General features: G+C 70.7%; 65 protein-coding genes (2 of these 65 only partly in view). 8 read left to right on the top strand and 57 right to left on the bottom strand.

The features are described 5' to 3' along the window. The 30 genes from ABD832_RS03960 to ABD832_RS03815 all read right to left on the bottom strand — a co-directional run. Positions 1 to 1,008 carry the 5' portion of a hypothetical protein gene (locus ABD832_RS03960; protein ID WP_344888403.1) on the bottom strand. Its footprint begins 108 nt before the window's first position, so 1,008 of the gene's 1,116 nt are visible here — the first part of the coding sequence; it begins with the start codon at positions 1,006 to 1,008; its stop codon lies beyond the left edge, outside the window. Positions 1,009 to 1,381: 373 nt separating this feature from the next. Then, complete coding sequence (locus ABD832_RS03955; RefSeq protein ID WP_344888401.1) at positions 1,382 to 1,597, bottom strand: hypothetical protein; 216 nt, start codon at positions 1,595 to 1,597, stop codon at positions 1,382 to 1,384. Continuing rightward, on the bottom strand, positions 1,590 to 1,880 hold the full coding sequence (locus ABD832_RS03950) for a hypothetical protein (protein WP_344888398.1): 291 nt from the start codon (positions 1,878 to 1,880) through the stop codon (positions 1,590 to 1,592). The genes ABD832_RS03955 and ABD832_RS03950 overlap by 8 nt, the downstream gene beginning before the upstream one ends. 52 nt (positions 1,881 to 1,932) lie before the next feature. Then, on the bottom strand, positions 1,933 to 3,027 hold the full coding sequence (gene dnaN / locus ABD832_RS03945) for a DNA polymerase III subunit beta (RefSeq protein ID WP_344888395.1): 1,095 nt from the start codon (positions 3,025 to 3,027) through the stop codon (positions 1,933 to 1,935). Then, entirely contained in the window at positions 3,024 to 3,437 is a 414-nt protein-coding gene (locus ABD832_RS03940; protein WP_344888393.1) for a hypothetical protein, read from the bottom strand. Before ABD832_RS03940 ends, dnaN begins: the two co-directional genes overlap by 4 nt. Continuing rightward, entirely contained in the window at positions 3,434 to 4,174 is a 741-nt protein-coding gene (locus ABD832_RS03935; RefSeq protein ID WP_344888594.1) for a WhiB family transcriptional regulator, read from the bottom strand. Before ABD832_RS03935 ends, ABD832_RS03940 begins: the two co-directional genes overlap by 4 nt. Positions 4,175 to 4,220: 46 nt before the next feature. Continuing rightward, a complete protein-coding gene (locus ABD832_RS03930; protein WP_344888391.1) occupies positions 4,221 to 5,858 on the bottom strand; it encodes a DNA cytosine methyltransferase in 1,638 nt (545 codons plus the stop codon). Continuing rightward, complete coding sequence (locus ABD832_RS03925) at positions 5,852 to 6,385, bottom strand: RuvC family protein (RefSeq protein ID WP_344888388.1); 534 nt, start codon at positions 6,383 to 6,385, stop codon at positions 5,852 to 5,854. The genes ABD832_RS03930 and ABD832_RS03925 overlap by 7 nt, the downstream gene beginning before the upstream one ends. Next, positions 6,382 to 6,783 carry a hypothetical protein gene (locus ABD832_RS03920; RefSeq protein ID WP_344888385.1) on the bottom strand — a complete coding sequence of 134 codons (402 nt, stop codon included), beginning with the start codon at positions 6,781 to 6,783 and terminating at the stop codon, positions 6,382 to 6,384. Before ABD832_RS03920 ends, ABD832_RS03925 begins: the two co-directional genes overlap by 4 nt. Beyond that, positions 6,780 to 6,986 carry a hypothetical protein gene (locus ABD832_RS03915; RefSeq protein WP_344888382.1) on the bottom strand — a complete coding sequence of 69 codons (207 nt, stop codon included), beginning with the start codon at positions 6,984 to 6,986 and terminating at the stop codon, positions 6,780 to 6,782. Before ABD832_RS03915 ends, ABD832_RS03920 begins: the two co-directional genes overlap by 4 nt. Further along, positions 6,977 to 7,192 carry a hypothetical protein gene (locus tag ABD832_RS03910; RefSeq protein WP_344888379.1) on the bottom strand — a complete coding sequence of 72 codons (216 nt, stop codon included), beginning with the start codon at positions 7,190 to 7,192 and terminating at the stop codon, positions 6,977 to 6,979. The genes ABD832_RS03915 and ABD832_RS03910 overlap by 10 nt, the downstream gene beginning before the upstream one ends. After that, positions 7,189 to 7,383 carry a hypothetical protein gene (locus ABD832_RS03905; RefSeq protein WP_344888376.1) on the bottom strand — a complete coding sequence of 65 codons (195 nt, stop codon included), beginning with the start codon at positions 7,381 to 7,383 and terminating at the stop codon, positions 7,189 to 7,191. The genes ABD832_RS03910 and ABD832_RS03905 overlap by 4 nt, the downstream gene beginning before the upstream one ends. Beyond that, positions 7,376 to 8,164, bottom strand: a complete 789-nt coding sequence (locus ABD832_RS03900; protein WP_344888373.1) for a hypothetical protein — start codon at positions 8,162 to 8,164, stop codon at positions 7,376 to 7,378. The genes ABD832_RS03905 and ABD832_RS03900 overlap by 8 nt, the downstream gene beginning before the upstream one ends. Next, complete coding sequence (locus tag ABD832_RS03895) at positions 8,164 to 8,637, bottom strand: hypothetical protein (RefSeq protein ID WP_344888371.1); 474 nt, start codon at positions 8,635 to 8,637, stop codon at positions 8,164 to 8,166. Before ABD832_RS03895 ends, ABD832_RS03900 begins: the two co-directional genes overlap by 1 nt. Further along, positions 8,634 to 8,834: a hypothetical protein gene (locus ABD832_RS03890; protein WP_344888368.1), complete on the bottom strand. Its 201-nt coding sequence runs from the start codon at positions 8,832 to 8,834 to the stop codon at positions 8,634 to 8,636. The genes ABD832_RS03895 and ABD832_RS03890 overlap by 4 nt, the downstream gene beginning before the upstream one ends. After that, positions 8,831 to 9,370: a hypothetical protein gene (locus ABD832_RS03885; protein ID WP_344888365.1), complete on the bottom strand. Its 540-nt coding sequence runs from the start codon at positions 9,368 to 9,370 to the stop codon at positions 8,831 to 8,833. Before ABD832_RS03885 ends, ABD832_RS03890 begins: the two co-directional genes overlap by 4 nt. Next, a complete protein-coding gene (locus tag ABD832_RS03880; RefSeq protein ID WP_344888362.1) occupies positions 9,367 to 9,690 on the bottom strand; it encodes a hypothetical protein in 324 nt (107 codons plus the stop codon). The genes ABD832_RS03885 and ABD832_RS03880 overlap by 4 nt, the downstream gene beginning before the upstream one ends. A 62-nt stretch (positions 9,691 to 9,752) precedes the next feature. After that, positions 9,753 to 10,580 carry an exonuclease domain-containing protein gene (locus ABD832_RS03875; RefSeq protein ID WP_344888359.1) on the bottom strand — a complete coding sequence of 276 codons (828 nt, stop codon included), beginning with the start codon at positions 10,578 to 10,580 and terminating at the stop codon, positions 9,753 to 9,755. After that, positions 10,577 to 11,752: a recombination directionality factor gene (locus tag ABD832_RS03870; RefSeq protein ID WP_344888356.1), complete on the bottom strand. Its 1,176-nt coding sequence runs from the start codon at positions 11,750 to 11,752 to the stop codon at positions 10,577 to 10,579. Before ABD832_RS03870 ends, ABD832_RS03875 begins: the two co-directional genes overlap by 4 nt. After that, positions 11,752 to 12,591 (bottom strand): hypothetical protein, encoded by an 840-nt coding sequence (locus ABD832_RS03865; RefSeq protein WP_344888353.1) that lies wholly within the window; start codon positions 12,589 to 12,591, stop codon positions 11,752 to 11,754. Before ABD832_RS03865 ends, ABD832_RS03870 begins: the two co-directional genes overlap by 1 nt. Positions 12,592 to 12,697: 106 nt before the next feature. After that, positions 12,698 to 12,859, bottom strand: a complete 162-nt coding sequence (locus ABD832_RS03860) for a hypothetical protein (RefSeq protein ID WP_344888350.1) — start codon at positions 12,857 to 12,859, stop codon at positions 12,698 to 12,700. Next, complete coding sequence (locus tag ABD832_RS03855) at positions 12,859 to 13,248, bottom strand: hypothetical protein (RefSeq protein WP_344888347.1); 390 nt, start codon at positions 13,246 to 13,248, stop codon at positions 12,859 to 12,861. Before ABD832_RS03855 ends, ABD832_RS03860 begins: the two co-directional genes overlap by 1 nt. 109 nt (positions 13,249 to 13,357) lie before the next feature. Beyond that, a complete protein-coding gene (locus ABD832_RS03850; protein ID WP_344888344.1) occupies positions 13,358 to 13,798 on the bottom strand; it encodes a hypothetical protein in 441 nt (146 codons plus the stop codon). Next, positions 13,795 to 14,361 carry a hypothetical protein gene (locus ABD832_RS03845; protein WP_344888341.1) on the bottom strand — a complete coding sequence of 189 codons (567 nt, stop codon included), beginning with the start codon at positions 14,359 to 14,361 and terminating at the stop codon, positions 13,795 to 13,797. Before ABD832_RS03845 ends, ABD832_RS03850 begins: the two co-directional genes overlap by 4 nt. Continuing rightward, positions 14,354 to 14,671: a hypothetical protein gene (locus ABD832_RS03840; RefSeq protein ID WP_344888338.1), complete on the bottom strand. Its 318-nt coding sequence runs from the start codon at positions 14,669 to 14,671 to the stop codon at positions 14,354 to 14,356. Before ABD832_RS03840 ends, ABD832_RS03845 begins: the two co-directional genes overlap by 8 nt. Next, on the bottom strand, positions 14,668 to 15,072 hold the full coding sequence (locus tag ABD832_RS03835) for a hypothetical protein (RefSeq protein ID WP_344888336.1): 405 nt from the start codon (positions 15,070 to 15,072) through the stop codon (positions 14,668 to 14,670). The genes ABD832_RS03840 and ABD832_RS03835 overlap by 4 nt, the downstream gene beginning before the upstream one ends. Then, positions 15,069 to 15,461 carry a hypothetical protein gene (locus ABD832_RS03830; protein ID WP_344888334.1) on the bottom strand — a complete coding sequence of 131 codons (393 nt, stop codon included), beginning with the start codon at positions 15,459 to 15,461 and terminating at the stop codon, positions 15,069 to 15,071. Before ABD832_RS03830 ends, ABD832_RS03835 begins: the two co-directional genes overlap by 4 nt. Before the next feature lie 77 nt (positions 15,462 to 15,538). Continuing rightward, positions 15,539 to 16,372 carry a hypothetical protein gene (locus ABD832_RS03825; RefSeq protein ID WP_344888332.1) on the bottom strand — a complete coding sequence of 278 codons (834 nt, stop codon included), beginning with the start codon at positions 16,370 to 16,372 and terminating at the stop codon, positions 15,539 to 15,541. Further along, a complete protein-coding gene (locus ABD832_RS03820; protein WP_344888329.1) occupies positions 16,369 to 16,557 on the bottom strand; it encodes a hypothetical protein in 189 nt (62 codons plus the stop codon). The genes ABD832_RS03825 and ABD832_RS03820 overlap by 4 nt, the downstream gene beginning before the upstream one ends. Then, on the bottom strand, positions 16,557 to 16,742 hold the full coding sequence (locus ABD832_RS03815) for a hypothetical protein (protein ID WP_344888326.1): 186 nt from the start codon (positions 16,740 to 16,742) through the stop codon (positions 16,557 to 16,559). The genes ABD832_RS03820 and ABD832_RS03815 overlap by 1 nt, the downstream gene beginning before the upstream one ends. A gap of 232 nt (positions 16,743 to 16,974) precedes the next feature. Between ABD832_RS03815 and ABD832_RS03810 the strand changes: the two genes are divergently transcribed. Then, the gene (locus ABD832_RS03810) at positions 16,975 to 17,559 is read left to right on the top strand and encodes a helix-turn-helix domain-containing protein (RefSeq protein ID WP_344888323.1); all 585 of its coding nucleotides are present in this window, start codon (positions 16,975 to 16,977) and stop codon (positions 17,557 to 17,559) included. 30 nt (positions 17,560 to 17,589) lie between these two features. Here the strand turns inward: ABD832_RS03810 and ABD832_RS03805 are convergent, their stop codons facing one another. The 13 genes from ABD832_RS03805 to rpsP form a co-directional block, all read right to left on the bottom strand. Next, positions 17,590 to 17,871 carry a hypothetical protein gene (locus ABD832_RS03805; RefSeq protein ID WP_344888320.1) on the bottom strand — a complete coding sequence of 94 codons (282 nt, stop codon included), beginning with the start codon at positions 17,869 to 17,871 and terminating at the stop codon, positions 17,590 to 17,592. Between the two features lie 388 nt (positions 17,872 to 18,259). After that, entirely contained in the window at positions 18,260 to 20,587 is a 2,328-nt protein-coding gene (locus tag ABD832_RS03800) for a recombinase family protein (RefSeq protein WP_344888317.1), read from the bottom strand. Beyond that, positions 20,584 to 22,371 (bottom strand): YifB family Mg chelatase-like AAA ATPase, encoded by a 1,788-nt coding sequence (locus ABD832_RS03795; RefSeq protein WP_344888314.1) that lies wholly within the window; start codon positions 22,369 to 22,371, stop codon positions 20,584 to 20,586. The genes ABD832_RS03800 and ABD832_RS03795 overlap by 4 nt, the downstream gene beginning before the upstream one ends. Positions 22,372 to 22,421: 50 nt before the next feature. Beyond that, entirely contained in the window at positions 22,422 to 22,775 is a 354-nt protein-coding gene (locus ABD832_RS03790; protein ID WP_344888311.1) for a YraN family protein, read from the bottom strand. 524 nt (positions 22,776 to 23,299) lie between these two features. Further along, positions 23,300 to 23,623: a DUF2469 domain-containing protein gene (locus ABD832_RS03785; protein ID WP_030511723.1), complete on the bottom strand. Its 324-nt coding sequence runs from the start codon at positions 23,621 to 23,623 to the stop codon at positions 23,300 to 23,302. 39 nt (positions 23,624 to 23,662) lie between these two features. Continuing rightward, on the bottom strand, positions 23,663 to 24,349 hold the full coding sequence (locus ABD832_RS03780; protein ID WP_344888308.1) for a ribonuclease HII: 687 nt from the start codon (positions 24,347 to 24,349) through the stop codon (positions 23,663 to 23,665). 64 nt (positions 24,350 to 24,413) lie between these two features. After that, positions 24,414 to 25,007, bottom strand: coding sequence for a signal peptidase I (gene lepB, locus ABD832_RS03775; RefSeq protein ID WP_344888305.1), 594 nt, complete (start codon positions 25,005 to 25,007; stop codon positions 24,414 to 24,416). An 8-nt stretch (positions 25,008 to 25,015) separates the two neighbouring features. Continuing rightward, positions 25,016 to 25,885, bottom strand: coding sequence for a signal peptidase I (gene lepB, locus ABD832_RS03770; RefSeq protein ID WP_344888302.1), 870 nt, complete (start codon positions 25,883 to 25,885; stop codon positions 25,016 to 25,018). 152 nt (positions 25,886 to 26,037) lie between these two features. Further along, positions 26,038 to 26,391, bottom strand: a complete 354-nt coding sequence (gene rplS, locus ABD832_RS03765) for a 50S ribosomal protein L19 (RefSeq protein WP_344888299.1) — start codon at positions 26,389 to 26,391, stop codon at positions 26,038 to 26,040. Positions 26,392 to 26,590: 199 nt separating this feature from the next. Beyond that, entirely contained in the window at positions 26,591 to 27,406 is an 816-nt protein-coding gene (trmD, locus tag ABD832_RS03760) for a tRNA (guanosine(37)-N1)-methyltransferase TrmD (RefSeq protein WP_344888296.1), read from the bottom strand. A gap of 2 nt (positions 27,407 to 27,408) precedes the next feature. After that, positions 27,409 to 27,954, bottom strand: a complete 546-nt coding sequence (rimM, locus tag ABD832_RS03755; RefSeq protein ID WP_344888293.1) for a ribosome maturation factor RimM — start codon at positions 27,952 to 27,954, stop codon at positions 27,409 to 27,411. Between the two features lie 111 nt (positions 27,955 to 28,065). Next, positions 28,066 to 28,308: an RNA-binding protein gene (locus ABD832_RS03750; RefSeq protein ID WP_344888290.1), complete on the bottom strand. Its 243-nt coding sequence runs from the start codon at positions 28,306 to 28,308 to the stop codon at positions 28,066 to 28,068. A 1-nt stretch (position 28,309) separates the two neighbouring features. Beyond that, positions 28,310 to 28,846 (bottom strand): 30S ribosomal protein S16, encoded by a 537-nt coding sequence (rpsP, locus tag ABD832_RS03745; protein WP_344888287.1) that lies wholly within the window; start codon positions 28,844 to 28,846, stop codon positions 28,310 to 28,312. A 267-nt stretch (positions 28,847 to 29,113) separates the two neighbouring features. Between rpsP and ABD832_RS03740 the strand changes: the two genes are divergently transcribed. Continuing rightward, positions 29,114 to 29,650 carry a hypothetical protein gene (locus ABD832_RS03740; RefSeq protein ID WP_344888284.1) on the top strand — a complete coding sequence of 179 codons (537 nt, stop codon included), beginning with the start codon at positions 29,114 to 29,116 and terminating at the stop codon, positions 29,648 to 29,650. A 236-nt stretch (positions 29,651 to 29,886) separates the two neighbouring features. Here ABD832_RS03740 and ffh read toward each other — a convergent pair whose 3' ends face one another. From ffh to ABD832_RS03715, 5 genes are all read right to left on the bottom strand, one after another. Beyond that, positions 29,887 to 31,443 carry a signal recognition particle protein gene (gene ffh / locus ABD832_RS03735; RefSeq protein ID WP_344888281.1) on the bottom strand — a complete coding sequence of 519 codons (1,557 nt, stop codon included), beginning with the start codon at positions 31,441 to 31,443 and terminating at the stop codon, positions 29,887 to 29,889. Positions 31,444 to 31,528: 85 nt separating this feature from the next. Further along, entirely contained in the window at positions 31,529 to 32,122 is a 594-nt protein-coding gene (locus ABD832_RS03730) for a GTP-binding protein (RefSeq protein ID WP_344888278.1), read from the bottom strand. Further along, a complete protein-coding gene (locus tag ABD832_RS03725) occupies positions 32,103 to 32,459 on the bottom strand; it encodes a DUF742 domain-containing protein (protein WP_344888275.1) in 357 nt (118 codons plus the stop codon). The genes ABD832_RS03730 and ABD832_RS03725 overlap by 20 nt, the downstream gene beginning before the upstream one ends. Before the next feature lie 126 nt (positions 32,460 to 32,585). Beyond that, complete coding sequence (locus ABD832_RS03720; protein ID WP_211263895.1) at positions 32,586 to 32,999, bottom strand: roadblock/LC7 domain-containing protein; 414 nt, start codon at positions 32,997 to 32,999, stop codon at positions 32,586 to 32,588. Then, the gene (locus tag ABD832_RS03715) at positions 32,996 to 36,100 is read right to left on the bottom strand and encodes a sensor histidine kinase (RefSeq protein WP_344888272.1); all 3,105 of its coding nucleotides are present in this window, start codon (positions 36,098 to 36,100) and stop codon (positions 32,996 to 32,998) included. The genes ABD832_RS03720 and ABD832_RS03715 overlap by 4 nt, the downstream gene beginning before the upstream one ends. A 665-nt stretch (positions 36,101 to 36,765) precedes the next feature. Between ABD832_RS03715 and ABD832_RS03710 the strand changes: the two genes are divergently transcribed. The 5 genes from ABD832_RS03710 (at position 36,766) to ABD832_RS03690 (ending at position 41,302) form a co-directional block, all read left to right on the top strand. Further along, on the top strand, positions 36,766 to 37,752 hold the full coding sequence (locus ABD832_RS03710; RefSeq protein WP_344888269.1) for an ABC transporter substrate-binding protein: 987 nt from the start codon (positions 36,766 to 36,768) through the stop codon (positions 37,750 to 37,752). Then, complete coding sequence (locus tag ABD832_RS03705) at positions 37,749 to 38,537, top strand: ABC transporter permease (RefSeq protein WP_344888266.1); 789 nt, start codon at positions 37,749 to 37,751, stop codon at positions 38,535 to 38,537. The genes ABD832_RS03710 and ABD832_RS03705 overlap by 4 nt, the downstream gene beginning before the upstream one ends. Next, positions 38,537 to 39,328 carry an ABC transporter permease gene (locus ABD832_RS03700; protein WP_344888263.1) on the top strand — a complete coding sequence of 264 codons (792 nt, stop codon included), beginning with the start codon at positions 38,537 to 38,539 and terminating at the stop codon, positions 39,326 to 39,328. Before ABD832_RS03705 ends, ABD832_RS03700 begins: the two co-directional genes overlap by 1 nt. A 9-nt stretch (positions 39,329 to 39,337) precedes the next feature. Continuing rightward, positions 39,338 to 40,120, top strand: a complete 783-nt coding sequence (locus tag ABD832_RS03695) for an ABC transporter ATP-binding protein (RefSeq protein WP_344888260.1) — start codon at positions 39,338 to 39,340, stop codon at positions 40,118 to 40,120. Positions 40,121 to 40,297: 177 nt separating this feature from the next. After that, the gene (locus ABD832_RS03690) at positions 40,298 to 41,302 is read left to right on the top strand and encodes a methyltransferase (protein ID WP_344888257.1); all 1,005 of its coding nucleotides are present in this window, start codon (positions 40,298 to 40,300) and stop codon (positions 41,300 to 41,302) included. Positions 41,303 to 41,560: 258 nt separating this feature from the next. Here ABD832_RS03690 and ABD832_RS03685 read toward each other — a convergent pair whose 3' ends face one another. The 6 genes from ABD832_RS03685 to ABD832_RS03660 form a co-directional block, all read right to left on the bottom strand. Next, positions 41,561 to 42,100: a GTP-binding protein gene (locus ABD832_RS03685; RefSeq protein ID WP_344888254.1), complete on the bottom strand. Its 540-nt coding sequence runs from the start codon at positions 42,098 to 42,100 to the stop codon at positions 41,561 to 41,563. 7 nt (positions 42,101 to 42,107) lie between these two features. Next, positions 42,108 to 42,518: a DUF742 domain-containing protein gene (locus tag ABD832_RS03680; protein ID WP_344888251.1), complete on the bottom strand. Its 411-nt coding sequence runs from the start codon at positions 42,516 to 42,518 to the stop codon at positions 42,108 to 42,110. Positions 42,519 to 42,527: 9 nt separating this feature from the next. After that, on the bottom strand, positions 42,528 to 42,950 hold the full coding sequence (locus ABD832_RS03675; protein WP_307562194.1) for a roadblock/LC7 domain-containing protein: 423 nt from the start codon (positions 42,948 to 42,950) through the stop codon (positions 42,528 to 42,530). Further along, complete coding sequence (locus ABD832_RS03670; protein ID WP_344888243.1) at positions 42,947 to 46,204, bottom strand: sensor histidine kinase; 3,258 nt, start codon at positions 46,202 to 46,204, stop codon at positions 42,947 to 42,949. Before ABD832_RS03670 ends, ABD832_RS03675 begins: the two co-directional genes overlap by 4 nt. 197 nt (positions 46,205 to 46,401) lie before the next feature. Next, positions 46,402 to 47,811, bottom strand: coding sequence for an aminobutyraldehyde dehydrogenase (locus ABD832_RS03665; protein ID WP_344888240.1), 1,410 nt, complete (start codon positions 47,809 to 47,811; stop codon positions 46,402 to 46,404). Positions 47,812 to 47,845: 34 nt separating this feature from the next. Then, on the bottom strand, positions 47,846 to 49,117 hold the full coding sequence (locus ABD832_RS03660) for a glycosyltransferase (protein WP_344888238.1): 1,272 nt from the start codon (positions 49,115 to 49,117) through the stop codon (positions 47,846 to 47,848). Positions 49,118 to 49,200: 83 nt separating this feature from the next. Here ABD832_RS03660 and ABD832_RS03655 point away from each other — a divergent pair, with 83 nt between their 5' ends. Continuing rightward, on the top strand, positions 49,201 to 49,866 hold the full coding sequence (locus tag ABD832_RS03655; protein WP_344888235.1) for a TetR/AcrR family transcriptional regulator: 666 nt from the start codon (positions 49,201 to 49,203) through the stop codon (positions 49,864 to 49,866). Here ABD832_RS03655 and ABD832_RS03650 read toward each other — a convergent pair. The 3 genes in view from ABD832_RS03650 to ABD832_RS03640 are tightly spaced (each overlapping or abutting the next) and all read right to left on the bottom strand, a layout consistent with a single transcriptional unit that may run on beyond the window. Then, positions 49,860 to 50,885, bottom strand: coding sequence for an ABC transporter ATP-binding protein (locus ABD832_RS03650; RefSeq protein ID WP_344888233.1), 1,026 nt, complete (start codon positions 50,883 to 50,885; stop codon positions 49,860 to 49,862). The two genes, ABD832_RS03655 and ABD832_RS03650, sit on opposite strands and share 7 nt — an antisense overlap. Then, complete coding sequence (locus ABD832_RS03645; RefSeq protein WP_344888230.1) at positions 50,885 to 51,658, bottom strand: ABC transporter permease; 774 nt, start codon at positions 51,656 to 51,658, stop codon at positions 50,885 to 50,887. Before ABD832_RS03645 ends, ABD832_RS03650 begins: the two co-directional genes overlap by 1 nt. Beyond that, positions 51,651 to 52,151: the 3' portion of an ABC transporter permease gene (locus ABD832_RS03640; RefSeq protein ID WP_344888227.1), read on the bottom strand. It continues 351 nt past the right edge of the window; only the last 501 of its 852 coding nucleotides appear in the window; the start codon falls outside the window, past its right edge; it ends in the stop codon at positions 51,651 to 51,653. Before ABD832_RS03640 ends, ABD832_RS03645 begins: the two co-directional genes overlap by 8 nt.

Raw genomic sequence — 52,151 nt, 5'->3', positions numbered from 1 at the left:
GGGCTCGGAGTGCTCGGGGAGGTCGCCGAGGGCGGCGTCGCGGCCGAGGCGGCGCAGGGCGTCGCGGAACTCGGGGATGTGCTGGTGCTCGGCGAACCGGGCCTCGGCGATGACGGCGGTGGCGTATTGGACGATCGCGTCGCGGTGGAAGCCTGCGGCGAGGGCGGCGGCGGCGAGGGCGGTGAGGTGTTTCTTCACCCAGCCGGGGGCGGCCCGGTAGCGGGGGATGGCGGAGATGAGTGATCGGGCGGCGAAGCCGCTCTGGTTCGCCGTAGGCGCGATGGCTCGCGCGGTACGGACCGTTAGCTGTCCTTCGGACAGAACCAGGGGGGACGTACTCAGTAACGAACTCTGTAACGCACTCCCTACGTACTCCACTCCAACGGTTGGAGTCGAATGCTCCAATGGTTGGAGTTGAATTCCCCAATGGTTGGAGTTGAAATTTCCAACGGTTGGAGTCGAATCCGATTCGGTGGACTCCAATGGTTGGAGTTCATTCGGATCTTCGACCCCCTCTTTCAACTCCAACGGTTGGGGTTGAATCGGGTGCAGCTTGCACGGGCCGGCGCCCGGCGTGTCCGTCCCCCAGCCCGCCCGGCGGGCACAGATTTCGCCCTTCTTCGTCGGCCGGCCGCACCGGTCGACGTCCTGCCGGTCCGCCCGTAGGACGTCCTCCAGGGGCCACGCCAGCCGGTAGACGTTGTAGTGCGTGCTGACCCGCCGCACCAGAACCCAGCCTTGGTCTTCGAGGTCCTGAACGGAGACCGACACCGTCTGCGGGGAGAGGTTCAGGTCCCTGGCCAGCGCTTCCAGGCTGGGTTTGGCCTCTTTGCGGTCCTTGCCGATGGTGTGGACGTGCAGCCGCTGGGCGACGCTCACGCGCGACGCTTCCAGGGTGGTGCTCATGTAGATCAGCAGCACCCACAGCAGCCCCTTGTTGAGTTGGAGCTGGGCAGTAGAGAAGCGCGACCGGGCCCAGGCCGGAAGGTCGGCTTCGTCGATTGCCACGCCGCGCGGTTGCACGTTGTTCTTGTCCTATCCGTTGGTTCTTGGCCGGTCGTTTTGGTGTGGGTCCGGTTTTCGGCGGGTCGTGGCGTCGCCTGTGCCGGGTTGTGGGGTCAGAAGAGGCCGTCTTGTGCGGTGTGGCCGTGTGGCTCTTGCACGACGGGTCCGGCTTCGCGAGCCTTCGCTCGGTGTCGTGGCGCGCAGTGATGGCATGTCAACGCGCTGTACAAAGTCAGGCGTGGTCTTCGGCCGGTGATGATGAGGGTGGCGGGCCGCCGGCAGGTGGAGCAGGTGCTGACCCAGGGCATGGGCGTCTCCGCGGTGGAAACGGGTCTGGGCCCGGCCGGGCGCGGCCGGGTTGATGGTGGGGGCGCGGTCAGGCATCGGGGTCCTGGGCGTGGAGGCGTGCGCGGATGTAGCGGCGGATGAGGCCGTCGGCGCGGGCGGTTTTGGTGTGGGAGTCGAGCCAGATGTCGGTGCCGTTGTGGAGGAGCGCGGCCCAGGCGTCGATGTCGGCGGGTTCGCCGATGAGGCGGAGTTCGATCCAGCCTTGGCCGCGGGGTGCGGGGTCGTGTTTCACGCGGTCAGCCACGGTTGGCCTCCGCTTCGCGGCGGCGCATCATGTCTCGCGCGGTGTCGTCGAGCATGGCCAACGTGCTGGGGGTGATGGGCCCGCGGTGGGTGATGCGGGCGGTGGCGCCGCTGGGCAGGGTGACGGTGGTGCTGGTGATCTCCTCCTGCTGGGTGTTGGGCTGGCGGAGGTAGGCGGGGACGGGCGGCAGCGCGCGGCAGAGTGCGGGGTCTTGGTGGGCTGCGTGGTAGGCGGCGGCCTGTTCTTCCAGCCACTTGGCTGCGGGGCTGATGTTGGTGCTCATCGGCTACTCCCAGAGAAGGGGGCCCGGCCAGTCGGCCGGGCCCGCGAGATGGTCAGGACAGGCGGAGCGCCATCACCAGGTAGCGGTAGGTCGGGTTGTCGCCGACGGGGAGGATGAGGGCGGGTTTCGCCGGGCTGGTCATGCCGATCCGCGCCCGGCCGCCCTCCACGCCAGCGAGGCCGTCGAGGAGGAACTGCGGCTGGAAGGCGATCTCCAGCGGCGCGCCGTCGAGGTCGGCGGGCACCGTCTCCGCGCCGCGACCCATGTCGCCTCCGCCGGCCTGCACCAGCACCTCGCCGTCGGCCCAGGCGAGGCGGACGGCGGTGTTGCGTTCGGCGACCAGCACGACCCGTTTGATGGCGGCGAGGAGCGGCGCGGTGTCGACTTCGGCCCAGATGGTGTGGTCGCCGGGGTTGAGACGGGCCCGGTAGTCGATGAACTTCGGGTCGAGCAGTCGGATGGTGGTGGTGCGGCCGCCGCCGGTGAGGCTGGCGAGGCCGTCTGTGAGGCCGATGGTGACCGGGCCTGCGGGGAGGTGTTTGGCGATGTCGGCGAGGGCCCGCCCGGGGATGAGCGCTCCGGCGGGCTCCGTCTCGGCGGGCTCCCAGTCGAGTTCCCGGGCGGCGATGCGGTATCGGTCGGTGGCGGCGAGATTGAACTGGCCGCCGTCTGCGTCGAGGCGGATGCCGGTGAGCATCGGCAGGGCGTCGTCCCTACCGGCGGCGGGCGCCACCTGGCTGACTGCGGCGGCCAGCGTGGAGGCGTCGACGGTGCCGATCGGCGCGGGCGGTTCGGGGAGGGTCGGGTAGTCGTCAACGGGCATGGTGAGCAGGTCAAACCTGGCTGATCCGCAGGTGATAGTGGCTTCGTTGCCGGACAGGGTGAGCTCGACCGGCTGGCGGGGCAGCGCCTTGACGACTTCGGCGAGCACCCGGCCGGGCAGGAGTACCCGGCCCGGCTCGGCGACATCGGCGCCGACGGTGATGCGGCGCGAGGTGTCGTAGTCGAAGGCGGCAACGGTGAGCTCATCCTCGCCGGCGGTGAGGAGGAGCCCGGCGAGCACGGGAACGGACGGCCGTTGGGGTAGGGCGTGGGCGGTCCAGGTGATGGCGTCGGCGAGGGCGTCGTGGGGGATGGTGAGTTTCATGCGGCGTCCTTGAGGTCGAAGAGGGCGGGCTGGCCGTCCGGCACGGTCGGCGGCGGGACGGGTGCGACGGGTGCTGCGGGCCGGGGCGGGATGAGCCGCACCGAGGGCTCGCATTTGTGGTTGTCCTGCCAGAACTTGGCGTCGTCTTCGCTGCCGGAGTCGTCGCCGTCTTCCTCGGACATGGAGGCGTCGCAGGTGTCGCAGGTTGCGTCCCACGGCGGGGTCAGGACGGTGGGGTCGTGGCGTTCGGCGCAGGCGGTGCAGACGCGGTCGCCTTGCGGGTTGAGCCAGCCGGCCCCTTCCTGCGGTTCGGGGGTGGTGTGGAGCAGCTGCTCGCAGTCGGCGTAGATGTGGCCGGTCACGCCGCCGGGGTACCAGGGGCGGATCCAGCCGAGCATGGTGGTGGTCATCGGGTTGCCTCCTGGCGTGCCTTGCGGCGAGAAGGGGCGGCCCCGCCGGGACAGGTCATGTCGTGGGCGAGCCGACCGGGCTCGCGGGAGTGGGCGGCGAGGGTGTTGTCGCTGCGGATGCGGATGGCCAGGCGCAGGCAGATGGGGCATCCGCCGCTGGTCCACTGCTGCTGGGGTTTCCGAACCGGGGCCGGGACGGGGGTGAAGGTGTCGGTGCGGCTGCGTCGGCGTTCCTGCGGGGTTTGGCCGCCCCAGATGCCTTCCGGTTCGCCCCGCTCGAGGGCGTAGGCCAGGCAGGCGGATGTGATTGGGCAGGAGCGGCACACGGCTTTCGCCTCCCGTACCTGCGGGTTCTCGGCGGCGTAGCTGAGTGGGAACATCAGCTCTTTGCTTTCGCGCCGGCAGGCGGCGTCCTTGTCCCAGCTCATGCGGCGCTCCTTCTGCGTCTGGACGGTGAGGGGGCGGCGGGCGGCGTAGCGCTCGACGGTGCGGGTGGAGACGGAGAGCTCCCACGCGATGGAGGTGGTGGAGCGGCCCAGGTCGGCCAGGGCCGCGTATTCGGCGCGGCGCTGGGCCGGGGAGGTGGAGGGTTCAGCGCGGGGTTCACGCCGCGGTGGTGGGCCGGTGTTGGGGCGGCCGGCGAGGCGCCAGCGGTTGGTGCAGGTCTTCACCCAGTTGTTGGCGCCGTAGGGGCCGGGGTGCCCGCAGCAGGCGCAGATGATCTGTCGGCGGCCCATCACGCCGCCCCCGTGTCGTGACCGCGCTTGGCGGTCATGTGGCCGCTCACGAGGCGCGCTCCAGGTCTTCGCCCGTGATCGCCTCGACCAGAGCGGACACGATGATCTCGGCGACCGGCGGGGTGACGGCGTTGCCGTACTGGCGGACCTTCTCCCGCTTGTTGCCGAGCACGGTGTAGTCGCTGGCGAACGACATGGCGCGGCCGATCTCGTGCGGCTCCAACATGCGGAACAACACGTCGTCGACGTGCACGTCCGCCAGCCCCTTGACGACGGCGTAACGGTCCCGAGTGGACAAAGTGCCGATCGGCTCCCGGGACGGCCGAGCGTTGCCGTTGCCGTAGTAGGGGACGAGGATCGTCTCCCAGGTGATGAGGGACTGGTGGCCAGCGGCGGTGCGGGTGCGGATCGGCTCGGTGACCGGCGTGCACATCTGAGCGGCGTCACCACGCGGCGTGTTGTTGCGCATCACCATCGCGGTGAGGGGCGGGGTGACGAGGCCGTGGTGGTTGCCGGAGGCGGTCACCGTGGCGAGAGCGTCCGACACGGGCCGGGCGACGGATCCGCCGCCGCGCAGCTCGGCGACGAACGGGAGCCAGGCAAGGCCGGTCTCGTTGCGGGCGGTCTGCGTCCGGAGCGGGGCGTACGCGGAGCCGGGCTCCTTGCCGTCTCGCCCCTCGACGGGGATCAGCAGCGGCGGGATGGCGATGCCGTCGTTCTCCCGGGTGGTGCGGGTCGGCATCGGGTCGGTAACCGGGGCGGCGTCGTTGCGCCACGTCCCGCCAGCCGGAACCATCAGGGGGCGCGCGTACTTGGCCAGCCCGGCCTGGATGCGGGCGAGCGTCTTGTCGGCGAGCGGCTTGGCCCGGTCGCCGATCCGCTGCCCGGGCAGGGACCAGTCGATCGCGGCCGCGGCGGGCAGCGCCTCAGGCTCCAGGATCCGGCTGCGGCAAGCGGACCTCGGGCACCGGTAGACGTACTGCTGCCGGTAGCGGCCCATGTCGGCGCCGAGCGTTTTGAACACCTGAATAGCGCGGACCTGCTCGTCGCAGTCGGGGCACCAGGCGGCGGGACGAAGCCATTTGTCCCAGTCGGGGGTGCGGCCGAGCGAGGTGTGCCAGTAGGCGACGTACAGGCGGTCGCGGGACTGCGGCGCCCGGAGCACGGTGACGGGGTCGGCGTGCATGCTGTTGAGGGCGATGACCCGGGTGCGGTAGCCCAGCGCCTGGATCTCGCCGAGCCACCGGTCCCATTGGTCCCAGGCCCGCACGTCGACCACGTTTTCGACGACGCCGGCCAGGACGCGTCCTCCTCGGCGCTGTACGCCGCGCAGGTACATGGGGACTTCTTCCATGAGGGCGCGGGAGCGTTCTGCTTCCTCGTCGCGCTCAGGGCCGAACAGCTCGTCTTGGAGGGAGGAGGTGAAGTCTCGTTTCTTGCCGCGGGCGTTGGACCATTGGGGGCATTCGGGGCTGGCCCAGAACAGGTCGCAGACGGGCCAGGTTTCGACGGGGGCGGTGCGGATGTCGCCTTGGTAGTGGTCGGCGGTGGGAAAGTTCGCGGCGTGGGATTCGATGGCGCGCTGCCAGTGGTTGGCGGCGCGGGTGACGGTAACGCCGGGGACGGAGTCGGCGCCTTGTGAGGAGCCTCCGGCGCCGCAGAACCAGTCCATGAGGGTCAGCACGACGCCACCGCCTGCGGCCAGGTCACCTTGGCGAGCGCGGCCCGCTGCGCCTGCGGCAGGTCGACGACGGGGTGGCCGAGCCCTTCCAGACCGGCGGCGCGCAACCAGACCGCGTCGACCTGGTTGTCGTCGCGGAGGTCCTGGCCGGTGCGCTGGAACAGCGCCATCCGCATGTCGGCCTTGGTCGCGTTGCCGCGGCCGGTCGCGTACTTCTTGAGGGTGGCGGGCGGGATGGTGACGAACGGGGTGGCGTGGTCGTAGCAGGCGACCCGGATGGCGCCTTGGACCATGCCGGTGATGCCTGCGCCGTGGGCATGGGTGGGCAGGTCTTCGATGACGACGAGGTCGGCTGCGGCGATGTCGCTGGCGAGGGCGTTGCGGATTTCGACGAGGCGTTCGTCGCCTCGGGTGCGGGGGCGGATGGTGGCTGTGCCGACGCTGTCGGGGTTGATGCTGTAGGCGACGCCGGTGGCGGTGATCGACAGATCGAGGCCGAGCACGCGGGGGGTGGTGGCGGTGGTGGTCACTGGCCACCGCCAAGAATCGCGCGGGCGGCGGCCAGGGATGTCGGCCACGTGGGAACCATGTAGCCGTACTTGGCCAGCTCCTCCTCGGTTCGGGGGTTGCCGCCTTGGGTGTGTATTTCGTTGGCCATCGCGTCCATGAGGGCGGCGAGGGGTTCGCGGGCAGTCAGTAGGGCGGCGATGAGGCCCGCAAGTTCCGAGTGGAGGGTTTCAACGACCTCGCAGGCACCGCAGTCCTCATCGTCGGGGTGCTGGGTCTCACACCAGGACAGGGTGTCCATGCGTTCGCTGTCGCCTTGGACGACCCGGACGGGCACGGTGAGGTAGGCGGGCAGGAGGGGGGCTCGCAGCGCTTCAGCGGCGGCGCGGAGCTGCTTGGTGGGCGCCTGGGTGGCGGTCATGCGTGGGCCTCCGTGACGGCGATGGGAGCCCTCACGGGCTCGGCGAGGTGGTTGAGGGTGAGGGCTGCGCCGGCCGCGAATGCGGCGAGGGCGATGCCGACGGCCAGGCAGGGCACCCACACGGGCTGGCCTTGGATGCCGGTGACGAGCGCGGTGATGCCTGCCAAGGCGGCGAGCACGATGCAACCGGTGATCAGCGCCATGGCTTCCACCGCCTCGAGGTGGTGCGGGCCTGGATGTGTTCGAGGCTGTCGCGCACCGGGAGCTGGTCGGCCAGGGCCCGGTGGGCGTGCAGGGCGGCCTCGACGTCCGGGTCGGGGGCGAGTTCGCCTACGGCGATGAGGAGTTGCCGGGTGAGGTCGAGGCCGATGCCTGCGAGGGCGAGGGTGGCGAGGATGAGGTTGGTCATGGGCGCGGCCGCCTCTCGCCGATGTAGATGCGCTGGTTGGTGGCGTCCGGCTGGCGGCCGGGTGCGGGGCGCTGGATGCCGCGGCGGCGGTGCTGGATGTCGAGGACGATCCAGGCGACGCCGACGGCGGCGAGGATGGCGAGGAAGATGACCCCGGCCACGCGGGTGATCATGTCGATGACGTCAGCCACGGTCGGCCTCCCGGGCGGGCTCGGCCTGGAGGGCGGCTTGCGCGTCGCAGGCCGGGCAGTCCTCGTCGTGGATGGGCATGTTGCGTTCCTGGCAGTTGCGGGAGGCCGGGTCGTGTTCGAGGGACAGGGCGGCCCGCTTCAGGGCGTGGCGCAGTCCGTCCCGCTCGGCTTCGGCGTTGTCGGCGCGCTGCCGGTGCTTCTCCAGCGCCTCACACGCGTGGTCGTACGCCCACTGGGTGGGGTACGGCTGCCGGTCGTGAGCGATCGCCTGATCGCGTTCCTCGGCCAGCCGGTCGACTTCGGCCAGCAGCTCGGTGACGTACTGTGCGGAGTCGCGCATCCATCGGGCCACCGGGTTGTCGATGTCGCGGATCGTGTCCGGGTCGTAGTCGGTGCGGCCGACCGCCAGCTCCCGGGCCGGGGTGAGGGTGGCGTACTTCGCCCCGTCGGCCTGGTGCCGAAACTCCAGGTCAGCCCAGATGGGTGAGCCGTCCAGGTTCTCGGCCTGCTCGCCGTCGCTGTCGAGAGGCCGTCCGACGCCCAGCACGTACTGCCATCCGGAGTGGGTGGTAGTGAGCATGACGCGGGTGCGGCGGTCGCCGATCCACTGCCACGGCGGGGCCGGGACCGCATCCAGGGCGGCGCGAATTTCCGCGAGCCGGTCGACGGTGTCGGGCGCCTGCAGGTGGGTGATGATCTCCCCCGTCACCTTCTGCAACTGCTCTGGCGACAGGTCACTCACGTTGGCGACCGGGGCGGGCATGGTCGGGTCGGTGCTCATCAGACGGCACCGCCGTTCGCGCCAGCCTCCAGGCGGGCTTTCTCGGCGATGGCCGCCCGGTGGGCGGTGATCAGCGCGATGGCTTCTTCGTCGGTCATGCCGACGGCGCGCAGCGACGGGCACGGCCAGTACACGTTGTCGTCCGGGTCGTCGGCGTCGGCGGGGGTGCAGTGCAGGCAGATGAAGCCGCCGAAGAGCAGTTCCTCCCGCTCGTGCAGGGTGATCAGTTCGGAGCGGTGGTGGCGGAGCCGCGCCTGCTCCGCTTCGGCGTCGCGGAGCCGGGTGAGGACGTTGCCCATGCGCTCGCCCATGTACGAGGTGAGGTTGAGGCAGAACAGGTCCTCGCCGCCGCCCGGCTGCGGGTGCTCGTGGGCGAGCCGGTCGAGAACGGCCGCAGCGAGGTCCTCGATCGACGCGTCCGAGGACGGCGGGTTGGCGAGGACGGCCAGCGCGGTGGTGGTGTCGGTGCTCATGCGTGGCGCTCCTTGGCGTGCTCGGGGTGGCGGGGGTGGAGGGTGGCGGCGCGCCACAGGGCGGCGGCGGTGCGGCGGGTTGACCGCCAGCGGCGGTGGGCGCGGGCGGCGAGGCGGGTGCGCAGGGCGGGCCGGTCGTACACCGCCAGCGCCAGCAGCGCGGCGGCCCAGGCGGCGTGCAGCAGGTAGCCGATCACCGGGCTGCCCCTTCGGCGTTGACGGCCGGCAGGATCCTGGTGGGCGCCGGGTCGTCGTCCGGCGGGCAGGCGGCGGCGGTGCCGCCCGGCACGAGGTGCACCTTGCCGTTGGGGCCCGCGAACACCTCGCGCCCGCACCCCAGCGGACACAGCTCTCCGATAGGGGCGACCCCAGCGGGCAGTGCCGGCGTCATCGCCACTAGCTCCGGAGCCGCCGACGGCGCGGCGGGCCACACCTGCTCGGCCAGCTCCCGCACGATCGGGAAGGTCGTCGTCTCCCCCGGCGCGGCCGGACGCTCCGCCAGCCGGTCCGGGCCCTGTCCGTCGACGATTCGCCGGTCCTGCTCCTGCTCCAGCCGGTTCGCCACCGCACCCCACGCCAACGCGCATTCGCGCGCCCACGCCGGGTCCGACGCCCAGTCCCGGGCCCCGTTGCCGTAGTCCACCGACACCTGAGGGCGGCCGTCCCGGACGGTGAGTTCGCCCGCCCGCGGCCAGCCGAGCGGCTGTGTGGTGGTGGTCTCCCGCTCGCTCATGCGCTCTCCTTGGTCAGGGCGGTGGTGATGGTCACCTGCACGCCGTCCATCCGCGCCGATGCCGCCAGGCAGCCCGGCATCGTCCGCCGCGGCGTCAGCCCCAGCGCCTGCACCCACGCCCGGTGCGTGCCGCGCGGGTCCGCGGCCGCCGGGGTGATGTCGGCGCGGAGCCCGCAGCCGACCGCTGTCACGGTCCACGGGATGGCGGGCAGGGCGTGTTCGGCGCCGCGGGCCAGCACCTCGGCCAGCCGGGCGGCGGCGAGCTGCTGGAATCTGGTCTGCGAGGCCGGGCTGAGAGCCCGGGTAGTCTGTGCTTGCACTTCGCTCTCCTTCAGGGAGGGCCGCCCCGGGCCGGACACCACCAGCCCGGGGCAGCGTTCGTTCAGGGGGTCGGCCGGGCCTGGATCGGCCAGTCGCCGGAGATCACCGCGGTCACGTCCTGCTTCTCGCCCGCCTTCGGGCTCCGCAGGTACTCCTGGTAGGAGGCCGCCTGCTCGGCCGCCCACCGCTGCTGGTTCGCGTGCAGGGTCGGCAGGTCCACGGCGAGGGCGTCGAACAGGTGCCGCTCGTCCTGCCGCCCCGACTGGATCCGCGGCCGGGACTCGCGCGGCATGTGCGCGATCACGCCCATCCGCCAGGCGACCCGGGCCGCGATCAGCGCGTCGTAGCGGGCGCCGTGCGCTTCGTCGTCCACCCAGGCGACGCCGAACACCGCGGCGGTCGTCTTGAGGACGTGCGCGCCCTGCTCGGGCGACACCCGCTTTCTCCACCTGTCCAAGTACTTGGAGATCACGTACGTGTCGATCGCGAGCAGCCCGTGGCCGGACCGGGCCGTCATCTCCGCCAGCGACGGCAGCTCGTGACGGGCCAGCTCCCGGCTGAGCACGGTCAGGTCAAAGCGGATGTTCTGCCCGACCAGGGGGATGCCGGCGTTGACGGCTTCGGCGACCGCGGTTGCCACGGTCCACACCCCGGCGTCGGCCGGGGTGCCGTGCTCGCGCAGGTACTCGGTCGTGTAGCCGTGGATCTTCGTGGCCTCGGCCGGCACCTCGACGCCCGGGTCGATGAGGAGCGGGTTCCGGTCGATGGGCTCTAGGCCGCCGCCGACGTGGCCGACGTAGGCCTCGACGATCCGCGCGTCTTCGGGGTTGGGGGAAGACGTCTCGAGGTCGAAGGCCGCGAGCCTTGCCAGATGCCAGGGGGCGGTCACAGCTCGCCCGCCCGCAGCTTCTGCAGGAACGAGTCCAGCTCCGCCTCGGCCGCATCCTCCGGCGCCACCCCGCCCATCACCTGAGCGAACGCCGTATTCAGCTCCGACGTGGTTCCGGGCCAGACGGCGACGATCTGCTGCCACAGGAGATCCGCCTCCGCCGCCGAGACCCCAGGGGCGGCGGGCGGCGGGGCGACCGCCGCCGGAGGCGGACTCATCAGCGCGTCACGGCGGCGCATGAACGCCACCGCCACCGGATCCGCCGGATCCTGCAGGTCCTGCGCGAACCCGGCGCGCTGAGCTACCTGCAGATTCGCGCCGAGGTCCTCCAGCGATGCCGAGCCCTCGGCGGCACCGATGAAATCCTGAGCGGTCGGGGCCGGACGGCCCGACGGCTGGCCGGCCTGCGGCGCGGCCTCGATCGCCGAACGGCTCCCGCCCGCCACCGCGGCCGCCGCCGGAACCGGCTCCACCGACCCGGTGCCCACCGGAACCACCTGCGCAGCCCCCGCCAGCACCTGGCCCGCCGTGCTACCGCGCAGCTCCACCGCAACCACCGGGAACTGCTTCGTCTTGCCTTGCGCCACCCGGGTGCGCTGCTCGATCCGCAACCGCACCGGGATCAGCGCCTGCTCGCCGATTGACCCCTTGAGCACGTCGACCGCGGCCGCCATCTCGTTCGCCGAGTAGAAGGAGTGCGTCTCGACCCGCCAGGCGCCGATGTCGGGCATCTCCGGCAGGATCACGTTGAGGCGGGTCGTCATCTTGCACGCCGCGTCGCGGGGCGCCTTCTCCCAGAACTGGTCGCCCCACTGGGCGCGGCATACGCACGGCTGGTCCGACAGCGACTCGGTCATGCCGTCGCAGCGCCGCTGCGCGCCGCCCCGCGACCAGGTCTCGTACGCCTGCGACAGCGGGTCGCCAGGCGGCAGGATCGCGTCCAGCGATTCGGCGGCGGTGATGACCCGCCACTGGGCGGCGCCGTTGCCCTGCGGCTGCCACTTCTCCACCTGACCGCCCCACACTTCGGCGGCGGCCTGCACGTAGTGCTCGGCGTGGCTGCTGACGATCCAGGTCTTGCAGCGGACGGGAGCTCGGCCGTTGTAGAAGCCGGTGCGCAGGCGGCCCAGCTCGCGGGCCTGCCGCTGAAGGGTGATGATTCGGGAGCCCATCAGGCTGCTGCCTTCCTGGTGCGGGGCTTACGGGTCGGGGTGTTGAGCGGCTTGCACGGCTTCATGTCCAGGCCGTGCAGCACGTAGGAGGCGCCCAGCAGGCCGAGGAACCCGGCGTGCACCTCCCGGGTGGCTGGCACCGGGACGAACCCGTACGCGTGCTGGCGGAGGTTGAGGATGGCGGCGCCGGCGAACTCCGGGATCGGGTGCTCGGAGTCGTCGGGGCCCAGCGCGAGCTCGGCGTAGCGGAGGGCGGCGAGCTGCAGCGGGTGGTCCTGGTAGACGGTGCTGGCCGACTTGGTGAGCGAGGTCTTGATGTCGACCAGCCACAGCCCGTCCGGCTGACCGGCGGGCAGGTTCGTCAGGCGCATCCACAGGTCTGCGGTGCCGCCGTAGCGGTGGGTGCGGTCGAGGACGGTGACTTCGACGGCGTCGATGTCGTCGCTGGGGTTGACGCCGAACTCCTTGAGGAACAGGGCGTACTGGTCGACGAAGGGGGCGGCTTCGGCGTCGGCTTCGATGGGGGTGCCGAGGACGTGGGCTTCGGCGAGGGCGTGGACGCGGGAGCCGAGGTCGCGGCGGGTTTCCCACACCGTCTTGTGCTCGGCCTTGGCGGCCTTGATGAACTCGTCCATGGCGGCGGGGTTGCGGCTGGCCTTGACGGCGGTGGGGAGGTGTTCGGCGAAGTATTCGGCGGTGACCTTGGCGGCGGCGGGGGCGAGGGCGGGCTTGTTGAGGGTGTTGAGGGCGTTGGTGACCGACATGTAGAGGGCGCCCGACTTGGGGTCTTGGTAGTAGCGGCCGTTATCGGTGTCGCGGGCGTGCTTGGGGTCGGTCACTCGTTGTCCTCGTCCTGGTCGTCTGGGTCGTTGTCGTGCAGGTGGGTGTCGTAGTCGGCCTTCTCGAGCTCGTACTCCTCGTCGAAGGGGTCCGGCTTGCGCCCGGTCATGCGGTTCTCCCGGGGGTGGTGTACGGCTGCGGTCCGGCGTGCTCGACCGGGCGGATCGCGGCGGTCCATGTGTCCGCGTCGTCGTCGGGGATCCGGGTGTCCTCCCACGCGGCGAGCTCGGCGCGGGTCACGCGGGGCTCACGGCGGAACAGGGCCATCACGCGTCCCCGCTGGAGTCGGCGGGCGCAGTCTCTTCCCACGGCCCGATCACGCGCGCCAGAGCTGTGATCAGCGCGTACTCGCAGCGGCGGCCCAGCGTGGAGGTGACACCCCGGAAACGGGCCAGGGTGACCGCGCGGAGGTCGTCCAGGTTGCTCGCGGGGTCTCCGAGGGCGGCGGGGTAGCCGATGGTCCCGCCGCTGTAGATCGTCCCGACGCGGGGCGTAGAGCCCTCGGGCGCCTTCTTGAACCTCGGGCCGTACGTCTGCGACTCGATGTACAGGTGGTCGCGGTCCACGGGGGCGAGGAACACGATGGGACGGGGCGGGTCGTACCGGTTCTGCCGATAGGCGTACACGACGCCGGGCTGAATGTCCTCGCCTCTCATCTGCAGCCTCCGCAGGAAGTGGTGGTGCGCGGGTTGATGTGGCCCTTGCGGCACATCCAGGTCGAGGCGGTGCCGGGCGTCAGCCACGGCAGGGCCGGAGTGCGGCGCCTCATCGGGCACCGCCCTCAGGGGCGATCACCCAGCACAGGCGATGACCGGCAGGAGCGAAGTGCTCCGCGACCAACTGGCCGCGCTCGAACAGCAGGTACGTGCGACCGCGTCCGTCCTTCACCGCCGCCTCGTCCTGGGTAGCGGCGGTGGTGTGCAGGCCCCAGACGCCGTAGGTGTCGACCACCATGAGGTGGCCGTACTCGGCGCCTCCGTCGAGGGTTCGCTGTTCCGCCCGGATGCTGGTCGCGACCTGTCCGCCGCGGACCTCGGGGCGGAGACCGAACATCTCGTTGGCGGCGACCCACGTGTACGGTTGCCCGTCGCCGATCATGGAGCGGATGCGGTCGGCGACCAGGTCGAGGTTGTCGAAGGTGAGGAAGCCGAACCAGTTGCAGCCTTCGGCGAGGCGGCGGTAGTCGTTCAGGTTGTACTCGCTCATCGGGCACCGCCCTGCTCCGCCGCCGCCGCCAGTTCCAGCGCCTCAGCCACCTCGGGGCAGGTGCGGCGCTCCCGCCATGACTCCAGGTCGGCGAGGGTCTGGAAGGCGGAGTGGTCGAGCAGGAAGGCCAGCGCCTCCTCGGCCCGGGTCCGCCCCGCAGCGTCGCCGCCGGCGGCCAGGCGGATCGTCTGCGCGACGCCCAGCACGGTCGGCGCCTGCGTCTGGATGATGCGGGCGGCGTCACGCAGGATCCCGGCGGTCGTCGTCGGGCCGGGCCGCTCACCCTTCTTCGGGCTGCCCCCGGCTACGGGGTAATCGGCGGGGAACTCCGCGGCCAGGTCTCGCAGACGTCGAGCCCACCAGCTCGCGGTGCACTCCTCCGACAGGCGGCCACCCTCAACAAGGTTGCCGATCACCGCCTTCACCGCGGTGCCGCGGTCCACCAGCAGCCATTCGCGGGCCCGTCCGGCGGACGCGGCCGGGGACGGGACGGTCAGCGCGTCGCGGATCGCCGCCAGCAGGTCGAGGACCTCGGAGGCGGGGACGGTCGTCGGCTCAGCCATGCGACACCGCCAGGGCTTCGCGCGGCTGCGCGTCCACCGGCTCGTCCGCGTCGAGCACCCAGCAGGAGCCCAGCGACCACACCTCACGACGGCCCTCGGCCAGCGTGTCCTCGCGGGTCTCGGGGTTGAGGCGGGTGACCTGCACGTCCGTCTGACCGCCCGGCCGGTGCAGCCAGTCACCCACCTGCAGATCGGCGGCGACGCGGACGATCCGCAGCGGGGCGGCGGCGGGCTTCGGCGGGTTCCAGAACTGGGCGACGAAGGCGCGCAGCTCGGCGTCCGTGAGGACGGTCATCGAGGAGGTGCTCATGCCCGGCCCCCGTCCTGCGGCTCGTCGCGCAGCAGCACGGTCAGCGGGGCGATGGCCACCTCGGGGCACACCTCGTCGCCGTCCACGATGGCGAACAGCTCCGTCAGGGGCAGGGTGTCGTCGTCGGTCGCCGGGTACCACCGCCACTGGTCCGGTTCCCCGCCGAGGGATGCCTCTGCCAGTCGCATGGCGGTTGTGATGGCCTCGCCCTGGTAGGCCACCGGCAGGACCGGGCTCCACCCGCTGATGGGGCCGTACACCGGCCGGCCGTCCGGCGTAGTGCTGGTCTGTGCCCGGCTGGCCAGGAGGACGACCCACGCCTGGGGCAGGGTCGAGCCTTCAGGGACGAGCTGGTCGAGCATGGCCAGCGGCAGGCGCAGGGTGATCGGGAAGTCGCTCATGCCGTCACCTCGTGACGGGCTGCGAGAGCGGCCTGCTGCTCCATCTCCTCGACGATCGTCGCCGCGGTGCGCAGCGCGTCCCGCACCCCGATGCTCTGGTCGCCCGCCACTTCCAGCTCCTGCTGCAGTTGGCCGGGCAGCGACATCGACCCGTCCGGGCCGGTCAGCCTGCTCAGCGGCGACGCCTCCTCGTACACGTCGGCGCTCATGCCGTTCGTGGTGGAGGCGAGCGCCTCGGCGGCGTCGGCGAGCAGCTTGCACACCTGCTGCCGCTCGGCGGGGGTGATGGTCAGCGACCGCAGCCGGGCGGCGAGTGCCGCCAGCTCCTGGGCGGTCGTCACCGCGGCCGACGGAAGCTCCGTCGCCGGGGTGGGTGAGATGATGGTCATGAGACCTCGTCCTTTCGTAGGAGGGATGGGGGCTCAGCGGGCTCACTCCGGGTGCATCGGATGGGCCCGCAGGCATGTCAGGGCAGGGAAAGCAGGGCGGCCTGCGGCGAGTACTGGGCCGCGTACCAGCGGTCCCAGACCTCCTCGAACAGCGGCACATGCCGCTGCGTCCACGCGAGCGTGTTGCGGATGCTGCCGCCCGACACCTCGGCCTGCCGCTTGCCGGGCTTGAAGCCGTGCTCGGCTTCATGCAGCGCCGCAGCGCGCCGGCCGAACGTCGACTGCACGGAAGCAATCTCCGACTTCCGCAGCCCCTTGGACTTCAGGAAGTCCGGCACGTACAGCGGCGCCTCAGCTGGGTCAATCTCCGGTTCCTCGCCCAAACCGCGGGCGACCACGAGTTTGGTCTTAGCGACGAGCCAACCCCGATCGAGGAAGCCATCGGCGGCCTTGAGCATGAGCACCTGCGCCCGAGACAGGGCGGCCCGCTCGAGCGCCTCGGTGCGGATCTCCGGCGGGGCCAGTTCCTCGACGTCGAGGAGGTAGGACCGGACGGACTTGGCGACCGGGGACTCCACCAGCAGTTGGCCGACGTTCAGGATCGTTCGACGGCTGAACAGCGTGGTAGAGCGAGCCTTGGAGTTTGCGATCTTCAGGGTGACGGTCGCAAATTCGCGGTACTCCTCCCCCTTGATCACTCGCAGACCGTTGCGCTCAAGCTCTGCCCGGTTGCGACGTACGAGGGAGTCGATCGTGCCGGTGCCCACTTCGTAGTAGGTGGCGACGATCGCGACATCGGCGTGCGTGTCGTCCGGAAGGAGACTGATCGCCTTGACCTTGTCCAGCACGTCGACGCGACCCATGTGCTCGGCGCGCAGGCTCGGGGATTCGGTGAGAGCCAGCTCGTTCATGAGGCCTTCCTCACGGGGGTGCCGTCGGCCCGCAGGTAGCCCTTTTCGATCAGGTAGGGGCGGACCAGGGCGGCGATGGTGGCGAGCGCGGCGGGGTCTTCGATGACGGGTGGGAGGCCCTGCTCGGCGCGGGTGCGCTTCACCCAGGCGGCGACCCATCCGCGGTCGACCTGGTAGGCGGCCATTACGCCGCCGCTCGCGTGACTTCGAAGAAGACCTCGAACTTCACGTCGGGGCAGGCGTACAGAACCCTCGCGATGAACTCTTCGCCGGGCTGGATGCTGCCGTGCTGGACACGGAGGACGGTGGTGGGGCTGACACCGATGAGGGCCGCGCGAGCGCGACTGGTGGTCAGCTTCTTGGAGGTCATGTGCCGCTCCCACTCGCGGAGGCGGAGCCGGATGACGGGGCGTCCGTCACATGTTGCGTGCATGCACGAACTATGGCACGTGGGACTGCGTGCACGCAACACATCTTGTCGGTGCGTGTTCGTCTTTTTGGGCACCCTCACCAGGAGTGTGCATATACGCACACCCGTTCTAACCAGGAATGTGGCCTTCACCAGCGTGGAAGTCAGTCAAGTCGCGTGTTATGGTGCGTGCGTGCACACGACTGAATGGGACCGGACCGCGCTAACGGCCACCCTCCGCAAGATCATGGAGAAGGCCGAGCTCAGCCAGGCCGCCGTCAGCGAAATGGCCGGCCGCGACCGCACCATGGCCAACCGGTGGCTGAGCGGGAAGCACCAGCCCACCTACGAGGCAGCGGCACAACTCGCAGCCACCCTCACCCGGCAGCGACCGGACCTCTCCAGCCTCGCCCGCCAGTTCTTGATCGCCGCCGGGCACGGCGACCGCATCGCAGGCGACATGACGTCCCTGCTGCCGCCACTGGACGCCTCCGCGGCCGGCGCATCCGAGGTCCTTCGTCAGGCGGTGGCGGATCTACGGGACCGGGCCCAGGCGGAGAATCGCCCTCTCGCGGAACTGCTCGTCGAAGAGGGAATCGTCTCGCCGGACGAGCTGGTCGTGCCGGACAGTCTGCGGCCGGACCCCATCATCGAAGAGATCAACGCCTCCAGCGATCTTTCCGAGGAAACGAAAATCGCCCTGATCCGAGCACATCTCGAAAATCGGGCAAGACGCTTCGAAGACGCCCGAATGGAACGAAAAGAGCTGGACGATTAGGAATCGCCCAGCTCTCCACACAACTCCTGGCTACCTCACGCCACGGTAGATCGGGAATGGCCCTGACCCGTTCACGTCCGCGGCGTCACGCCGCGCGGCATCGTCTGCACGCAACCCCATCGTGAAGAACCGGTCGAGGGCGAGCACATGCTTGGTGATGATCTCGGCGTGCGCTTGGGTGACCTTCTCCATGCGTCCCGCATGCTCGTCGAGGGCCTTCTTGAGCTCTTGCGCGTGATGCTTCAGGCCGGCGTAGACGGATGTCACGATGGCGGATCCCACCAGGGCGGCGAACGCTTTGTAGCTGAGCATGTCCACCAGTAGCGCTTCAACAGCAACAGCCCCCCACCCGAGCCAGGACAGGCGGAGGGCCCAGGCCAGCGAGACGGGAGCGGCACCAACTGCACGGACGTTCAAGGAAAACCTGCTTTCCGCCGGGTTCCCCAGCCTCCCGGCTTTACCGCGAGATTCGTTTCCGAGGCGAGACGCGATTCGCCCCACCCTAAATGAGGTGGGGTGCTGTATGGAACGCTCCTTATTGCCGTAATCGACCAGGTCGGCGAGGCTACTCCTGAGTATCTACTCACCGTCACCGGTTGTGATTGAAATGCGAACTATGTGCACCAAAATACTCGGAACGTGATGAAGGGTAGGCTACACAAAGTAACCCAATCCTACCCTTTCGGTTAGGTCCCAGCCCCTAGAACCGCCACAACGGCACCAACCGTGCCGGATTGAACTTCTTGCTCCCCCGCACAATCGCAGGACGCACCCACAACCGCTCCAACGCCACCGCGATCACCGCCCGACGCCGCGACGCCTCCACCTCACCATCCAACAAGAACGCCTCCAACCCCTCCCGATCCCCCGGCAAACCATCCAGCACCCGGCTCACATCAACCCGCCCCAACGACTGCCGCGCCACATCGATACGCGCCTGCAGCGGTTTACGCGCCGCCATCCACTCCGCCCGGGAAATCTCCCCCGCCCCATGATCAGCGGCCAAGTCCAGCAGCCCCTGCTCGCACGCGGCGATCTCCGCCACCACCGCCCCCTCATCAACACCGGTGTCGACAACCAGCGCCTCCGCGAACCCCGGCGTGATCAGCAACTCCACCGCCCCCGCCACGATCACCTCGTCCACATACTCGGTGCGCGCCGACACCTTCCCGCAGCCCTGCCGGCCCGGCAGCCCATCGCACATGTAGTGCCGCCGCCCACCCGACTTCGAATGACCCGACATGCGGTGCTTGCACACGTCGCAGTAGATCAGCCCCGTCAGCAGGTAGCGGCCCGTCGGCCCCGGCGACACGCGGCGCGTCGGATCCGACAGCATCAGCCGCAGCCGGGCCGACTCCGCCGGGGTGATGATGGCCGGCCAGTCCGCCACCCCCATGATCTCCCCGATGTTCACCCGCTTCGTCTCGTGGCGGGACCGCGGCCGGTGCTCGCGCAACCCGGCGATCCGGGCGGACGACAGCGTCCGCGACAGCGTCGCCGGCGACCACTTGCCCGGACCCGACACCGGCACGCCGCGGTCCATGAGATCGCGGGCGATGGCGGCGGCGGGCTCGTCCGCTGCGAGCCGGGCGCGAATCTCAGCGGCGATGTCGTCCTGGCCGACCTCCGCCACAGAATTGACCTGCCGGGCCGTCCAGATGCCCGTAGAGGTCGTTGAAACGCCTCGCCGGTTCAGATCCCTGCACACCGACACCAACGCTTCTCCGGCCAGTACACGGCGCGCACACTCTCGGATGATGTCCGCCTCCTCCGGCACCAGCTCCTCACGCAGGAGACGGCGAGGCGGATCCGGCCGATCGTAGATCCGCCGGTAGCCGAACGGGCGAAACCCGCCGCCGCTGGCCTTGCCGCTCCTGGCCAGCTGCAGATGCTTGGCCTTGATCCGCTCCCCCTTCTGCTCGGACTCGTGGCGGGCGACACCGCCGAGCACCCGGGCGACCATCCGGCCTGAGGCGGTGTCCAGGTCCATCACCCCCGCCTTCACCGTGGAGACGCGGATCTGGCGGGCTTCGAGGACGTCGATGAAGTCCTCCAGCTCCCGCGGGTTGCGGTGCAGCCGGTCGGTGTGCCAGGCGACGATCGCGTCGGCGCCGCCGGCTTGGACGCGCTCGAGCATCCGCTGGTAGTTCGGGCGTGGTTTGCCGCTGTAGGCGGAGATGTCGTTGTCGGCGTACACCTCGAGGACGTCCCAGCCGAGGGTGTCGGCGAGCTGGCGGCACTCGTGTTCTTGGCGTTGAACGCCGAGGCCGGCGCCTTCCTTGTCGCGGCTGATGCGGACGTAGATCACGCATCGGGTCCGAGGTGTCGTCATACCCCTTATTGAAACACCACCAGAGATGACGTGCCACCCCTTTTCGCTCAGCCCGGCCCCGAACTCCGTCGCGACGTGCGTGCCGTACGGGGTGGCCGCGCGGGAACCCACCACCGCGACGGATCGCAGGCAGGAGAACCGCAGGTCGGCGTCCCCGTACACCCAGAGGGCGTAGGGCCGGGAGGCTCCCAGGTCGTCCAGTTGGCTGGGCCACTCGGGGTCGCCGGGGATCACCAGCCTCGCGCCTATCCGCTCCCCCTCGGCCAGGTCCCGTTCGGGGTCGGCCGTCTTCAACCGGGCCGCCCAGGAGGCGATCGTCCGATCGAGTCGTGCCGCCCTGGCCGCGAGCCGCCCGTCTCGCCCCTGCCCGGAGCCGTCCCTGCCAGCCACCGGGACGGGGACGGAGACGGGGACGGGGACGGGGACGGGCTCCGCGCTCTTCTGGGAGGAGGCCGTGCCGTGCCGGACGAGGTCGGCGCCCTGCCGGGGAGGCTCGGTGGTCCGGGAAACGGCTTCCACGTCATGGGGATCGGGCGCACCTCCGGCCAGTCGCCGGGCGAGATCGGCGTCCACCACGCCCTCTCTGACCAGGTCGACGGCCTGCCGGGGACCGCGCAATGCGACCAGCGCGCCCATGGCGGCGTCCCCGGGCTCGGCCAGGCGCATCAGGACGAGCCGTGCGAGCCTGTCGTTCATCGTTCCTCCCCCAGCCAGAGCCCCAGGGCGGTGTTGGTCTCGTGCAGTTCGGGCCGGTCCTTGCCACCGAGATCGGCAAGAGTCCAGGACAATTTGAGGATCCGGTCGAGCCCCCGGGCGCTCAACAGGCCGCTGTCGAGATGCCGGAGCAGCGGTGACATGGCCGAGGACGACGGGCGGTACTCGGTGTGCAGGAGCCGGGCCGGGACCTCGGCGTTGCACCGCCACGGGGTGTTCGCGAACCGCTTGGCGGCGCGTTCGCGAGCCAGCCGTACCCGCTCGGCCACCACCCTGCTCGGCTCGATGAACCTGCGGTCGGCCAGGAGCTCGCGCCTGGTCGACCGGAACAGGCTGACCTTGACGTCGATGCGGTCCAGCAGCGGGCCGGAGAGCCTGGCGAGATAGCGACGCCGGGCGGCGGGAGCGCAGGCGCACGGGTCCGCCGGGGTGGAGGGCCGCCCGCAGGGACACCTGTTGGCCGCCAGCACCAGCGCGAACCGGGCGGGGAAGGTCACCGACCCCAGCGCCCTCGCGACCGTCACCTGACCCGATTCGAGCGGTTGCCGCAGCGCGTCGAGAACGGTGGCCGGGAATTCCGGTGCCTCGTCCAGGAAGAGCACTCCCCGATGGGCCAGTGAGACCGCGCCGGGACGGATCATCCCGCTGCCCCCTCCGATGAGGGAGGCGACGGTCGCGGTGTGGTGCGGCGCCACAAAGGGCGGACGCACCAGCAGGGGACGGTCGGGGGGCAGCACGCCCGCCACCGAATGAATGGCCGTCACCTCCAGCGCGTGCTCCCACTCCAGAGGCGGGAGCAGGGTCGGCAGCCGCTCGGCGAGCATGGTCTTCCCGGTGCCCGGGGGCCCCAGCATCCACAGGTTGTGACCACCGGCGGCGCAGACCTCCAGGGCCCGCCGGGCGAGAGGCTGGCCCGCGACGTCCCCCAGGTCGGGGCCCTCCGCGTGGCCCGGCGCCTCACCCGGCTCGGTGCCCCCCTCCAGGCCAGGGGACCGCCCCGACCTCGGGGCCGCCTCTCCCGGGCCCGGGACGGCCGCCTGGACCGGGGTCCCCGGAAGCGGGCCGAGGGCGGGCTCCCGCCCGGGTGAGCCGGGGATCCGGCCAAGGAACGATCCGGTGGCGGACGCCGCGTGCCGCGCACTTCCGGCCCTTCCCCCAGCCCTCCCATCGCCCTCATCTCCGGCTCCGGCTCCGGCTCCGGCTCCGGCTCCGGCTCCGGCTCCGGCTCCGGGAGGAAGATCACTCAAGGGCCCGTCGCTCCGCAACCGGCTCATCAGGGCGGCCAGCGTGGTCGCCGGGACCACGGTCACGTCCGGCACGAGGGCGGCCTCGGCGGCGTTCGCGGCCGGGACGACCACGGTGCGGGCACCGGCCGCCACGGCCGCCAGCACAGCGGGCAGAACCCCGCGCACCGGCCGGACGGAGCCGTCGAGACCCAGCTCACCGAGGAAGAACGGCTCGGCGACCTTCTCCGGATGCACGAACCCGGCGGCCGCGAGCAGCGCCGTGGCGATGGCGAGATCGAAAAGGCTGCCTCGTTTGGGCAGGCTGGCGGGGAACAGGCTGACGGTGATCCGGGCGTCGGGCCAGGCGTAACGGCTGTTGACCAGGGCGGAGCGGACCCGGTCGCGGGCCTCGCTCAGCGCGGTGTCGAGCATGCCGATGAGGTGCAGGCCCGCCACACCGCTGCCGACGTCGGCCTCGACCTCGACCAGGCGGCCGGTCACCCCGACCAGGGCGACGCAGCGCGTGCGTGCGACGGCCACTCAGCTCACCCCCCGGGGTGAGCGGACGATCCATGACAGCCCGGGAGGCATCAGCACACCCCCCGCTCATGACGGATGGCGAAGTCTCCGGCGAACCGCTCCAGGGCGACGACGTCGACCCGGATCGCGTCGAACCGCTCGTGCCTGTCGGCCAGCCACCTGCCCGCGAGCCTGCGCAGACGAGCGATCTTGGCGTCGGTGACCGCCTCGAAGGCGGTGCCGTGGCTGCGGCCGGAGCGGGTCTTCACCTCCACAGCGACGAGCGTGCGCCCCTCGCGGGCGACGACGTCGATCTCCCCTTCCCGGCACCGCCAGTTACGGTCCAGGATCTGCAGGTCGTGGGCGAGCAGATAATCCACGGCGATCTGTTCACCGTGCCTGCCGAGCGCGTCTTTCGCGGCCATGGAACCACCTCCGGTTCCCGACCTTCGCCCAGCACGCCCCACCCCCAAGAGGCCGAACCGGATTCTGTGGATAGTCGCCCTGCCGCGAGAACCCCTGTGGACGAAAGAGCCCCCGGGGGCGGTGGCGTCTCACGGAGGCCCTCGGCCTCGCGGTCACCTCGCACCGCTCCACGATCACCGGTCTGCGATCCACGACCACCGGTTCACGACCACCGGCCGTACCCCGAGCGGCCATCCACGCCACCGGCCCCGAGGCCCGCCACCGGCTCCAGCGGCCCGGATCCTCCAGCCGTGCCGGATTCTCCGGCCGTGCCGAATCAATCCCGGCCATCCCGGCCATCCCGGCCGCACCAGCCGCTTCGAGCCATCCAAGAAGGCCCTACCGGAGCCGAGCCCGTCCGAACCGAGCCGGTCCGAGCCGAACCGAGCCCTTCCGGTTCGCACCCATCCGGGCCCGTCCGACCCCGCTCCCACCCCCGCCCACCGGGACGAGGACGTGCCTCACCGGCGGGCACCGGGAACGCTCAGGAGGAGAAGCCCTCCTTGGGCATCTCGAGATCGGGCTTGGCCAGCTCCTCCACGTTGACGTCCTTGAACGTCACCACCCGTACGTTCTTGACGAACCTCGCGGGCCGGTACATGTCCCAGACCCAGGCGTCCTGCATCTTCACGTCGAAGAACACGTCCCCGTTCTCGGCCGTGCGCACGTCCAGATCGACGGAGTTGGTGAGATAGAAGCGGCGCTCGGTCTCCACGACATAGGTGAACAGGCCGACGACATCGCGGTACTCACGGTAGAGCTGCAGCTCCATCTCGGTTTCGTACTTTTCGAGATCTTCTGCGCTCATACCGGTCCTCCTGTCAAACGCCCACCCCGAACCGCCAGGTCAGACGGTCCCGGCCCCCACTTCATTCTCACCCATCACCTCGCCCGCTCCTGACCGCGCCACCGTCGAGAACGAGAAGCGATGATCCGGACACGGGCCATAGGTTCTGAGAGCCCTGCGATGATCTGCGGTGCCGTACCCCTTGTGCACGGCGAACCCGTACCGGGGATGGCGCTCGTGCAACGCGATCATCATCTCGTCCCGCGTCACCTTGGCCACGATCGAGGCCGCGGCGACACAGGCCGCCACCCGGTCCCCCTTCCACATGCCCAGCGACGGGGCGGGCAGACCGGGGACGGGAAACCCGTCGGTGAGAACGTAGCCGGGGTCACAGGGTAACCGTGCCACGGCCCTGCGCATTCCCTCGATGTTCGACCGGTGAAGGCCACGTGCGTCGATCTCGGCCGGTGGGATCACCACCACCGCGACCGCCCGCGCGGTGGCCGTGATCCGCTCGTGGAGCGACTCGCGCCGGGAGGCCGTCAGCAGCTTGGAGTCGTCCAGGCCGTCGATCCGGGCTCCCAGCACCACCGCGGCGACCACCAGGGGCCCGGCACAGGCGCCCCGGCCGGCCTCGTCGACCCCGGCCACGGGGCCGAGCCCGCGGCGTTCCAGGGCCCGTTCGTAGCCGTAGAACCCGGAATCCCGCCGGACCACGCTGGGTCTGGGGCGAAACACCGCCGTCATGGCACCACGGGCGACACACCGAACATGAGCAGAGAGTACGCCCCCTTCGGGGTATTCGGTACCGCTATCTCACCTTGAGGAAGCTCTCCGGCCGGGACAGGACGGTGGCCCTGGAGAACGGCCAGTAGATCGCGACGGCGCGGCCGATGACGTCCTCCTCGGAGACCGTGCCCTCCCCCAGCCTCTCCTCCTGGGCCCGCGAGTCGGCCGAGGCGGTGCGATGATCCCCCATCACCCACAGCCGTCCCTTGGGCACGACCTTCTCGAACTCGTCACCCGAGGGGAAGTCCTCGGAGTACAGGTAGGAGCTCTCGTCCAGCGGCACGCCGTTGACCGTGATGCGGCGCTTGGCGTCACAGCACTTCACGGTGTCACCACCGACCGCGATGACCCGCTTGATGGTGTCCTGGTCGTTCCAGCCGCTGAAGACCACGATGTCGCCGCGTTCGGAGGCTCCGTGCAGCTTGTTGACGACCACCCGGTCGCCCACGAGCAGGGTGCTCTCCATCGACTCCGACGGGATGTGGAACGACTGGAAGACGAAGACCTGTAACAGCAGGGCCACCAGCACCCCGCACACCAGCAGGAACAGTGACTCGCGCAGGCCACCGCCCTTACCGCGCTTCTTTCTCTTCCCGACCTCGGGTTCGGCGGCCATGGGTGCGCTCACCGCCTCGACAGGTGGCGACGACGCCACAACACCAGCGGCACGGCACCGGCGAAGCCCGCCAGGAACGGGGTGGCGCCTTCGGCGACCGCGGCCACCTTGAGCGCCTGCTGGCCGAACGTGTCGGGAATGGGAAGGGTCGTGGCCCTGGAGAACGGCCACACGATCACGAAGGCCCGGCCGATCACCTTGTCCACCGGGATCGTCCCCCCGCCCGGGTCGCCCAGGTGGGATCGGGAGTCCAGGGAGACCACCCGGTGGTCGCCCATCACCCACAGGCGCCCGGGGCCGACCTTGACCTCGAACTCCCTCTGGGACGGCACGTCTCCGGGGTAGAGGTACGACTTCTCGTCGATGGCGACCCCGTTGACCGTCACCCGGCCCTGGGCGTCGCAGCACTTCACCGTGTCCCCGCTGACGCCGATGACCCGCTTGATGTAGTCCTTCTCGCCGGGCACCACGCCGAAGGCGGTGCCGACCCAGCGGAAGAACCCGACGACCGGGTTGGAGGGCTCCTCGAGGTCGATCTCGGGATCCCAGGAGTCGACCCCGGAGAAGACCACCACGTCACCGCGCTCGATGTCGCGGGCGCGGTAGACGAGCTTGTTGACCAGAACACGGTCGTTGGTGAGCAGGGTGTTCTCCATCGACTCCGACGGGATGTAGAACGCCTGGATCACGAACGTCTTGATTATGAGGGCGAGCACCAAGGCCACGACGATCAGGACGGGCAGTTCCTTCCAGAAGGAACCCTTCTTTTTGCCCTTGTCATCTGGGGCGGTCTTCTGGGTGTCTTCGGCGACCACGTCCACCTCGTCCTCGACAGGTCGACGCGAGACTGCGCCGTACTCCCGGTCTTCGCTAGTCATCGCAGACGAGCCTAGATGATGGCCGGTACCAAGTGGTCGAGCCACCGGGTACCACCTAGCCTGCTTATCGCCACAGGATTTCAAATCCCGTCACACGCCACTGGCCCGCCCCCGCGTTCGGGGGGCGGGCCAGGGCGACGACGGGCGGACGCCTAGCGGGCGTCGCGCTTCTCGCGGATGCGGGCGGCCTTGCCCCGCAGGTCGCGCATGTAGTAGAGCTTGGCGCGGCGGACGTCGCCACGGGTCACGAGGTTGATCTTCTCGATGACCGGGCTGTGCACCGGGAAGGTGCGCTCGACGCCGACGCTGTAGCTGACCTTGCGGACGGTGAAGGTCTCGCGGGCGCCACCGCCCTGACGGCGCAGGACGAAGCCCTTGAAGACCTGGACACGGGACCGGCTGCCCTCGATGACCCGGACGTGGACCTCGAGCGTGTCACCGGGCCGGAAGTCCGGGACGTCGGTGCGGAGCGCGGACTTCTCGAGCTCGCTGATCAGCGTGTGCATGGCAGTGGTACCTCGTCTGTCAAAGGCGCGCGGAGGTCCGTCCGGCCGCGGCGGGGCGGCGTCGTGACGGACACGCGTGCTGGAGTGGACTGTGTCTCGGAGCCGGAACCGTCTGGCCGGCGACGCGCGTCGGCCCGAACTCGACCGGCGGCAACGCTTCAGTCTGCCATATCCTTTCGACCGATCGGAAATCAACCGGTCAGAACGCCCGGTTCCGCGGGCCTTCGGCGGGACCGGCGACATGATCGGCGACCGCGAGCCCCGTCTCGGCCAGCACCTCCCGGTCCCGGCGGTCCAGGCTCTCCGTCCCGATCAGGGCCAGCAGTTCGGGCCTGTTCCTGGCGGTACGGCGCAGCGCCTCGTCCCGCCGCCACCGGGCCACCCTCCCGTGGTGGCCGGAGAGCAGGACCTCCGGCACCTCGTGCCCGCGCCACTCGGGCGGCTTGGTGTAGACCGGGCCCTCGAGAAGGTTCTCCATCGCGCCGGGCGCGAACGAGTCGTCCACGGCCGAGCGGGCGTTGCCCAGCACCCCCGGCAGCAGCCGCCCGACGGCCTCGATCATCACCAGCACCGCGACCTCGCCCCCGGCCAGGACGTAGTCGCCGATGCTGACCTCGTCCACCCGCAGGCGGGTGCCGTACTCGGCCGTCACCCGGGAGTCGATGCCCTCGTAGCGGGCCGGGGTGAACAGCAGCCAGGGCTCGGCGGCGTACTCCATCGCCAGCCTCTGGGTGAAGGGCACCCCGCTGGGGGTGGGAACGATCATCCGCGGCAGGGTGGCGGGATCCTCGGCCAGGAGGGCGTCGATGGCCTCCCCCCACGGGCCTGGCTTCATGACCATGCCGGGCCCGCCGCCGTAGGGGGTGTCGTCCACGGTGCGGTGCACGTCGTGGGCGTGGTCGCGGAGCTGGTGGAGGCGGACGTCGAGGATGCCGCGCTCGCGGGCCTTGCCGATGAGGGAGACCTCAAGAGGGGCGAAGTACTCGGGGAAGATCGAGACGATGTCGACGCGCATGGTCAGACGATCTCGTCCGGATCGAGCAGGCCGGGCGGGCCGTCCACGATGAGGAGACCCTTGTCCAGGTCGACCACGGGGACCAGGGCCTTGACGAACGGCACGTAGACCTCGGCGGCCTTCCCGCCCCCGGCCCCCCCGGCGTCCCCTGGTCGTCGCACGACGAGCAGGTCCTGGCCGTGGTGGAGCACGTCGGAGACCTCGCCCACCGCCTCGCCCGCGGGCGTGACGACGGCCAGGCCGATGAGCTGGTGGTCGTAGAACTCGTCCGGGTCCTCGGGCGGCGGGATGTCTCCCGAGTCGATGACGAGCATGGTCCCGCGGAGCTCCTCGGCGCGGTCGCGGCCGGTCACCCCCTCGAACCTGACCAGCAGGACCCCCGAGTGCCAGCGGCGGGACTCGACGACCAGCGGCCCGGCCGAGGCGGGGTCCGTGGCCAGGGCGGTGCCCGGGGCGAAACGCCTGTCCGGCTCGTCGGTGCGCACCTCCACGGAAACGTCTCCGCGGAGTCCGTGCGGGCGGCCTATCCGCCCTACGACGAGCTGCACGCCCGCCTCCTCACTGCTGATACCGGGAAATCCCGGAAGAACTGGGAAAAGCAGACGGGCCACCCACGCTGGGCGGGTGGCCCGTTCGCTCGATGGGACGCTTCTCGGCGCCTAGCGGGCCTCGTTCAGGTCGAGCAGGTCGACCCGGACGTACTTGCCGTCGCCGAGGGCGTTCACGACGGTGCGGAGCGCCTTGGCCGTACGGCCACCGCGGCCGATGACCTTACCCAGGTCCTCGGGATGGACCCGGACCTCGAGCACACGCCCGCTGCGGATGCGGCGAGCGTGAACCTGGACGTCGTCCGGAAACTCGACGATGCCCTTCACCAGGTGCTCGAGGGCCTCCTCAAGCACCTCAGGCCTCGCCTTCCGGCTTCTTCTCCTCGGCGGCCGCGGTCGGCTCGGCCGGGGTCTCGGCGGCGGCCTCGGCCACGGGAGCGGCCTCGGGGGCGGCCTCCGTCTTGGGAGCCGCCTCGGCCTTCGGAGCCGCTTCCTCAGCCTTGGGAGCCGCCTTGCGGGTCGACTTCTTCGGCGTGGTGGCGGCCTCCAGGGAGAGCGCCTCCTTGGCGGCGGCCTCGTACACGGCGTGACGGTCGCTCTTGGGCTCGGCGACCAGCAGCGGAGCCGGGGCGGGCTCGCCCTTGAACTTCTGCCAGTCGCCGGTCAGCTTGAGGAGCTTGAGCACGGGCTCGGTCGGCTGGGCGCCGACACCGAGCCAGTAGGCCGCCCGGTCGGAGTCGACCTCGATGCGCGAGGGGTTCTCCTTGGGGTGGTACAGGCCGATCTCCTCGATCGCCCGGCCGTCACGCTTGGTGCGGCTGTCGGCGATGACGATGCGGTACTGCGGGTTGCGGATCATGCCGAGCCGCTTGAGCTTGATCTTGACTGCCACTGGTGTGGTCTCTCCTGCATTAGAGCGTGGGTGAGCGGCGTCTCATCGAGTGGGGCACGAGGAGAGGACCGTTCGAGGGACAGGCATGGCACGCGGGAGTGAGAGGGCAACCACGTGTCACGATGTTCCAACATGTCATTGTGCCAGACACCCGGGGGTGTCCGGTCGATCCACGGCCATCCGATGGGCCCTCGGGAGGGCAAATCTCGGTAATCCGCGTGTGTCCGGGGTCGTGGGCGGGCCGGACTGCTGCGCTAAATGGCCGCCGTGCCGACCACCCTCAGATCCCTGCTGCTGACCGCGACCGGATCCATCGCCGTGCTGGGCGCGGTGCTGGCCATCAGGACGGCCCCCGAGGGCGGGGCCGTCGTGGCCCCCCTGCCCGCATCGGCCTCGACCGCCCCGGTGCCCGCACCCGGTGCCCCGGCGAGCGTCCCAGGACCGGCGAGCACCTCGGGACCGGCGGGCGCGCCGGGAGGCGTCCCGGGCGTTTCCCGGGAGCGGGCCCCGGCCGGTGCCGCGGAGATCCTCCTGCGGAGCGTCCTGGGAGACCTCCCGGCGCTCCGTCCCGTCGCCCCCGGCCTGTCCGCCGCCTCGGCCCCCGCAGGCGGCGCCCCGGAGAGCGATCCGGTACGGCTCCCGGAGCCCTCCCCGGCCCCGCCCGTGGCCCCGGGGACGCCGGTGCTGCCGGACGGGCCGGTGGTGCCGGAAGACGCAGGGAACGCCTCCGCGCGGACGCCCGGGGCGGGGGCCACGGCCCCCGTACGGGCGACGCGGGTCATGCGGGCCGTGCCCGCCGGGTAGCCCGCGCACCCGGCCCACGGCTCCGCGCATCCCTGGAAAAGACCGGGCGGAAAAGACCATGCGGAAAAGACCGGGCGGGGAAGGCTAGGCGGGGCGTACCCCGGCCAGCTCCAGCACGGTCACCACGATGAAGCCCAGCATGATGACCACCCAGATCCACCGGGTACGCGAGTTGAAGCGGTCATCGCTCACCTGGGCTCCTCACTCCTGCGGGCCCCGCTCGTCCGGGGCCCCGCTCACTTCTGGCCGGGGAACTTGAAGGTCGAGGGGTCGAAGCCCGGGGGCAGCTCCAGGCCCGGCGGGAGCTGCTGCCCGGCGCCCAGTTTGCCGAGCAGGCCGTTCCCGGCCGGGGGCGCCTCGGCGCCCTTGTCGGAGGCCGCCTTGCCGAGCGCCGCCTTGCGCGGGTCGCCGCTGACCCTGCGTCCCTTGGCCGCCTTCTTCTGGGCGGCCTTGCCGGCCTTGCGGCCGCCCGGCATGCCGGGGATGCCCATCCCTCCGGCCATCCGCTTCATCATCTTCTGCGCGTCGAAGAAGCGGGTCACCAGGCCGCTCACCTCGGTCACCGTCACGCCCGAGCCCTTGGCGATACGGGCCCGGCGGGAACCGTCGATCATCTTCGGGTTCTGCCGCTCGCCCGGGGTCATCGAGCGGATGATGGCGGCGATGCGGTCGAGGTCGCGGTCGTCGACCTGGTTGAGCTGCTCGCGCATCTGCCCCATGCCGGGCATCATGCCGAGCAGGTTCTTGATGGGGCCCATCTTCTGGACCATCATCATCTGCTCGAGGAAGTCCTCCAGCGTGAAGCCCTCGCCCGAGGTGAGCTTGCTCGCCATCTTGGCGGTCTCGGCCTCGTCGAAGGTCTTCTGGGCCTGCTCGATCAGGGTGAGGATGTCACCCATGTCGAGGATGCGGGAGGCCATCCGGTCCGGGTGGAAGGCGTCGAAGTCCTCGAGCTTCTCACCGGTGGACGCGAACATGATCGGCTTGCCGGTGATGTGGCGGACCGAGAGCGCGGCGCCGCCCCGGGCGTCGCCGTCGAGCTTGGTCAGCACCACGCCGTCGAAGCCGACGCCCTCCATGAACGCCTGGGCCGTGGTGACGGCGTCCTGGCCGATCATGGCGTCCACCACGAAGAGGACCTCGTCGGGCGAGACCGCGTCGCGGATGTCGGCGGCCTGCCTCATCAGCTCCTGGTCGATGCCCAGGCGGCCGGCGGTGTCGATGATGACGATGTCGTGCTGCTGCCGCCTGGCGTGGTCGAGGGACCGGCGGGCCACCTCGACCGGGTCGCCGACGCCGTTGCCGGGCTCGGGCGCGTAGACCGCGACACCGGCCCGCTCGGCCACGACCGAGAGCTGCTGGACCGCGTTGGGCCGCTGGAGGTCCGCGGCGACCAGCAGCGGCGTGTGGTTCTGCTCGCGCAGCCAGCGGGCGAGCTTGCCGGCCAGGGTCGTCTTGCCCGCGCCCTGGAGGCCCGCGAGCATGACGACGGTCGGCGGGTTCTTGGCGTACCGGAGCCGCCGGGTCTCCCCGCCGAGGATCTCGATGAGCTCGTCATTGACGATCTTGACGACCTGCTGCGCCGGGTTCAGCGCCTGGGAGACCTCGACGCCGCGGGCCCGTTCCTTGACCTGGGCGACGAACGCCTTGACCACGGGCAGGGCGACGTCGGCCTCGAGCAGCGCGATGCGGATCTCGCGGCAGGTCGCGTCGATGTCGGCCTCGGACAGCCGACCCTTGGATCGAAGGGAGGAGAAGACCGATGTCAGCCGGTCGGAAAGCGTCTCGAACACGTGATTGGCCAGCCTCTGCGCTACAGGTCTGCGACTCGACCTCCCAGCCTATCCGCTGGGAGGTACGACTGACGCCCTCGTGGGGTCAGCGGCCCCAGCCGGGGACGGCCATCCGCACGGTGAGCGCGTGCTCGACCAGCGTGATGAGCGTGGCCTTGACCGCGTCGCGGGAGCGCGCGTCGGTGCGGGAGATGGGGATGTGCGGGGCCAGGGTCAGCGCCTCGCGTACCTCGTCCTCACCGTGCAGGTAGGTGCCGTCCCACCCGTTGACCGCCACGACGAAGGGGAGCTTGGCCTCCTCGAAGTAGTCGATCGCCGGGAAGCTGTCGGCCAGCCGCCGGGTGTCGACCAGCACGATCGCGCCGATCGCGCCGCGGACCAGGTCGTCCCACATGAACCAGAACCGGTGCTGGCCGGGCGTGCCGAACAGGTACAGGATCAGGTCGCGGTCCAGCGAGACGCGGCCGAAGTCCATCGCCACCGTGGTGGTGGTCTTGTTCGGCGTCAGCCCCAGGTCGTCGATCCCGGCGCTGGCGTCGGTCATGACCGCCTCGGTGGTCAGCGGCACGATCTCCGAGACCGCTCCCACGAACGTGGTCTTGCCGACGCCGAACCCCCCCGCGACGACGATTTTCGTCGATGTCAGGCCGCCGCCGCGGCTAGAGCCTGCGAAGTCCACTGAGCACCCTTTCCAGCAGGTTGAGATCCGGCTTGCCCGCGTCCAGCTGCGGCTGGTGCAGCTGGACCAGACCCTCGGCGGCCATGTCGGCCACCAGGATCCGGGTCACGCCGAGCGGGATGCGGAGCATCGCGGAGATCTCAGCGACCGAACGCACTTGCCGGCACAGGGCGCTGATCGCCTGATACTCCGGGGTGCGGGTGGATAGATCGTGATGTGCGGACGTCGCCGAGGAGACCAGGGCCTCCAGGGCGAGCTGGGTCCGGGGGGCGGTACGCCCCCCGGTCACCGCGTACGGACGGACCAGGGAGCTCTGCTCCGCCGGTGCCGGCTGCATGAGGTGTGACGGACCGCCCTGATGACGGTGGGGGTCGTCCATTGATTGATAGGGGAACCCGCCGTGCGGGTCGCCCTCACCGGTCCAACCGCGGCCTGCCACGGCAGCCTCCTAGCGTCGTCACCGTCACCGCGAATGGGAAGACTGCAGTTCCGCGCGCACGGCCGGGGTCAAGACCTGGCCGGCCCGCTCGACCAGCAGGGTCATCTGGTAGGCCACCAGGCCCATGTCGCAGTCGGCCGCGGCCAGCACGGCCAGACACGAGCCGTCGCTGATGGACATGATGAGGAGCAGCCCGCGCTGCATCTCCACCACGGTCTGGGTGACCGCACCGCCCTCGAACACCCGTGAGGCGCCCTGGGTCAGGCTGATCAGACCGGCCGCGACCGCGGCGAGCTGGTCGGCCCTGTCCCTGGGGAACCCGTCGGAATACGCCAACGGCAGACCGTCCGCCGACACCACGACCGTGTGCGCCACACCCGGGACGTTGTTCACAAAGTCGGTGATCAGCCAATTGACCCCCCGGGCGGCCTGGCTCATTTCGCGCACGTGTCATCCTCCTTGGCGACCATGATGAGCTCGCTCACCGGTCCTCCTTGTTTCCTTCGACGTCCCGGGTGAAGTCGGGATACGGCCGCCCGTCCCCGGCGGCCCCGCCCCTGGCGGCCGCCCGGCCCTGCCGTACTCCCTGCTGGAAGCTGGCGAGCCTGTTGCGCACCGCCTCTGGGGAGACGGTCGGCCTCAGGACGGGAGCTTGGGGGGCCGCACCCAGGTCGGGTGTGACCGTACCGGGCACCAGGTTCGCCTTGGGCACCCGCTTGGGCAGCCCGGAGCCGGTGATCCCGCCGAGGGAGGGGTCGCTGGCGGCCTTGGCCGCCTGCCACCCGGCGTCGGCGGGAGATGACCATCCGCCCGGCTGCGCCGGGACCGCGGGCTGCGAGAGCTGGACGGTCTCCTGGGCCGAGGGGGCCGGCGCGGCCTCGGGGGCCTGGGCCGGTGGGACCTCGGGGTGGTGTTCCTGGACCGCGGCGACCGGCTCGACCTTCTTGAACCAGTCGGACTCGACGGCCGCGAAGATCGGCAGGAACTCCTCCTTGGCCTCCTCCATGGGCGAGGAGTCGGGCACCACCGGCAGCGGGCCGGTGTTGTCGGCCGCCTCGAAGCCGCGGCGCCCGAACGGCCCGGGGTCGCCGGTGGAGGGCCATCCCCCGGAGTCGCCGCCGCGCAGGGAGGAGTTCGACCAGACGTCGGAGCCGCCGTCCCTGTTCTGCCCGCCGGGCCAGACCGGGGCGTCGCCGCGTACCGGCGCGCCGGGACCGGCCGACCATCCGCCGGAGTCGGCGCGGGGGGCGCCGCCCTGTCCCTGTCCCTGTCCCTGTCCGTGGCGCCAGGCCGACGGGTCGGGATGGGAGGTCTCGGGCCAGCCGGGGGCCGCCGGTCCGGTCCCGGGCGGCGGGGTCTGTCCCGGCCACGGGGTGTCGACGGGCGCCTGGCCGAACTGTCCCCCGCCGAACGGGGTCTGCGGGGCCTCGAAGGAGTTGAACTGCTGTCCCAGGTCGAGGGAGGCGAACGAGTTCTGGTGCGCGGCCTCGAACGAGGCGAAGGACGGCATCGGGGGGGGCGGTGGGGCTGGCCATCACCGGTGCGCGGTCCATCGAGCCCATGGAGGCGCCCCAGTCGCCGCTCTGCGTCATGCCCGCGGGGGCACCCGGACGGGCGGTGACGGCGAGCAGGTTCTCCGGGAGCAGGACCATGGCGGTCAGGCCGCCGCTGTCCTGCTGCCTGAGCTGGACGCGGATGCCGTGCCGCAGCGCCAGCCGGCCGACCACGAACAGTCCCATCCGGCGCGACACCGACACGTCCACCACCGGCGGGTTGGCCAGCCGCCAGTTGGCCCCGGCCAGTTCCTCGGCGGTCATGCCGATGCCGATGTCGGTCACCGAGACCATCACGCCGCCGCCGTCGATGCGGTTGCTGGAGACGATGACCTTGGTCTCCCGGGGGGAGAAGGAGATCGCGTTCTCCACGAGCTCCGCGATCAGGTGCACGACGTCGTTGACGGAGGTACCGGCCACGGACACGCCGGCGGACAGCTGCAGGTCGACCCGCTCGTAGTTCTCGACCTCCGACAGCGAGGCGCGGACCACGTCGATGAGCGGGACCGGCTGGCTCCACCGGCGGGCGGGTTCCTGGCCGGCGAGGACCAGGAGGTTCTCGGAGTTGCGGCGCATGCGGGTGGCCAGGTGGTCCAGGCGGAAGAGGCTGCCGAGCCGGCCCTCGTCCTGCTCGCCCTGCTCCAGGCTCTCGATGAGGGAGAGCTGGCGCTCGACCAGGGTCTGGCTGCGCCGGGAGAGGTTGACGAACATCGCGTTGACGTTGCTCCGCAGCGTGGCCTCCTGGCCCGCCAGCCGTACGGCCTCGCGGTGGACCTCGTCGAAGGCCCGCGCCACCTCACCGATCTCGTCCTCGGAGGAGACGCCGATCGGCGTGATGTCGGTGGCCGAGACCTCGCCGGTCTCGCGCATCGTCTGGACGGTCTCGGGCAGGCGCTGCCCGGCGATGGACAGCGCCTCGGTGCGCAGCGTGCGCAGCGGCCTGACCAGCGACCGCGCCATGATCGCGGTGACGATCAGGACGAGGACGATCAGCAGGCCGATCAGCCCGGCGGCGATCAGCGCGCCGCGCTGCTCGGCGCTCTGCAGCACCTGGCTCTGGCCGATGAGGGTGGTGGCGACCTGCTTCTCGACCGTGCGCATCCGGCTGACGATGTCGCTGGAGACGTCGAACCACTGCGCCTGGTCACTGGCCCTGCCGGTGGAGACGTCGACGTTCTGCAGCGGGACGATGTTGTTCAGGCCCATGAAGATGGCGCGGGCGCGCATGGCGGCCGCGCGGTCCTTCTTCTGGCTGCTGACCGTGTCGTCGTAGAGCTGGCGCTGGGCGACGGAGGCCTCGGTGCGGAAGGCGGCGAGCTCTCCCTCGAGCTGGGCACGGGCGGCCAGCATGGCGTTCAGGCCCTCGGCGCCGAACTGCCCCGCGGCCAGCGCGATGGCGAGCTCGGCCCGTTCCCTGGACGCCTGTTCCTTGGCGCGGGCCAGCGAGCCGAAGGCGGCCGCGTTACCGGCGAGGTCCTGGTCGGAGATGCCCTGGATGATCTCGTCGTGCAGGGCCAGCAGGTCCGCGATCGTGCGGGAGTACATGTCGATCACGGGCTTGGCGGGCATCGCGCTGTTCGCCCCGGTCGCGGTCTCGCGCATGCTCTTGAACTCGGCGATGCGCCGGCGGATCTGGGTGAGCTCGGTCCTGCCCCGGGTGCCGAGGGCCTCCAGCACGCCGCTGTCGAGGTTGACGGCGTCGACGCGGGTGGAGACCTCGCCGACGACCTCGTCCACGACCTCGTACTGCTTGCGGACGTTCGCCCTGCCGGTGCTCTGGCGGCCCTGGGCCGCGTGCCGCGCCGACAGGTCGCGTTCGAGCTGCAGCTCGTCGACCAGGCGGCTGAGGTCGTCGGCGAGCTGGGCGACGGTGTGCACCCGCTCGTACTCGCCGGCGGTGGTGAGCGAGGTGGTGACCCGCAGGCCGCCGAGCACGATCGCGGCGGCCGTGGGGATGACGATGAGCGCGATCAGCCTGGACCGCACCCGCCAGTTCCTGAGCGCGAACCTGCCGCGTCTCCGTGCGGGCCTGTCGGAATCGCTTCCCTCGGGGTCCGGGTCGGGGCCGCCCCGGGGCCCTGTCCCCCGGTTGGCGGATCCCAGGGCAGGTGCCAGCCCGGATTCGCGTTCGCTGGGGGTTGACGCTGTCCTCACTGGCCTCCGCTGCCTCTCCTCGGATCGTCTGCTTGGAGGGGATCGCGTCACGCAGTGATGTGCAAGTGACGCCGACGCATCCATGGGGTAGGGGTTATTGGAGCACAGCCGGATGAGATCGGCCAACAGCGCATATCGCGCATCTCTCCACGAACGGGTACATAGGGTCCGCAATCGGGCAACGTCACACCCCCCTATGACCACAAAATCCCACAAAGATGCGAAACAGCTTTCTTGACAACTTTCAAGGCGCCCGCTAGGCCCTTCGCTGTTGTTGGTACGAGTGTGATGCGTGGGATGGATATGACCGCTTTGTGGCTTAGGGACGATAGGGGCGAAAGGGGCGTTATTTATGATTTGACTGATCTACTCCGCTACTCTGATCCGCGGTCGGCATCCCCCCTCGACCGACATGCCTCCCGGGGCCTCCTTCATGTCGCCCGATGCGTTCCACGGCGAGTCCCGGACGGGGCGGTCAAACGCAGCTAAGGAGACCCATGAGGTTCAGACTTGCGAGCCGGGCCGTCATCGCGGGAGTCGCCGCGGCCCTGGCACTGAGCGCCTGCGGCGGTTCCGGCGAACCGGCCAAGACCGCCGCCGCGAACGCGAAGGGCCTGGAGAAGACCAGCATCAAGATCGGTGCGCTGCCCATCCCCGACTCGGCCTCGCTCTATATCGCCAAGAAGAGGGGCTTCTTCAAGGACGCGGGCCTGGACGTCACGATCGAGGCCGTGGTCGGCGGGGCCCAGGCCCAGCAGGCCCTGATCGGCGGCACCCTGGACGCCACCCAGACGAACTACGTGTCGACCTTCCTGGCCGTCTCGGCGGGCAACAAGCTGAAGATCATCGCCGACATGTACCAGGCGACCCCGAACTCCTTCAACATCATGGTGCCCAAGGGCTCCTCGATCACCTCGCCCGCCGGCCTCAAGGGCAAGAAGATCGCGGTCAACAGCAGGAAGAACATCGGCACCCTGGCGGTGACCTCGGTCTTGAGGACGCACGGGCTGAAGGAGAGCGACGTCTCCTTCGTGGAGTTCCCCTTCCCCGAGATGAAGACCCAGCTGGAGAACGGCACCGTCGACGCCGCCTGGATGACCGAGCCGCACCTGACCGCCGTGCAGAAGACCATCGGCGCCCAGAAGCTCGCCGACACGATGGTCGACTCCACCGCCGACTTCCCCATCGCCGGCGTGGTCGTCACCGAGAAGTTCGCCACCGACAACCCCAAGACCGTCGCCGCCTTCCAGAGCGCGATGGGCAAGGCCCAGCAGATCGCCGCCTCCGACCGCAAGGCGGTCGAGGAGGTCCTGCCGGACTACACCAAGATCGACGCCGCGACCGCGGCCGTGATCACGCTCGGGTCCTTCCCCACCAGCCTCGACGAGACCCGGCTGCAGCGGGTCGCCGACCTGATGGTCGAGCAGGGCTACCTGAAGGAGCCGATCCAGGCCAAGGTCATCCTCCCCGGAAACCCCGGGTGAGAACGTACCACCCGCTCGACAGCAAACTGCTCTGCGGCGCCCTCGGCGCCGCGGGGCTGTTCTGCGTCCTGGAGGCCGCCGGCCGGACCGGGCTCATCGACCCGGCCGCCTTCCCGCTGGCCTCCACCGTGCTCGGCCGGGCGGTGGCACTCCTCACGGACGAGGCGTTCCTGTCCGACGTGGCCTCCACCCTCGGCGTGTGGGCCTCCGGCCTGCTGATCACGTTCGCGGTGGCCGTGCCCGCCGGGTTCCTGCTGGGCACCTCGTCCCAGGTGGAGAGGGCGTTGCGGCCCATCCTGGAGTTCCTCCGGCCGATCCCGTCGATCGCGCTGATCCCGCTGGCGCTCGCGGTGTTCTCCGAGAGATTCGACATGAAGGTCACCCTGGTCGTCTACGCGGCCACCTGGCCCGTCCTCATCAACACGATGTACGGCCTCAAGGACGTCGACCCGCTCGCCAAGGAGACGCTGCGCAGCTTCGGCTTCGGCAGGTCGGCCGTGCTGTGGCGGGTCTCGCTGCCGAGCACGGCACCGTTCATCGCCACCGGCGTCCGGCTGGCCTCGGCGATCGCGCTCATCGTGGCGATCAGCACGGAGCTGATCGGCGGCGGCAGCGACGGCATCGGCAGCTACGTGCTGGAGAGCTCCGGCAGCGTGGACGCGGTGCAGTACGTCACCGCCGCGGCCATCTGGGCCGGGGTCATCGGGGTGCTCACCAACGGCCTGTTCGTGCTGGTGGAACGCCGGGTCTTCCGCTGGCACACCGCCCGTACGGAGGTGGTCTGATGAGCGGCGCGCTGCGCGCCGCCGCCCGGCTGTGGCCGGTGCCGGTGGCCCTGGTGCTGTGGGAGCTGGCCGCCCGCTCGGCCGAGGCGCTGACCTTCCCGCCCCCGTCGCAGATCGCCGCCAGCATGCACACCATGTGGCTGACCGGCCCTCCCGAACGGCTGTGGCTCACCGACGCGGCGCTGGCGAACATCCCGGTGAGCATCGGCCGGCTGCTGCTCGGATGGGTGCTGGCCGGGATCGCCGGGGTCACCCTCGGGGTCGCGCTGGGCCGCTCCCCGCTGCTCTTCCGCTTCGTCGACCCCCTGGTCCAGTTCGCCCGGGCCATCCCCCCGCCCATGCTGCTGGCGTTCTTCCTGGCGTTGTTCGCGATCGGCACCCGGATGCAGGTCAGCTTCATCGCGTTCGGCATCGTCTGGCCCGTCCTGATCAACGCCTCCGAGGGGGCCCGCCATGTCGACCGCCAGCACCTGGACACCGCCCGGGTCTTCGGGCTGTCCGGCCGTGAGCGCCTGTTCCGGGTCATCCTGCCCTCGGCCATGCCCAAGATCTTCGCCGGGCTGCGGGTCAGCCTGTCGCTGGCGCTGATCCTCATGGTGCTGTCGGAGCTGGTGGGCAGCGTCGACGGGATCGGTTTCCAGCTCCTGGACTCCCAGCGGTCGTACGACCTTCCGGGCGTGTGGGCGTCCATCGTGGTGCTCGGCGTCCTGGGATACGTCCTGAACTCGGCCTTCCTGGCGGCCGAGCGGCGTGTCCTGTCCTGGCACCGCTCCGCCAAGCAGACGACCTGAGGATCTGCCGTGCTTGAAATCACCAACCTGACCCACACCTACGGCAGCGGGCCGTCCGCCCACCACGCGCTGGGCGGCATCGACCTGAAGGTCGCCGAGGGCGAGCTGGTCTGCGTCGTCGGCCCGTCCGGGTGCGGCAAGTCCACCCTGCTGCGCTCCATCGCGGGACTGCTCAGGCCCGGCGGCGGGCAGGTCGTCATCAACGGCACCCGCGTCGAGCGGACACCCGACAACCTGGCGGTGGTCTTCCAGGACTACAGCCGCTCGCTGTTCCCATGGATGTCGGTGGCCGACAACGTCTCGCTCCCGCTGCGGCGCAGGAGGATGGACCGGCGGCAGCGCACCGGGACGGCGATGGAGGCACTGGCACAGGTCGGCCTGGAGGGCGCCGCGGCCAAGTACCCCTGGCAGCTGTCGGGAGGCATGCAGCAACGGGTCTCCATCGCCCGTGCCCTGGCCTACCGCCCCGCCCTGCTGCTCATGGACGAGCCCTTCGGCTCGGTCGACGCCCAGACCCGCGAGGACCTCGAGGACCTCACCCTGCGGGTACGCGGCCTGCACAACATGACGATCCTGCTCATCACCCACGACATCGACGAGAGCGTCTACGTCGGCGACCGCGTCGTGGTCCTGTCCAAGGCCCCCGCCAGGATCGTCGGCGACCTGCGCGTGGACCTGCCCGGCCCCCGCGACCAGATCACCACCCGCCAGCACCCCACCTTCGTCCGTCTCCGCGCCGAGGTCGGCCGCCTGGTACGCGGCATCCCGGCCCCGCCCGCCCCGGCCCCCTGACCCCCGGCCCCGGACCCCGGGATCGCGACATCCCGATCCCGGGACCGGCGCCGTGAAGAGCACCCGCCGGAACCGGCGTGCCCCCCGCCCCGGGCACGCCGGCGCTCCGGCGTGGACGCCCGTCCCCTGGCGTGCCGCCCCCTCACCCACCGGCACGCCGGAAAGAGAGGATCCTTCATGAGCAACCCACAGGCACCGGTCTGGGACGTGATCGGCGGCGTCTCCCGCTTCGCCGCCCTGGCGACGATGGCCGAGCTCGGCTGCGCCGACCACCTGCGCGACGGGCCCCTGGACGTCGACGAGCTCGCGCGGCGCTGCGGCGCCGACGCGCCCGCGCTCGGCAGGGTGCTGCGCGAGCTGGCCTCCATGGGCATCGTCGCGACGGTACGGCCCGGCGTGTACGAGCTGACCGAGGCCGGAGCCACCCTGCGCGACGACGTACCGGGCTCGCTGCGCCCCGCGGTACGGATGATCTCCGAGGAGGGCTTCTGGTACGGCATGGGCAAGGTCCCGCAGACCGCCCGTACCGGCAGGTCGGGGTTCGCCGAGCGGCACGGCCCGCTGTACGGCTACCTCAAGGCCAACCCCCGGGCCGGGGCCCTGTTCAACGACTACATGGTGGTCAGGGCCAGGCCCTTCGCGGACGCGGTGGCCGACCGCTACGACTTCTCCGGCGTGCGCACGCTGGTGGACGTGGCCGGTGGCAAGGGGCACATCCTGGCCTCCGTGCTGAACAGGTATTCAAATGTGTCGGGCATTCTTTTCGACCAGGAACAGGTGGTCGACGACGCCAGGCGATTCTTCTCCGACACCTCTTTTGAAGACCGGTGCAGATTCGTCTCCGGCGATTTCTTCGTCTCGGTACCCGAGGGCGCTGACGCCTATCTGTTGAGCAGTGTCATCCACAACTGGTCCGACGAGGACTCGGTCCGGATCCTTCGCAACGTCCGCAGAGCCGTTTCCGACGACGGCCGGGTGCTGCTGGTGGAGGCCGTGGTGCCCGAGGACGACCGGCCGCACATCAGCAAGGACATCGACATGCGCATGCTCGCCCTGTTCGGGGAGGGCATGGAGCGCAGCGCCTCCGAGTACGCCGCGCTGCTGGAGGCCTCCGGCTTCCGGCTCAGCCGGCAGGTGGAGCTGACCCAGGGGGCGTCCATCGTGGAGGCCCTGCCGGTGTGACGGCCGGTGCGGCGACCGGTGACCGGTGTCACGACCGGGCCGGTGACGTGCTCCTCGCGTCACCGGCCGCCCCCTGCCCGGCGGTGCGCCGCACGCTCCACGAGGGACGCGCGCCGAGGGCGTCGAGGGCATCGAGAGGCGCGTGCTCGCCCGGCACCGCGGCGCGCGCGGCACCTGCCGGCGACGCTGCGACGACCTCCCCCACCAGAACGAGCGGGGCCCCGTCCCGGGATAGGACGGGGCCCCGCGCCGGGGGGGTCAGACCCGGAGTGTGAGGACGTGCTCGACCAGGGCGATCAGGGTCGACTTCACCGCGTCACGGGATCGGGCGTCGGTCCGCACGATGGGGATGTGCGGGGAGATCGTCAGAGCCTCCCGCACCTCCTCCTCGCCGTGGATGTGCGATCCGCCGAACCCGTTGAGGGCCACGACGAACGGCAGGCCGGCCTCCTCGAAGTAGTCGATCGCCGGGAAGCTGTCGGCCAGCCGCCGGGTGTCGACCAGCACGATCGCGCCGATCGCGCCCTTGACGAGGTCGTCCCACATGAACCAGAACCGGTGCTGACCCGGCGTACCGAACAGGTACAGGATCAGGTCGCGGTCCAGCGAGACCCGGCCGAAGTCCATCGCCACCGTGGTGGTCCGCTTCGACGGTATGTGCGAGAGGTCGTCGACGCCCGCACTGGCCTCTGTCATCACCGCTTCCGTGGTCAACGGCATGATCTCGGAGACCGCACCGACAAAGGTCGTCTTGCCGACACCGAAACCGCCGGCGACGACGATCTTCGTCGACGTCATTCCGGCGTCAGAGCCTGCGAAGCCCACTGAGCACCCTTTCAAGCAGATTGAGATCCGGCTTACCCGCATCCAGTGACGGCTGGTGAATCTGCACCAGGCCCTCGGCCGCCATGTCCGCGATCAGCACCCGGGTCACGCCGAGCGGCATGCGCAACAGGGCGGAGAGCTCGGCGACCGAGCGCACCTGCCGGGACAGCGAGATGATCGCCTGATATTCCGTGGAGAGCGTGGACAGTGTGGCGGGATCCACGCTCGCGAACGTCGCCGAGGAGACCAGAGCCTCGAGAGCGAGCTGCATCCGGGGAGCGGTCCTGCCCCCGGTCACAGCGTACGGGCGAATCAGACGATCTCGCCCGCTCTTGGCCTGAGGCGTGCTCAGGGGGTCGTCCCCCGGCCCACGCCAACCTGGTGCGTCCATATCACCCCCCTATCGCTGTACCGACTGCAGCTCGGCGCGGAGAGCAGGCGTGAGCGCCTGACCGGCACGTTCTGCGAGCAGGGTCATCTGGTAGGCCACGAGGCCCATGTCGCAGTCCGGCGAGGCCAGGACGGCCAGCGCGGAACCGTCGCTGATCGACATCGTCAGCAGGAGACCCCGCTGCATCTCGATCACCGTCTGCGCCACGGGCCCGCCCTCGAACACGCGCGAGGCACCCTGGGTGAGGCTGATCAGTCCGGCCGTGATCGCGGCGAGCTGGTCGGCGCGGTCCCGGGGGAAGCCCTGGGAGTAGGCCAGCGGAAGCCCGTCCGCGGAGACGATCACCGCGTGCGCCACCCCCGGCATCTCCTTGACGAACTCGGTGATCAGCCAGTTGAAGCCGCGGGCGGCCTGGCTGAGTTGGTTGTTCACTGCTGGTTCTCTCCCTCGACGGCGTTGGCGCGCTCACTCATCTCGGCGCGTCCCTGCCGTACGCCTTGCTGGAAACTGGACAGACGGCTGCGCACGCGCTCCGCCGATATCGGCGGCATCGGCGCGGCGGGCGCCGGCGCGGCCGTCGAGGCGGCCCCGGGGACGAGGTTCGCCTTGGGGACCCGCTTGGGCAGGCCCGCCCCGGTCACCCCGCCCTCCACGGGCTTCTTGGCGACCTCGGCGGCCGCCCACCCCTGGTCGGAGGGGCTGCTCCACGGCTGCCTGCCGGTGGGTGCGACACCGAGCGGATCGGCCTGCCGCGAGGCCTGCTGGGAAGCGGCCTGCTGGGAGGCGACCTGCTGCGGGGCCTGCGACGGCTGCTGGACCTGCCGGGGCTGACGCTGAGGAAGCGGCCGGCCCTGCTCGGGCTGCGGGGAGGAGTGCGAGATCTGCGGGATGTTCTGGGTCTCCAGTCCCTGCGGGCCCCGCCTGACCCGCTGCTCCAGCGGCCGTGGCCTGCTCTCGGCGGCGGACCGGGCCACGGGCTGTGCGGCGTGTTCGGCGTCGGACCGGTCCGGTTCGCCCTCGCCGTCGTGGTTCTGCTCCGCCTCGGGGGCGGCCTGCTGGGCGGTGCGGAACCAGTCGGAGCCCACCGCCGCGAAGATCGGCAGGAACTCCTCGGGCTCGGGCTCGGTCGGGGAGTAGTCCACCGCGGGCAGGGCCTGGGTGCTGTCCATCGGCTCGGGCCGCTGGGCCGCCCACGGGTCGGCCGAGGACGGCTCCGGCCAGGCCGAGGGGAACGACGGCGCCGGGGTCGGCGCCAGCGGCGACGACCACAGGTCCTCCACCGCGGAGGCCGACACCACCGGCTCCGACCACATGTCCGCCGACGTCTGACCCTGGACGGGAGCCGGCACGGGCTGCCCGGGCCCGCCCTGCGTCCGGCCCGCGCCCGCGAACGGGCCGGCACCGGGCGCGGAGGCGAACGGGTCGTTCGCGGAGGCGAACGGGTCGGGATTCTGCGCCGCCGCGAACGGGTCGGGATTCACCGAGGCGAACGACCCGGCGTTCTGCGCGGAGGCGAACGGATCGGGATTCTGCGCCGCCGCGAACGGGTCGGGGTTCACGGAGGCGAACGACCCGGCGTTCTGCGGCGCGGCGAACGGATCGGGGTTCTGCGCCGCGGCGAACGGGTCGGGACGCTCGGCGGAGCCGAACGAGTCCGATCGCTGCGACGTGCCGAACGGGTCGGGGTTCATCGAGGCGAACGGTCCCGCGGTGGGGGCGGACCCGAACGGGACGCCGGATCCGAAGGAACCGGACGACATGCCCTGCCCCGCCATGGCCGGCGCCGGCGTCGCGGTGGCCTGGGCCACCACCTGCGCCGGCAGCAGCACGACCGCGCTCAGGCCGCCGGTGTCCGGCCTCCTGAGCTGGACCCGGATGCCGTGGCGCATGGCCAGGCGGCCGACCACGAACAGACCCATCCTCCGGGAGACCGACAGGTCCACCGCGGGGGGCTCGGCCAGCCGCCGGTTGGCCTCGGCCAGTTCCTCGTCGCTCATGCCGATGCCGGAGTCGGTGACCGCCAGGATGACGGCGCCCATCTCGTTGCCGTTGCTGGTCACCGTGATCTTGGTGTCCTGCGGCGAGAAGAAGATGGCGTTCTCCACCAGCTCCGCGACCAGGTGGACGATGTCGTTGACGGCCTGACCGATGATCAGGGTGCCCGACTCGACCCGGAGGTTGACCCGCTCGTAGTTCTCGACCTCCGACAGCGAGGCGCGGACCACGTCGCTGAGCGGGACCGGCTCGCTCCACCGGCGGTTCTGCTCCTGGCCGGCGAGGACCAGGAGGTTCTCGGAGTTGCGGCGCATGCGGGTGGCCAGGTGGTCCAGCTTGAACAGGCTGCCCAGCCGGCCCTCGTCCTGCTCGCCCTGCTCCAGGTCGTCGATGAGGTCGATCTGGCGTTCCACCAGCGACTGGGTGCGCCGGGAGAGGTTGACGAACATCGCGTTGATGTTGCTGCGCAGGCGGGCCTCGTCGCCCGCCAGCCGGATGGCCTCGCGGTGGACCTCGTCGAAGGCCCGGGCCACCTCACCGATCTCGTCGCGGGAGACCACCCCGATGGAGGGCACCTCGATGTCGGGGGCGTGGTCGCCCGACTCGCGCAGCACCCGGACGGTCTCGGGGAGCCGGCTGCCGGCCACCTCGAGCGCCTCGCTGCGCAGCTTGCGCAGCGGCCGGACGAGCGTGCCGGCCACCCAGGCGGTGATGAGCAGGATCAGCACCAGCAGGACCAGGATCGCGGCGCCGGAGATGATGGCGCTGCGCTGCTCGGCGCTCTCCATCTCCTGGCTGCGGGCGACCACCGCGGCGCTCAGGCCGCGCTCGACGGTCCGCATGCCGTTCACCTCGGCCGAGACGGCGTTGTACCAGGCCTCCGCGCTTCTGTTCCAGTTGATCCCGATCCGCTCCAGCGGCTTGTTCTCCCGCATGAGCGACATGACCAGGGTGCGGATGGCGTTGGCCTGGATGATCTGCGAGCCGCCGACCACCTCGCCGAACTGCTCGATCTGACCGGCGGAGGCGGTCGCCCGGAAGGCGTTCTCCTCGCTCTGCTGGCTGCGGTACGCGCCCAGCAGGTCGGCCGGGTCGTCGAAGTCGAACTTGCGGTCCAGGAAGCTGACCAGCAGGGTGCCCCGCTGCCGGGCGACCTGCTCCTTGGCCCGGCTCAGCGCGCCCAGCGCGAGCGCGTCACCGATGAGGCGCTCGTCGCCACCGCTGCGTCCCAGGTCGTCGTGCAGGGTGATGAAGTCGGCGATCATGCGGCTGTACATGCCGAGGACCGCACGCGGCAGCACCCTGTCGTTGGTCATCAGCCTGCGCAGGCCGGGAAGGCCGTCGAGCCAGCGGCGGACCTGGGCGGTCTCGGTACGGATGCGGGCCGCCTGGGACTGATCGAGGGCCTCGGCGGCCTCGACGACCTCGTCGGCGCTGCGGTCGACCACCTCGCGCTGCTCCCTGACCTGGGCGAGCCGGGCACGGGTGCCGCTGGCGATGTACCAGGCGGTGCGGTCGCGTTCCTCGGCCATCTCGTGCGAGAGCGTGCCGAGGGACTGGACCAGCGAGGCGACCTCGCTCATCCGTCGGTACTCCCCTGCCGTGGACAGGGCGGTGGTCAGCTGAAGGCCGGTGAGCAGTACGGCGGCGGCGGTCGGGAGCAGGATCAGCGCGACCAGACGGGGACGCACGCGCCAGTTCGCCGGCAGAAGGCGGCTGCCCACTCCTGACGTCCGGTGGTTCCGGCGGTCTTGTGTCATCACTGGCCTACGTAACCCCTCGCCGGATTTGGAAGCGGCGGAAGCAATTTGAGCACATCCTTTATGTCACTTCGAATGGAGTAAATATCGACAGACTCCCACAAAAGGGATCTATCAGACCAAAAATCTCAGGCGGGCCGGAAGGAATCCCTCACCTCCGGAGCCTGGTGCTTGATCATCAGATGGCGGGTCACGGAGTACTCCCCGACCGCCTCCTGGCTCATGTCCTTGCCGAAGCCGCTGCCCTTGACCCCTCCGTGCGGCGCCTCCGAGGCGATGGGCAGGTGGTCGTTCACCCAGGTCACACCCACGTCCAGGCGGTGCGAGACGCGCAGCGCCCTGGCCACGTCCCCCGACCAGACCGAGGAGGCCAGCCCGTAGGGGACGTCGTTGGCCAGCCGCACCGCCTCGTCCTCCCCGTCGAAGGGCAGGGCGACCAGGACCGGGCCGAAAAGCTCGCCCTGGACCACCTCGCTCCTCTGGCCGGCACCGGCGATCAGCGTGGGCGGGTAGTAGAAGCCCGGCCCCTCACCGGGCACGCCCCCGCACAACACCGAGGCGCCGTACGCGCGGGAGCGCTCGACGAACCCGTGCACGCGCTCGCGGTGACCGGCCGAGATCAGCGGCCCGATGTCGGAGGCCGGGTCCCAGGGGTCGCCCGGCCGGACGCGCTCCAGCGTGGCACGCAGCGCGTCGACCGCCTCGTCGTACACCCCGCGGGAGATGTAGACGCGGGTCGCGGCCGTGCAGTCCTGGCCGGTGTTGTAGGTGGCGCCCATCGCCACGCCCGTGGCCATCGCGGTCAGGTCGGCGTCGTCGAAGACCAGCGCCGGCGCCTTCCCGCCGAGCTCCAGGTGGACCCGCTTCAGCGAGCCCGCGGCGCCGCGCATCACGGCGCGCCCGGTCTCGGTCGAGCCGGTGACGCTCACCATGTCCACGCCCGGGTCGGTGACCAGCGCCTGGCCCACCTCGCCGTCGCCCAGCACGACCTGGAACAGCCCGTCGGGCGCCCCGGCGCGGGCGAACAGCTCCGCCAGCCTCAGCGTGGTTCCGGGCGTCTGCGGGGCGGGCTTGACGATCACGGCGTTCCCGGCGGCGAGCGCCGGGCCGGCCTTCCACACCGCCATCACCAGGGGGAAGTTCCACGGGGCGATCGAACCCACGACGCCGACCGGGCGGCGCACCATGACCGAGGTGTACCCGGCGCTGAACACGCCCGCGCCGGTGCCGTCCAGCGAGCGGGCCGCACCGGCGAAGAAGCGGAGGTTGTCCGCGGCGAACGGCAGCTCGCCGTCGCGGAAGACCGCGGCGGGCTTGCCGGTCTCGGCGACCTCCAGCCGGGTGAGCTCCTCGGCGTCGGCCTCGACCAGGTCGGCGAAGCGCAGCAGCACCCTGGCCCGCTCGGCCGGGATCGCCGCGCCCCACTCCTCGAACGCGGCCCGTGCCCGCCGCACCGCGGCCGGCACCTCGGCGACCGGGGTGTCGGCCGGCCGCGCCAGGGACTCGCCGGTCGCCGGGTTGATCAACGTGCTGCCCATGGGACTTCTCCCGTCGTGGTGGTGCGGGGAGCCGTCAGGCTCCGGCCCGCTCGATCAGGTCGGCGGCCCTGCGCAGGCCATCCCGCCCGCGGATCTCCGCGCCCGCGGCGGCGAGCCGCTCGCGCAGCGCGGTGTCGCCCAGGAGGCGGTCCAGCGCTCCGGTGAGCTCCTCGTCGGTGAAGGCGTAGGTGGACAGCCGCACGCCGTAGCCGAGCTCGTGCATGCGCTGCGCGTTGTCGTACTGGTCCCAGAAGAGCGGCAGCAGGATCATCGGCTTGCCGAAGTGCAGCGCCTCGGTGACGGTGTTGTTGCCGCCGTGCGTGATGACCAGCTCCACCTGCGGGAGGACCGCGGTCTGCGGGACGAACTCGGCACCCCACATGTTCTCGGCCAGCTTGATCTCCTCGTGCAGCGGGCCCTTGGAGACGATGAAGCGGTACGGGGTGGTCGCCAGCACGTCGATCACCCGCTGCATGAGGGAGACGTCCGCCGAGCCGAGCGAGCCCAGCGAGAAGTAGACGAGCGCGCCTTCGCGCGAGGCGAGCGGCTCCGGGATCTCGAACGTCCCCTCGGTCTCGCGCACCGAGGAGTCCAGCCGGTGCCAGGAGGGGCCCAGCGGGCGGTCGCCGGCGTAGTCGGCGATCTCCGGGAAGACGTACAGGTTCAGGTCGCCCTCGTGGATGAAGTCCAGGTCGGGCAGGGGCGGGGCGCCCTGGGCGACGACCCACTCGTTGAAGGCGGCCCAGATCTCGCGGTGGGTGCGGTCGTATTCGGCCTCGAAGGCCGCCCACTGCGAGCGGTCCCCGGCGGGCAGCCCGGAGAAGACCGGGGCCACGCCCTCGCCGCGCACCTCCAGCGGGTTGCACGAGACGATGCGGACGAACGGCTTCCCGGCCGTCAGCAGCGCCGGGAAGGTGATGACGTTGTCCTCGACGATGACGTCCGGCCGGACGCGGCCGATGATCTCCTTCAACTGAGGCTCGCTGTACCTGGCGCCGTCGATAAGGGCGTCCCAGATCGGCTTGGTGACCGTCTCCAACTGCTCCAGCGTGGACTTCCGGTATTCCGGGGCGGTGTCCCTGATGAAGTCCTTCCAGAACTGCCCGGCGTCCTGCTCCTCATCCGACGGAGGCGCCAGATGGACCAGATCCTCCTCGAATCCGAGAGCCTCCAATTTCCCCTTCCACGAGGCCTCAGCTGCGAAGACGACACGGTGACCGCGCTTACGAAGAATGTCACCGATGCCGATGCAGTTGTTCGTCGGCCCGTAGGCACTCTCCGGCATGAACAGGATCGTGAGAGACATCACGCCTCCTTGCGTCTAGGGGGTTGTGGCTTTTGAAAAACGGTTGAATTCCCGGCTGGTAAAAACCCCGGAAAAGGGTCACTATGGACCCCGGCACAGAGCGCCGTCCTCAACGGGTGGCCTTCGACGAGCGGGGGAGCATGACGCGCAAGGGAAGGGCGGACCGGCGCCTGGATCTCATCGCGGCCGCGCACCGCGCGATCATCAGGTACGGCACCGAGGGCGTGCACCTCAACCATGTCGCCGAGGAGGCCGGGCTCACCTCCGGCGCCGTCCTCTACCACTACCCCCGCCTCGGCGAGCTGCTGGTCGACGCCCACCACGCCGGGATGGAGCGCTTCTACGAGCAGAGGCTCAAGCGGATCGCGGGCATGCGCGACCCCGCGGAGAAGCTGGTGGTCACCGTCCGCTCCGGGCTGCCGCACGGACCGGACGACCCGGACGTGCGGCTGCTCAACGAACTCGGCGGGGCCGCGTCCCGCAACAGGATGTACGCGCTCCTGCTGACCACCCTCTACGACCGCCAGGTCTCGCTCTACCAGAGCATCCTGGACACCGGCACCGCCCTGGGCACCTTCACCCTGTCCGGCGACTGCCTGACCGTCGCCCGCAACCTGGTCGCGCTCGAGGATGCGTACGGCTACCGCATAACGGCCCGCCACCCGGTGATCGGCCCGCAGGAGGCGGCGGACCTCATCCTCGACTACGCCAGGACCGCGACGGGTCACCCGCTCAAGTCGTCTCATTGAGGGATCAGCACCCCGTCCTCGTCCGCCCAGCCCAGCGCCACCGGTGAGCCGGCCTGGACCCGCGTGGCCCCCTGCACGGCCGCCAGCACCGGCGCCGGGCGCCCGGCCACCAGGACCGACACGTGCGAGACGCCGCCGTAGAAGCTCACGTCGACGACCTCTCCGCGCAGCACCCCGTCGGCGCCCAGCCGCAGCCGCTCGGGCCGCACCGCGAGCAGCGCGGGCGTGCCGTCGGGCAGCGTGGACCTGCCGGGAAGGATGCCGAGCCCGTCCGCGGCCAGGCCGACCGAGCAGGCCCGGCCGGCGAAGAGGTTGTTGGCGCCGACGAAGCCCGCGACGAACGGGGTGCGCGGGCGCTCGTACAGCTCGACCGGGGCGTCCACCTGCTCGACGCGGCCGGTGTCGAAGACCGCGATCCGGTCGGCCAGCGACATGGCCTCCTCCTGGTCGTGGGTGACCACGACGAAGGTGATGCCGACCTCGTCCTGCAGCCGCTTGAGCTCCAGCTGCATCTCCGCGCGCACCTTCTTGTCCAGCGCGGACAGCGGCTCGTCCAGCAGCAGCAGGCGCGGGCGTTTGACGATCGCGCGGGCCAGCGCGACCCGCTGCCGCTGACCACCGGACAGCTGCTGCGGCCTGCGGGAGGCCATCGCGTCCAGGCCGACCTTCTCCAGCACCTCGCCGACCCGGCGGCGCACCTCGGAGCGGTCCAGCCGCTCCCGCTCCAGGCCGTAGGCCACGTTCTTGGCCACGGACATGTGCGGGAAGAGCGCGTACGACTGGAACATCAGGTTGACCGGGCGGCGGTGGGCCGGCCTGGCGAGCAGGTCCTCGCCGTCGAGCGTGACGGTGCCCTCGTCGGGCGACTCGAAGCCCGCCAGGATCCGCAGCAGCGTCGTCTTGCCGCACCCGCTGGGGCCGAGCAGCGCGAAGAACTCGCCCTGCCGGATCTCCAGGGAGACGTCCGACAGCGCCGTGACGTCGCCGAAGCGGCGGCTGACACCCGTGATCTTCAGCATCAGGACAGGGACTCCGTCAGTCGGGTCATCCGCTGGGCCACGATCACCACGGTGAAGCTCACGAGCAGCAGCAGCGTGGCCAGCGCGTTGATCTCAGGGGTGACCCCGAAGCGGACCATTGAGTAGATGACGATGGGCAGGGTCGGCGTGGTGGGGGCCGCCGTGAAGAACGCGATGACGAACTCGTCGATGGACAGCGTGAACGCCAGCAGCGCCCCGGCCAGGATGCCCGGCGCGAGCTGCGGCAGCGTGACGCGGGTGAACGTGGTCAGCGGGGTCGCACCCAGATCCCTGGACGCCTCCTCCAGGGAGGTGTCGGCGTGGGTGAGCCGGGTGCGGACCACCGCGGTGACGAACGCCATGCCGAACACGGTGTGCGCCAGCAGCACCGAGTGCAGGCCCAGGGTCGAGCGGATCGTGGCGTAGAAGACCAGCAGGCCGATGCCGAGCACCAGGTCCGGCAGGACCGCGGGCAGCACGCTGAACGCGTCCAGCGTCCGGGACCGGGTGTGGCGGGCCAGGCCCACGGCCAGCAGGGTGCCCAGCACCGTGGCCAGCGCGGTGGAGCCCGCGGCCACGATCAGCGTGTTGACCAGGCCCTCGCGGATCCTCTCGTCCTGGGCGAGCACGCCGTACCAGTCCAGGCTGAACCCCTCGTAGACATAGGGGGACTCCCCGGCGTTGAACGACATCGCGACCAGCACGACGATCGGGGTGTAGAGGAAGACGTACGACAACCAGAAGGGCACGTACAGCAGGCGGGATCTACGCACGTCGGGCACTCCAGGCCTGCAGCAGCAGCAGGACGACCAGCACGGCCAGCAGCGCCAGCACGAGGGTGGACCCGAACGGCCAGTCGCGCGCCTTGAGGAACTGGTCCCTGATCAGGTTGCCGACCATGATGGAACGGCCGCCGCCGAGCAGCTCGGGGATGATGAAGTTGCCGAAGCTCGGCACGAACACGAACAGGCAGCCGGTGAACACCCCCGGCAGGGTCAGCGGCAGCGTCACCGAGGCGAACGTGCGCGCCGGTGAGGCGCCGAGGTTGGCCGAGGCCTCGCGCAGCTGCGGGTCCAGCCGCTCGATCGCCGCGTACAGCGGCAGCACCATCAGCGGCAGGTAGGAGTAGACCAGCCCGGCGACGATGGTGCCCCGGTTGTAGAGCAGCTCCAGCGGCCGGTCGATCAGCCCCAGGTCCAGCAGCGCGCTGTTGACCAGCCCGGGGCCGCTCAGCAGCACGATCCAGGCGTAGATGCGGATCAGGAA

The organism is Streptosporangium longisporum (assembly GCF_039534895.1).
In the GTDB taxonomy this organism is placed as follows: domain Bacteria; phylum Actinomycetota; class Actinomycetes; order Streptosporangiales; family Streptosporangiaceae; genus Streptosporangium; species Streptosporangium longisporum.
Note: the sequence above shows the minus strand (reverse complement) of the source record. Positions and strands in the feature narration are given on the sequence as shown.

Bases quoted from the DNA above. Each gene is read 5' to 3' on its own strand.
- ABD832_RS03950 (WP_344888398.1), bottom strand. From the start codon at position 1,880: ATGAGCACCAACATCAGCCCCGCAGCCAAGTGGCTGGAAGAACAGGCC.
- dnaN (WP_344888395.1), bottom strand. From the start codon at position 3,027: ATGAAACTCACCATCCCCCACGACGCCCTCGCCGACGCCATCACCTGG.
- ABD832_RS03940 (WP_344888393.1), bottom strand. From the start codon at position 3,437: ATGACCACCACCATGCTCGGCTGGATCCGCCCCTGGTACCCCGGCGGC.
- ABD832_RS03935 (WP_344888594.1), bottom strand. From the start codon at position 4,174: ATGGGCCGCCGACAGATCATCTGCGCCTGCTGCGGGCACCCCGGCCCC.
- ABD832_RS03920 (WP_344888385.1), bottom strand. From the start codon at position 6,783: ATGACCGCCACCCAGGCGCCCACCAAGCAGCTCCGCGCCGCCGCTGAA.
- ABD832_RS03915 (WP_344888382.1), bottom strand. From the start codon at position 6,986: ATGGCGCTGATCACCGGTTGCATCGTGCTCGCCGCCTTGGCAGGCATC.
- ABD832_RS03910 (WP_344888379.1), bottom strand. From the start codon at position 7,192: ATGACCAACCTCATCCTCGCCACCCTCGCCCTCGCAGGCATCGGCCTC.
- ABD832_RS03900 (WP_344888373.1), bottom strand. From the start codon at position 8,164: ATGAGCACCGACCCGACCATGCCCGCCCCGGTCGCCAACGTGAGTGAC.
- ABD832_RS03895 (WP_344888371.1), bottom strand. From the start codon at position 8,637: ATGAGCACCGACACCACCACCGCGCTGGCCGTCCTCGCCAACCCGCCG.
- ABD832_RS03885 (WP_344888365.1), bottom strand. From the start codon at position 9,370: ATGAGCGAGCGGGAGACCACCACCACACAGCCGCTCGGCTGGCCGCGG.
- ABD832_RS03870 (WP_344888356.1), bottom strand. From the start codon at position 11,752: ATGGGCTCCCGAATCATCACCCTTCAGCGGCAGGCCCGCGAGCTGGGC.
- ABD832_RS03860 (WP_344888350.1), bottom strand. From the start codon at position 12,859: ATGGCCCTGTTCCGCCGTGAGCCCCGCGTGACCCGCGCCGAGCTCGCC.
- ABD832_RS03855 (WP_344888347.1), bottom strand. From the start codon at position 13,248: ATGAGAGGCGAGGACATTCAGCCCGGCGTCGTGTACGCCTATCGGCAG.
- ABD832_RS03850 (WP_344888344.1), bottom strand. From the start codon at position 13,798: ATGAGCGAGTACAACCTGAACGACTACCGCCGCCTCGCCGAAGGCTGC.
- ABD832_RS03845 (WP_344888341.1), bottom strand. From the start codon at position 14,361: ATGGCTGAGCCGACGACCGTCCCCGCCTCCGAGGTCCTCGACCTGCTG.
- ABD832_RS03840 (WP_344888338.1), bottom strand. From the start codon at position 14,671: ATGAGCACCTCCTCGATGACCGTCCTCACGGACGCCGAGCTGCGCGCC.
- ABD832_RS03835 (WP_344888336.1), bottom strand. From the start codon at position 15,072: ATGAGCGACTTCCCGATCACCCTGCGCCTGCCGCTGGCCATGCTCGAC.
- ABD832_RS03830 (WP_344888334.1), bottom strand. From the start codon at position 15,461: ATGACCATCATCTCACCCACCCCGGCGACGGAGCTTCCGTCGGCCGCG.
- ABD832_RS03825 (WP_344888332.1), bottom strand. From the start codon at position 16,372: ATGAACGAGCTGGCTCTCACCGAATCCCCGAGCCTGCGCGCCGAGCAC.
- ABD832_RS03820 (WP_344888329.1), bottom strand. From the start codon at position 16,557: ATGGCCGCCTACCAGGTCGACCGCGGATGGGTCGCCGCCTGGGTGAAG.
- ABD832_RS03815 (WP_344888326.1), bottom strand. From the start codon at position 16,742: ATGACCTCCAAGAAGCTGACCACCAGTCGCGCTCGCGCGGCCCTCATC.
- ABD832_RS03805 (WP_344888320.1), bottom strand. From the start codon at position 17,871: ATGCTCAGCTACAAAGCGTTCGCCGCCCTGGTGGGATCCGCCATCGTG.
- ABD832_RS03800 (WP_344888317.1), bottom strand. From the start codon at position 20,587: ATGAACGACAGGCTCGCACGGCTCGTCCTGATGCGCCTGGCCGAGCCC.
- ABD832_RS03790 (WP_344888311.1), bottom strand. From the start codon at position 22,775: ATGGCCGCGAAAGACGCGCTCGGCAGGCACGGTGAACAGATCGCCGTG.
- ABD832_RS03785 (WP_030511723.1), bottom strand. From the start codon at position 23,623: ATGAGCGCAGAAGATCTCGAAAAGTACGAAACCGAGATGGAGCTGCAG.
- ABD832_RS03780 (WP_344888308.1), bottom strand. From the start codon at position 24,349: ATGACGGCGGTGTTTCGCCCCAGACCCAGCGTGGTCCGGCGGGATTCC.
- lepB (WP_344888305.1), bottom strand. From the start codon at position 25,007: ATGGCCGCCGAACCCGAGGTCGGGAAGAGAAAGAAGCGCGGTAAGGGC.
- lepB (WP_344888302.1), bottom strand. From the start codon at position 25,885: ATGACTAGCGAAGACCGGGAGTACGGCGCAGTCTCGCGTCGACCTGTC.
- rplS (WP_344888299.1), bottom strand. From the start codon at position 26,391: ATGCACACGCTGATCAGCGAGCTCGAGAAGTCCGCGCTCCGCACCGAC.
- trmD (WP_344888296.1), bottom strand. From the start codon at position 27,406: ATGCGCGTCGACATCGTCTCGATCTTCCCCGAGTACTTCGCCCCTCTT.
- ABD832_RS03725 (WP_344888275.1), bottom strand. From the start codon at position 32,459: ATGCAGCCGGCACCGGCGGAGCAGAGCTCCCTGGTCCGTCCGTACGCG.
- ABD832_RS03720 (WP_211263895.1), bottom strand. From the start codon at position 32,999: ATGAGCCAGGCCGCCCGGGGGGTCAATTGGCTGATCACCGACTTTGTG.
- ABD832_RS03710 (WP_344888269.1), top strand. From the start codon at position 36,766: ATGAGGTTCAGACTTGCGAGCCGGGCCGTCATCGCGGGAGTCGCCGCG.
- ABD832_RS03700 (WP_344888263.1), top strand. From the start codon at position 38,537: ATGAGCGGCGCGCTGCGCGCCGCCGCCCGGCTGTGGCCGGTGCCGGTG.
- ABD832_RS03690 (WP_344888257.1), top strand. From the start codon at position 40,298: ATGAGCAACCCACAGGCACCGGTCTGGGACGTGATCGGCGGCGTCTCC.
- ABD832_RS03685 (WP_344888254.1), bottom strand. From the start codon at position 42,100: ATGACGTCGACGAAGATCGTCGTCGCCGGCGGTTTCGGTGTCGGCAAG.
- ABD832_RS03680 (WP_344888251.1), bottom strand. From the start codon at position 42,518: ATGGACGCACCAGGTTGGCGTGGGCCGGGGGACGACCCCCTGAGCACG.
- ABD832_RS03665 (WP_344888240.1), bottom strand. From the start codon at position 47,811: ATGGGCAGCACGTTGATCAACCCGGCGACCGGCGAGTCCCTGGCGCGG.
- ABD832_RS03660 (WP_344888238.1), bottom strand. From the start codon at position 49,117: ATGTCTCTCACGATCCTGTTCATGCCGGAGAGTGCCTACGGGCCGACG.
- ABD832_RS03655 (WP_344888235.1), top strand. From the start codon at position 49,201: ATGGACCCCGGCACAGAGCGCCGTCCTCAACGGGTGGCCTTCGACGAG.
- ABD832_RS03650 (WP_344888233.1), bottom strand. From the start codon at position 50,885: ATGCTGAAGATCACGGGTGTCAGCCGCCGCTTCGGCGACGTCACGGCG.